The following is a 57671-nucleotide window of genomic DNA, read 5'->3' as shown; positions in this document are numbered from 1 at the left end:
GAATGAGTGAGTCAGCCGGTAAGTCAACAAGGATACTCCAATATAAACTTATAAATCAATACATTATATTAATTATAGCAAACGTAAATGTAGATTTTGGCACACTATTTGGCACAATTCCAATTACGTATTAAGGTTTTAATAAAAGCCTTTTGAGCTTTTGTAACTCAGCTAATGATCCGCTCATTAATTTATCACCAAAACCTTTTACTTCAACCTTGGTAAGATTTCGATATAGCCTCTTCTTCTCATTAGAATTATTAAGAGTAGATCTTAATCCAACCACGCCTAAATATTTTAGAATATTAATTTCATCATCACTAAAGTATTTATTGTCGGTAATACTATACATTCTTACTTTATTTGATTTTTCAAGAATACTACAAATGTTTTTTAGCTGAACCCTTAATTTTTCTATCTTAGGTCTTTTTAATTGAACTTCAATTCTGTTAAGTGAATCTGAGCAATTAGATCCTTGTTGTAAAGACTTATTATATACTTGTAATCTAAACTCACTCGCACCAACTATCTTTGTTTCCATAACTGACTCACTATTAAAATAGTTATTTAACTTAGAAGAACCACTTATATTTAATATGGTATCTTTAACTGAATCACCTTTAAAGTCTAATGCAAAATCAACTCTAGAAATTAAGGACTCATTAACTATCTCACTATAATTATTACCTACTAATGACTTTAGCCTAGAGAAAAAAAACCTGAGATATTTATCACTTGTAAATGCAGGGTTCCACCTTACCTTTAAATAATTACGCGCCTTTCCCTTTGGAGAGTAATAAATATAAAAGTGTTCATTTTCGTTAAAAGCTTTTCGATTATAATACCGACACTTATGTTTTTTCTTAGATATATTTTCTATTAAGTCTTCATTTAAAAGCTCTTTAATTAATTTTTTAACATGCCTTTTTTTTACATTTAAAGTTATAGCAAATAAATCAAGGTGACTTGAAGACTCAACACCACAGAAGTCTTTTACTGTCTTTTTGTTTTCAACTTTAGTTTTTATAACATCATGTATCTTTGGATGCTTAAATGAGTTTTCTTTTTTCAAGTATTTGTACGTATCTAAGCTCCAAAAAACACAGTCAATTTCTCGATAATCATAACCGTACCTAGAAACGAACTGATCAATTGAGAACTCTTTAACTTCACTTCTACCTATAGAATAGGTATATATTTTATTATTATACTCAATAACAGTATCTATTAACGATAAACTAATCGAATGTTCACCTACCTCATCATGTCCAACTAACCTGATGTTATCATTGAGCAATTCATCTATATCTTTCATGTTTAGTCCTAACCTTTAATGTGGACTTACTTTTTACAGATTTAAATTATTAAGATTACAGGCACTGACTCGTCACCTTTGCAAATAGTCGTAACTAAAAGGCACTTGACAAAAACCGTTCCAGAACTAAACTCAACTTCATTCGTTCCGAAACGAAAATAAACAAAGAAAAGTTCCAGAACGAAAAATTATAATAATGAACTTGGAGTTTTATAATGAGTAGAAAGAGCATTAAAATTTGGGAGTGGTACATTTCACATAATGAATTATACAATAAGGAAATTAAGCCAGAGTTGAAATTTGAAATAATACAAACAAGAGAAGTAATATCAAAGTATTCAAAATCAAAAACAAATAATATAAACAATTTAATTGAGGAGTTAACATCATTAGAAAGTATTAATGAATCATTAGAAAATGAGTTAGAAGAAAATATAACTGGGTTAAAGAACATTTTCAATCGGGTTAAACCACTTTTAAGAATACTAGATAAAAATATTTGGGATAATTATCTATCTAGAATAAGAAAGTTAAAGTTCAATAATAAAAGAATAACAATATCTATAAACAAAGGTATTTATTCTAAGTTGAATAAAATGCTAAATATAGAAAGCAATATAGATGAATACAAAGATCACGATCACCTTTTTGAGCAGTTAATCGCAGAGCTAGAAAAGGTTGAAAATATAGAACCAATAATATTATCTGAAAGGGATATTGGTAAATCTAAAGTATCAATTGTAAGACCTGTAATTAAGAAAGGTAATGATTGATGTATTTTTATCTTATATCGGGATCGACTAAAATATAGCAGGTCTGGGAGAATTACCATTAAACCTGTATTTCATACGAAAACCACTATGGGGATAATTAATCTCTTGATATTAAATCTATATAACATAAGGTTTTGTAATTTGCCTGTTGCTAATTCACATTTTCAAAGAAATGAAAGCGCGTATATTTTTTTAGCTACTTTTGAAAGTACCATTAAATGTTAGAACCTTAGAGAAAATACGACTATAAAGTAGCACATTAGAAGAAAAGAGCCTGTAACAGATTCTGTGTAACTGCCATTAGTTAATATTGGATCTCGACATACTCATTGAGAGTACCACTCTTTCGTCTAACTATAGTGTAATTTCTGTATTCAAGAAAATCTGGTATCTGGTTTTGTCTGACAAATTTTGCAAATACATTCAAAATTTTACACAGCTGAATTGTGTTTGAGTTTATTTGGGATTCCCACTTCTCTCGTTCTTCAATATAGTAGTTAGCTTTGGGGTTATTATTTATACGTTTCCAAGAATTATCCCACTCTCTTTCTCCATGTCTTTCCTTTGTATTTTTAGCATAGAATAAGTTTACTAGATTTTTTATTGAATTAATTAGTTCATTAATTATAGTACTTTCGTTAACGTTAAAATCCATTGAAAATAGTGTTGAGCTAATTTGCAAGAGTATGTTTAGATCTGACTCATACATTGACGAAAAAGAGAGTTGCTCATCTATTTGTTTCCACTTTTCTAAAGACAACCTCTTAGAAACTATTTTTGCAGCGACTTTAAGCGCTGAATCACTGGCGCTTCCAATCGAATGCCTTGATATTAATAATTCTTTTTGTTTATTAGTCAGATTTGAATGAAATATACTAACAAGATCAAAAGCGGTAAGTATTCTTGTTTTTAGACCTCTATCATCTTCTAGTTGCGTAATACGACGAATTAACTCGCTTTCAGAACCTTTAAACTTATCGTTAATAACAAAAACATATTCTTTTAATTTTATACGGTAGTGCCAGTTTGTCGCCAATTTATCAAAGTCATCAATCATCTTTGATGATGCTACCTTAATAGTTGAGCTGGTTACTGATTCAGGCGCGTATACCTGATAAAAAGTGCCTGTACTCTTAACAAAACCATCATTCCCTCCATCATTTCTTTGCCTAACGGGACAGAAATCTTTTACTGCAAGTGCCATAAGCTCGTTGAAAAAGAATTGAAAAGCCAAACCATCATACTTATGAAAAATCAGTTCTAATTCAGTACTATATATCATGTTAGATTTACTCAAATTAATAGCTTTCAATAATCTAGCAATTAAGGTTAGTCAAGTAAAATAAATAACAGCTGCTCTCAAACATTAAAAACCTATGCGCCGTTTACAATCGCCCTTCAACTTCTGCTCTTCAAACAAAAACTCTAATACTTCAATCGATGTCAGCGCTTTATTCAAAAAACGCATTTTACGTGCGATTACGCTAAAATCACCAGGAGTAATATGATCTAATCCAACCAACTTAGCGGTTTCACTTTTAGCCAAGGCTTTTTTGCCTGTTAACTTTAATATCATTCGTGATACTTGTTCAGGTGTTAAGTAATCTAGTTCAAGCTTGAAGTCACAACGGCGAAGTAAAGCTTTGTCTAAACGCTTTTTAAAGTTGGTAGCTGCAAAGAAAGGAAGTTCAAACATTTCAAGGTTACATAATAATTGGTTTACGGATTGAACCTCCCAGCTGTTTGTGGCGCCCTCACGGCTTGAAAATAAGCTGTCGGCTTCATCAATAAATATAGCTGCACCTTCTTCTGTAGCCTGTATAAATAAGTTCTTTATATTTTGTTCACTCTCCCCCACCCATTTACTTAAAATGTCTGAAGCCTGAACACTAATTAGCTCAAAACCAGCTTCTTGGCATACATGGTTAACAAATGCTGTTTTACCAGTACCCGCAGGGCCAAATAATAACGTTCTCGCGCTATGATGGTTATTAAGGGCGTTGGTTATATCATTAAGGTTAGAAAGCGAGCCCTTTAAGTTAATATTGGTATGGTCAAACTTCAGCTCTGGTTTGTAATGCATTTGGTTTAAATCAATACCCGATGCAACCATTACCCCTTCAACATATGAATCTATAAATTCTTGCGCAGCTTCACTTTCATAACCACATAAACGAGCCCCATGGCTTGCTTTACTTATATTTGCCAAACTTAGGTGTTTGTTCGAAACTACCTTTTTAATAAAGCTTTGGCTTACTTTTAGTTCATTAAAGTACCCTAGGGCATGCTCTAAACGCTTTTCCTTTGTTAGCTGGGGCATTTCAAGTACAAAATCAAAACGCCGTACACAACTTTCAGGGATATCTTCAATATGGTTAGTAATCCATATGGCTGCACCATTAGGTTCTTCAATTAAACTATGCAGAAGTTCTTTTGGTTCGCTAGAGCCAAACATGTTTACATCGAATATATCTTCGCATTCATCTATAAGTAACACTCCATCACGGCGATCTCCCATTAACTTACGTGCCATAGATAAGTTATGAATGCGGTAGCTAGTTGAAGACTTTGTGCCTAATTGTCTTTCAACTTGTGCATCAACTTCAGAGCTAGATTTAACTTTCATTAAAACTAGGTCAGCATTACTACATAAAGACTTAGCTAATTCAGATTTACCCGTACCAACAGCACCATATATCAATATATTTAAGCCTTTATTGTTTGATCCCTTCCAACCATTTAATAAGCTTTTTAGGTGTACTGTATCCCTATTGCCAAAAGAGCTTAACTTGTAACTAGCTGGCTCTTCATTTTTTAAAAATAACTCTAATGCATCTTTAGTCTTGTATTGGGGGCTAGTAAATAAATAATGGGCAAGTGATTTAGGGAGTAATGGTAACTCATAGTCAAAAGTGCGGTTTTTATATAGCCCAATCGATTCAAGTACGTCCATACACTCTTCGAGCTCAAACTCCCCAAGCCCTAATAACACACTGAATGCATCAGAATATGAATACGCAGATTTAGCAATAAACTGTTCTATAAACTTAAAAATGGTTGGTTTGAGAGTACCAACAACAATAAACTCGATAAGGGCGTTAGCATTGCTAGGTAACCCAATGCTTTTACTAAAGTAACGGCTGTTTTTTGAAAGTAATTTTTGATCAAAGCCTTTGGTTATCCCAACAAATGATTCGTATAAATCATCTAATTCAATAGGTAAATTTGATCTTTTTGAGCCAGATAGCTGCTGTACTTCCCTAGGGCTATATTGCTCAAATGTATCATCATCAAACAACCCTGACTCTATTAACTTGATACCATAATGGCTAGTAAATTGGCTAATTAGCAACTTATTCATAATCACCTCACCCATTCACCGATAAAGTATTAACAGCGCGTTTTAAACTATCTACGCCACGTTTATCGTATAGCTGTGTAGTAATAATGCTTTTATGCCCTGCCAACTTACTCACAGTCGAAATATCCACACCATTAGCCAAGAGTGATGAAATATAGGTTCGCCTCATGTCATGGGGTGTAAACTTTTCCCCTAAAACATAACTCGTTCTGGCCGTTACAACGCTATATATAGTTTCAGGTGAAATACCACGAGCTTGAATAGCTCTACCATTTAAAACCACACAAAATAGTGGCCCCTCGTTATTACCACGTACCGTTAGCCATGAGCTTAAATACTCTAATACCCACACTGGTAAATACTGAGTTCTAGTACGGTTTCCTTTTCCCTTATGGATAACAACTAGCTGATCAGCCATTGAAAAGTCACTAAGCTTTAAAGCCGAAACTTCAGATCTTCTCAATCCCGCACCAGCCATTAAAGCTAATAATGCAATATCACGTGTGTTAATAATTGAAGGTGGTGTGTAGGGCTGTTTTAATATGCTTTTAAGCTGTGTGGCTGTAAGTGACTTACCTTTTAAGCTTGGTTCTATATGAGGGAGCTTAAGTACATTAAACTTTTCAAGTTCCTGCTGCTCAATCAAATTCATCAAAAAAGCAGTTTTAGCTATGGCTTTAATTACTTGAAAAGTCAGTTGGATAGTTCTAGCTGACTTATTATTGAGTACTAAGCTTTGTTTAAGTGTAGAAAGCTGCTCAAAACTTAACTTGTGTAATGGTAATGCAGTTAGCTTATCATTCAATGACAAAGTGTTTTTAACACTTTTTATCAATGAAATAACAGCCTTTCGTCCTGTTGGTGCTAAGTTATTTAAGTAGCATTCTGTAGGTGTGTAATTAGACATCGTAGATACCTCTTATACATAAACGTATAGTCGGTATATATGACTAACTACTTAAAACCAGAGCTTTTTTTGACTGCTTATACCTAGTTTACACTTTCGCCTTTGATTACTGAGTAACATAAAATTTTAATTTTCTCTTATCAAAAAGCTATGTACTATGTACCCAAAAGTTGTTAAGGATAATAAAAATATGAAGTTTGTCATAGTCCCAAGAAATACAGGTGCCCCAACTTCAAGTAAAGATACTGCTTACTTGTTCGTTGATTCATGGAATGACTATTCGTATATAACTATGTTTTATTTAATAGTTTACGATGAAGATGGGACTCGGCATGACTTAGGAAATATAAAAATTGGCTTTCAAGGGCAAACAACATCCGAGTCAACATACAGTAAACTAGACTCGGAATTCTCAGCTATTCCAAATAAATTTTTCTCTCTTGGTGAAGGTGTTGATTTTTATAAAAACATACATGAAAAATTATCAGCCCATATTAAAAGTGAATTGTTAACTAAATTAAATGATATAGTTTTTAACCCAAGTATTATTGATTGCATTCAAGATGAAGACGTTTTCAGTACTTCGTTATTGAGATCTGTTAGTCTTTCTTCAATCAATGGTCAGTTAAGACGTGTTTTGAACGGCGATGCAGTTTTAACACCGTATAACTTCTGCTTTATAAGAAATGAAAGTCAGTACCTTGCCCCTTTAGAGTTGAATTTTGAAGTTAGACCTAACTCGAAACCTTATACTAATATCCACGCAGTTATAGGTAGAAATGGGGTAGGAAAAACGACTTTATTAAACGGGATGATACAAAGTGTTATCCAGCAAAAGCACGGTCATGGTTACTTCTGTGAAAACGTTCAATTTGGTACTAAAAAATTAATACAGCCTGATTATTTTAGCAGTATAGTTTCTGTATCTTTTAGTGTATTTGATCCATTTACTCCACCTGCAGAAAGGTCTGATCCATCAAAAGGAGCTTGTTACTATTATATAGGATTAAAACAAACTGCAACTGCTTCCCCAAAATCATTAGAGCAACTTTATATTGAGTTTTATAGCAGCTTGAGAAGTTGTTTTATTAATAACTCAAAAAAAGAAAAGTGGCTTCAGGCTATAAAAACCCTTGAATCTGATAGAAATTTCGCAGACATGGGTTTAAATGTATTAGCCGAAATAACTAGCGATGAATATCTAAAGAGAACAGCTACTCACTTTATATCAAAAATGAGTTCAGGCCATGCAATAGTAATCCTTACCGTGACAAAGCTGATAGAAAAAATTGAAGAAAAAACACTTTTGTTAATTGATGAACCAGAAAGCCACTTACATCCTCCTTTATTATCTGCATTCACTAGGGCACTGAGTAATTTATTATTCAAAAGTAATGCTGTTGCTATAGTAGCGACTCACTCCCCTGTAGTACTACAGGAGGTGCCTAAAACAAATGTTTCAAAAATAGTTCGCTATGGTGAAAGCGTAAGTATATCAAGGCCTTCAATTGAAACCTTTGCAGAAAATGTAGGTGTATTAACTCGAGAAGTGTTTGGCTTAGAAGTTATAAAGTCAGGTTTTCACGAATTACTTCAATCATCCGTAGACACTGGAGACTCTTTTGAAAAGATACTAAACAGTTATAATAATCAGCTTGGTGTAGAAGGACAGTTTTTACTCAGAAGTATGATTTCAATTAGAGACTCAAAGAGCCATTAAATGCATAGACTTCCTTTGCCCACGTGTAGTTTCTCTAACGCTTATCTAAGCTGTATTAATGAATCTGCCTCAGAAAATGTAGCTTTGCTCAAAGCGATTACTAATCGTATTCCAAATCATGAATTGCTTTATGCTCTAAGAGCTCAGCAGATACAGCTACATTTATTTCAGCCCTCTAGACATGCTCACCCTGAAGACATAGTTTTCGATAAAGTGAGTAAAAGAGAGTTTGTCGACCTATACAGTAATTGCTTTTCGAAACAAGGCAAAAAATCAAGGCTTCTATACGATAGAATAAAAGCCGCATCAGATGGAATTTGCCCTTTTTGTAAAGTTGGCATTGTAGAAACGCTTGATCACTACTTACCGAAAGCAAGGTATCCATTATTTTCTGTACATCCAACAAATCTAGTCCCATCTTGCACTGACTGTAATAAAGGTAAAGGAAGTACCGTAATTGTATCTGCAGAAACGGAGCCTTTACATCCATATTTTTTACACGAATGTTTTTATAAAGATAATTGGATTTCAGCCGAGATAGTTGAAAGCATTCCAATCACCGTTAACTTTTTTACATCCATACCTGACAATTGGGATCAAACTTCTAAGATTAGAGCTGAGAATCACTTCAACGACTTCAAAATAGCTAGTAAATATAAAATACAAGCATCGACATCATTAACTATGTTTACAAGCATGGTTGAAAGCTTGCTTAAAATAAATGACTTTTCAATAGAACAAGTTCAGGACCATTTTCGAACAGTAGCTAACAGAGAGCCTGTTAATACAATTACTAGAGCAATAGCTTTAGCTATCTCTAAAAGCGATTGGTTTTGCTCTGCCCAATACCAAAAAAATAGAGAAGTATGAATATGTACCTCCAACTAACGTTAATATGTATTAACGTTAGTTGGTAAAGTAAACTCTGTTATCAAGCTATGAGACATTAATTGACTATAAGATTACAAATCTTTGCTTGTTAAGATACTCATCGCTAAATCATTAGCCTCACTCAATAAGACTTGCCTCTCGTTATTTTCCTCTAAGCCATGAAGAAGCTCAGAAATATTAGCAAGACGTAAAGAGCTTTTACAAGTGCCATCGAGCTTAGGAAGCTCTAAATGTTTAAAAATATTACTTACTTGTATGCTAATAGTATGACTTTCAATGTAGTGTTTGACTAAACTACAATTTAATAGACCACAAAGATAATGAGCCGCAACCTTAGAAGAGCAGTCAACAAAATACACCTTATGATCTGGTACGTATGGCCTATCCCCCATCAAAGGAACATCTTTACTAGAACATACAGCTGCTTTAAAGGTACCGCTCTGCTCAGCCCACATGACCTTATAAGGTGCAAATGAGTAACTGCCAACATTGTATATATGATAGAAAGCATATTTGCTGAGTCTTGCTTTATATGTTGAACGATCTAGTAGTAAATCTTCATAAGTCTGTAGATATTTATATGTTTCTGGAAAATCATTTTCTAAACGCTCTTCAGCATCTAATAATATTTTTTTAGTAATCGCTTCATTTGGCACTAGATGGTAAAGATCGCGTTTAGGTGAGAACTTGTATGCAGAAAAGTCAGACGCACCTTTTACCATTGGAAACAGTAAATCAGGCTCAATCCAAAACTTCTTCGCAACACCAATATCTTTCTTACCAGCATCAGGCCTTGTTTCGATTAATACTAAATGTCTTTTTACATCGACATCAAATATCTCAACCATATAAACGCCATTTAAATCAGCTGTTACGCCTTTTCTACCACTTATCCATTGCGATTTCCCTCGAATATTTTTAGTTTTTTCAAACTCCCCTATATTCATAATTGCCCATGGTGAGTTAAGCTCTCCTACAGGATTAGCTTCCATCGTAACTCTTTCAATACCTACGTGTATATCATCAAGAGATTGACTTTCTTTAAGTGCTTTCTTATAGCCTTTTTTTGAATGCCAAATATTATATTCAACAGGGTAAGGGTTGGATTGAATCCTATCTTTTTGAAACCCTACAATTACAGTTTTATTAGCTGCATCAGGAAACGGCTTTAAATTTTTCAGATCTTCAACAAAAATAGGACTTAAAAAAGCACTATCATTTATTTTAAAACTTCTAAACCCCTGTGAAGAAGGGGATTGAAAGTGAGTTTGTGTAATTACAAATACCAATTTCCCTCCAAATTTAAGCCATTTGTCAGATGTTGTATAAGTAATCATTCCAGATATATCTAGTTCATTACCACCATGGAACTTGGTTTCTGAAAAAATCTCATACTCCTCACAAGTAGTTTTAACTTTTTCACGATAATCTATTGGTAATGCAGACCATCTGACCCAAGGAGGATTACCAACTATTAAATCAAATTGTCCAGCAGTTGCAGACCAAAAAAAGTTACGTATAATTCGAAACCAAATACCATTCCAATTTTTTCTGTGTAGCGCAAGCACTCTGTTATACGTATCTTTTAGAGGATCTTGCCAGTTATTTAACTCATCTTTAGTTAGTAAACTTCGCCTGAGTAGCTTAGCTTCAGCATCAGAGTATTCTTGATCCTTATCAACACATTCCCCCATTATTGAAAATACTTGATCTAACTTAACCCTATCAAAGGCAAGCTCGGTTGGGATCGTAATAAGTAAATCAGCAACGGTGCTACCAATACGATATTCTACAATTTGACCTTCACCTTTAGGGTTTTCCGCAGGAGAATAAACACTATCAGCCAATAGAATAGGTAACTCTACTTTCATTGCTTTACATTGGACAACTAAATCAGATATAGCTATCAGAAAGTTGACTCTGGCTGCTTGAACTGCAAGGGGGTTTAAATCAAAACCCCATACTGTATCCAATATTTTCTGTACTGTTTCTTCAGGAGTTAAATTTTGTGCTTTGGCTTCCTGTCTCTTTAAACCTATTACTTGTAGTAAAAAAGAGCCTGATCCACATGTTGGGTCAAGCACTTTTTTATCAAGCCAAGTACTTTCATTTGCTCGACGAAGTGTATCGGTTACTAGCCAATCTGGAGTATAAAATTCACCTAAGCTTTTTCTTAAAACATCTGGAACCAAAGCTTGGTAAAAACCTTTAAGAACATCTTTTGAGCGGGCTGACGTTAAGTCATCAAAACGATAAAGTGATACTTGTATTAGCGCCTCTTTTAAAGAGCTAATAATTTCAGTTTTTTGATCTTCTTTTGCTATGTCTAAGTACCATGAAAATATAGCTTCTTCTACAAACCCTTTGATGCCTACAGCTTCAAAAAACTGACTTTTTTCAATATCCAAGCCTAACGTATTCAATAAATCGTCATCATCTTTTGTAGCAAGGTTTCCACAGAAATCCTTGTACTGAGTAAGATTGAGATATGAAACTAATTCGGCGCCTAACAACTTCATTATTAATGCATTATAAGTATGAATAACAAACAAAGAACCTGATACTGTTTCGTCTCCCATAGTTGGAGACTTAAAACCAATCTGCTTTGTTATTTTATTTACTTGGTCTTGAGTAAGACCTGAAACTTGACCAAATAAAGACTGCCACTCTCGAAATAACATTTTTATTTTATTATTTTCAGTATCGTTAAAATGAAGAGCTAGTTCTTTTGATAAGCTAGTCATTAATAACCTTCCAACGGTAGAGTTATGACCAAAATCTTCAACTAAGTTTTGTTTCGTTAAAGCTCTACGTTGATTACTTTTTAATGCCTTTAATACTTTAGTTACAGAAACCTCAGATAAAGGCATTAAATCTTGATGTGTAATTTCATCATTTTTCATATAACAAAAGGCAATATACTCTCCATCGGTTGCAATACCTGTATATTCTTCTTGATTTATACCTTCTGCTTTTGCCCTACGTCTTATATATTTATCTAAGCGATCAAATACAGCATTCTTAAATGCTGGTGATGTCACTTTTCCATTAAAAAGACCTTTATTTTTTAACTCAATAATGACTTGATTTAGTAGTAAATCATTCCGATCCCGCTCAGCTTGGAACTTAATACCTACATTAGAAAATGCAGTTGTCCAAGCAATACGGAGCTCTTCTTCCAAGATACAATCTTTTGATTCTTCTTTTAATTTTTCGTATAGCTCTGTATACATATCTAATTCCATTGATAGATCGGTTTTGTATATGATCTCATAAGTTTTCATGTTTGCACAATAAGTTACGTTAACTACTTTAGAGCCTTTTTATTAAAATAAATAAGGGTTAAAATCCATAGCAATTAACAACTACTTGTAGCCTTTTTAAATCTACCCCGCCATGTGTATACGTATCAGTTATCCCACCTTTTGAAAGTTCATGACCAACAACTTTCTGAATAAGTGAGAGATCAAACATGTGGTTATTGCGTATATTACTTATGAACGTATGTCTAAAGCTGTGATAGCTGCGAAGTTCGTCTAGCTCATTAACGCTAGGTATTTCAAGCGCTACAACCAAACGACCGAACCAACTAGTAATACTCTCAGCCGATGTTATTTCATATAGAATACGTTCTTGTGATTGATCTACATACTCTAAAAAGCCAAGCTCGATTAAACGTTTATGGATAGGAATTTTACGTTTTGCGTTATTAGTTTTAAGGCGTTGTGATTCGTGTTCATCAGTTACTAATATGTAGTGAATACCATCTTCAATACGAATATCAGACTTTCTTAACTGGTATATCTCTGTTCGTCTTGCGCCTGAATACATGGCTAATAATAGTGACCACTTTTGCCATGCACTTTTTGTTTGCATAGCGAATGTTTCAAACTTATTTAGCTCTGCACTATTGAAAGCACCACGAATACGCTGCTTAAAGTCTCGTTTTATAGTACATGGTGAATGCTGAATATATTCAACAGTATCTCTTTTAGCATACGAGAAAATCCCCTGTAACCACTTGTAATAGCCTTGAGCTGTTTTAGGTGTCACTAAGTCATCTTCTGGCACATCAAAGTCTAGGCACTCTTGTAGGCTCATTTTACTGTATGGTGCGCAGTTCTTTTTAGGTAGCTGAAAACACCGGTCAATAAAACGACCTATGTCACTCGCTTTATAACTTTCAATAGGTTTGTCTTCACTCAGTAAACACCATGCTTCGTAGTGACGGGCATACTCTTTTATGAGCCTATCGCTTAAACCAGCCTTTACTTTAAAATCTAAAAACTCGGTATAAACTTCTGAAAATAATGGGCCTTGAATTTGTTGTTTTTCTTCTCTTGGCTGACTGTCAGTTATAGTGTGTGAGTTTTTATTAAACATTGAATCTAATAAATGTTTTTGCTCTGAATCTTTAGTTAAGCAAGAAGCCAAGTATTTAGCCTGCAAATTTCTTGATGTTTCTAGCATGCTTTTGAATGCTGAATACTCTAATGAACCCTGTTCGAACTCTACATCGTGTTTGTTGAGAGTATCTATTGCATCAATGTTATCAGCGTAAAAGTTATCGTCTTCATCTGAGTAATCAAACAAGTCTTCATCTGTTTCAACTTCAGAGCTATTAAACATACCAGCGAGTAAAAACGTAACTAATTGGCGTGCAAGTTGACGAACACTTTTTTCGATTTGTTTATTAGCTACTATCTCAGCATTGCTTAAACCACTATTTTTAAGTGCAATGTACTTGCTGACCAAAACATAAATATTAAGTACTTCATAATCATTGTTTTTTAAAGCTTCAACTAATAATTCACCTGTTTCACCATCTGCAATAGAAAGCATAATATTTGCTGCTGTTCTTAAATGTGTAGGTGAGTGACTGTTTAACGGCTTTGCTTTAATGCCATTTATAGAGTGTGCCGTTGAAGCATAACGTTGTTCTTCTTTTGCTATTATTTTTTTGCTTAGCTCATGGGTAAGTTTTTGCTTCATATGAATTAAGATACGTTTTGCTTGAGTGATTAAAGTTTCAGTATCTATATTGTGTCGATCACTCGCAAGTATTTTTAGTTTATCTAATTCGGGTTTGATTAATTCTAGAAAGTTTAAAGCATGATGAAGGTGTTTGGTTTTAAGTGAAATACGTATATCGGAGCCGATAAATTTACGGGGGAAAACATAACGAAAATAGTAACGCTCTTTTCGGAGTATAAGGTGTTCGGGGAGTTTGATATGTCTCATTAAGTTACCTATGTGTAAGTAACGTATTGAGTTTATTTGGCACACTATTTGGCACACTTTTGAAATTTTGTGCCATGAGATTAGTGGTTCAAGCGTAAGCATCTAATAAATCAGATGCTTACGCTTGAGTTTGAGTCAGCCGGTAAGCCGGGTTTTGTCCTTTCCGAAGAAAGTGATAATCATTCGTCTAGGCCATAAATCGCTCTATGGCTCAAGCAACCTACCCGGTTCTCACGTGGGCCACGCGTTCATTATTTAAAATGATAGAACCCTATTTGGTCTTGCTCCGAGTGGAGTTTACCTTGCAACCGACTATTACTAGCGGCCCGGTGCGCTCTTACCGCACCCTTTCACCCTTACCAATCGAGATTGGCGGTCTCCTCTCTGCTGCACTTGTCGTGGGCTCACGCCCCCCAGCCGTTAGCTGGCACTCTGCCCTATGGAGCCCGGACTTTCCTCCCCCTGATCATTTTCGTCACAGGCAGCGATCATCTTGGCTGACTCGGCGCGCAGTATACATGAGGCTAATACCAAGCGCAGTAAAATTTACTCTTTTTCTTCAATAATTGTTTTGTATAAAGCGTTTTTCTTCATTCCAAAGTATTCAGCAACAACGCCACAGGCTTTTTTCATTGGCATTTCACTCTCAAGCAGTGCCAGCATTTTGCGCGCTTCTGGTGGAACATCGTCTACTAGTTTTGGTTTGCCCGGCAACATTAATACAATTTCGCCGCGTTGCTTAGTGGGATCATCTGTTAAAAACTGTTTAAGCTCACTTACACTACCATTAAAAAATGTTTCAAAGGTTTTGGTTAGCTCTTTAGCAAACACAACTTGCTGCTCATCACCAAGAGCTAGTGCTAAATCATCAAGGCTTGCCATAATACGGTGCGTACTTTCGTACATTATGCTGGTAATACCTGAGTTAACAGCTTCGGTAAAAAAGTCTTGGCGAGCTTTGCTTTTAGCTGGCGTAAAACCAATAAACTGAAAACGATCGGTTGGTAAGCCTGAACAACATACGGCTGTAATTGCAGCACATGCACCTGGAACAGGTGTAACATGAGCGCCTTGTTCACGACATAGATTTACAACCGCGTAGCCTGGATCACTAATTAGTGGCGTACCAGCGTCAGATACTAAAGCAATATTTAAACCTTGATTAAGTTGATCAATAATTTGTTGTGCTTTTTGCTTTTCGTTGTGGTCGTGTAATGCAAACGTTTTTGCCTTAATTCCAAAGTGGCTAAGTAGCTTGCCGGTATGGCGAGTGTCTTCAGCAGCTATTAAGTCAACTTGCGATAATGTCGCAATGGCACGGTGACTTAAGTCGTCATAATTGCCAATTGGGGTGGCAACAATGTAAAGAGTGCCAATTTTCTGTGAATTCTCCTCATTTAACATTGAGGTCTCCTGCGTCAGTCAGTAATATAAGCAAATCGCGTTAACGTATTGGGAAATCATTGTGCGACTTAAACTAGTTAGTCTATTAATTATATTGTCAGGGTTATCGGCGTGTAGCACAACCGAAAAACCAACTAAAAACAGCGATAACGTAAGTAACCGCACTAATGCACTGCAAAATCAGGCAACCAGTGCGCAATCTATCTATCAATTGGCGCAAAACCGCCAAGGTGCCGATAAAATACAGTTATTGTATAGCGCCCGTGATGCTGCAATTAGTGAGCAAAATTGGCCTTTGTTAGAGAAAATTGGTAATGAGCTTGAATTAACCGCAAGTGTTGATCAAATCCAAAACCGTCTTTATATTGCATTTGCACAAAAACAACAGAATAAGAATGATCAAGCTTTGGTGATTTTGCAATCGCTAGACGGACAACTGACTCAACCTGAGCATTTTGCATGGCATCAGTTTTTAACAGCCAGTATTTATGCATCGCAAAACTTTCCTAAAAAAGCTGCCCCCTATTTCTTTAGAGCTTCTGAAACAGCCACAAAAAACAATATAGAAATCCCTCAGCTCAATCAAAATTTGTGGGATAACTTAAAACAGCTCTCTTCATATGCGCTTGAACGTTTTAACCGTGGTTCGGTTATCCAGCAAGGCTGGGTAAACCTTGGTCTATACTATCAAGTATATGCAAGTAGCGGCGTGGAGCTAGACCAAGCAATTAATAATTGGCGCAGGCGCTATATTGGGCATCCGGCTTTTTCTGTATTACCTGAACAAGACGAAATGCTTACTGAGCTCGCCCCTATTAATATAGAGCGTTTAGTTGTGTTGTTTCCACAATCAGGCCCTAACGAACGCTTAGGTGATGCGCTTAAAGCCGGTGTGTTAGCTGCACTTGATACGCAAACTATCAACGACACTATTTTTATTGATGAAAACTTAAGTACAGAAGAAATTGCAGCGCAACTTGAAGAAATAAAGCCTGATTTTGTAATTGGTCCTCTACTTAAAGCAAATATTGATAAACTAGCCAATGCACAAACTCTTATTGATACTCCGGTACTGCATTTAAACACCTTTGATGGTGAGCGAATTTCGCTTCAGCATTATTACTTTGCATTGAACCCTGAGCACGAAGTACAACAAGCTCTGGAACACTTTTTAACTAAGGGCTATCAAAAGCCTATGCTGCTTGCGCCAAATAATGCAAATGGCCAACGTTTAGTTGATTATTTTAACCTACAGTGGCAACGCTACAGCGAAACCAAGCCACAAATCGGTTTTTATAACGATAAAAAAGATATGCCGAACACAATTACCAGCTTATTAGAAGTTGATAAGTCAAAAGATCGCATACAAACAGTTAAAGCATTATTTAAGCAAGAAGTAGAAAACGAAACGCGTTCACGCAGTGATATAGACGTTATTTATATTTTGGGTGATGCAATAGAAACTCGCTTAATTAAACCTTACCTTGATGTAAACGTCAGTACATTTGCTGATCGCATTCCACTTTATGCAAGCTCTAAAAGTCATAGTAAACAAATTGACAGTACAGACAAAGGCGACTTAGACGGCCTATACTTCACTGAATTACCGTGGATGCTTGATTCACAAATTAAACAACATAATTTACGCCAACAGTACAACTCTCTATGGCCAGAGCAAATTGATATTAGCCAACGCTTATTTGCAATGGCATACGATGCAGTATCAATATTACATGACATTAGACAGTTAAGCGTAATGCCAGGCAATCAATATAGTGGCTTAAGCGGTAAGTTATCTGTTAATACCAGCGGCCATATAGAACGTATGCTCGACTGGGCTCAATATACAAACCGTCGCATTAAGCCTGTGCAATTAGAAACACAACGCCCGGTACCATTGTTTATGCAATCAGCGGGTGATATACAAACTATAAATTAAACTTTATTAAGTTAAGGGGGCGGCATGTCGTGGTTTAAAGAGCTGTGGCACAATAGTCGCGAAAAAGGCCTGTATTATGAGCTTGAAGCGCAAAAATACTTAGTTACTCAGGGCTTAACACCCATTGAACGTAATTATTACTGCCCCTTTGGCGAGCTTGATGTCATTATGAAAGAAGGCGACACCCTTGTATTCATTGAGGTCAAGTTTCGCAAAAATAATGCCCGTGGCGGTGCCAACTATGCACTTAGCCCACAAAAACAAGCTCGATTAAAACGTAGTATTTATCATTACTTAGCAGCTAAAAATTTAACTAACCAAGCACTAAGAATTGATTATGTAGCCATTACAGGAGAAGCATCTCCTAATATTAATTGGCTTAAAAATGTATTTTAAACGCAAATACAAAGATAAATTATTGGTAGGCTATGCAAGACACAATTAAAGAAATTTTTACAGAAAGCATTCAAGTTCAAATCGCTGCTGGTGAAGTGCTACCTAGTGCGCTTGAGTCAGCTGCATTTACTATTGCACAAAGTCTGATCAACGGAAATAAACTCATTTGCTGCGGTACTGCAAATTGCCACATGCTCGCCCAGCACATGGCGGGAGTATTGGTTAATCACTATGAAACCGAGCGTCCTTGTTTACCCGCAATTGCTCTATCGCAAGAAAACGTTAACCTTGGACAAAGTACTCAGGTAGACGATCACGATACATTTGCTCGCCAAGTCCGCGCTTTTGCTCAGCAAGGTGATTTATTGCTTGTACTGGCTATTAACGGTAACGAAAAACATGTTATTTCTGCCGTTGAAGCTGCACTAACTAAAGATATGAAGGTCATAGTTATGGTTGGTGATGATGGTGGCGAGTTGGTTGGCCTACTTGGCCCTAACGATGTTGAAATTAGATCCCCATCTAAACGCCCTAGCCGCATTATCGAATCCCATTTAGTTAACTTACATTGTTTAAGCGAACTTGTTGATTTAACGCTTTTCCCTCAGGATGAAAATTATGTTTAAACGCTCTCTTATTGTTTTAGGTACTGTTGTATTACTACAAGGTTGCGCAGCTGCTGTTGTTGCAGGTACAGCCAGTGCAGTAACTGCAGCGAACGATCGCCGTACCATTGGCTCTCAAATTGACGATAACAATATTGAAATAAAAGCCAGTATTGCACTTAGCGAAGTAGAACGCCTTGAAAAGTTTGCCAATATAAGCGCTGTAAGCGTTAACGGTATTGTTTTACTTGTAGGCCAAGTATCTAATGAAGAAATGAGAAACGAAGCACAGCGTACCATTGAGGGCGTTTCAGGTATTCGTAAGATACATAACCAAATTCGTATTGGCTCAAATATTGGCATTACTACACAAACGCATGACTCTTGGTTAACTTCTAAAGTAAAAGCTCAGCTACTAACAGCAAAAGACATTAGCAGTAATAACATTAAAGTAGTTACTGAAAACGCTGAAGTATTTTTAATGGGTTTAGTATCTGACTCTGAGTCTACTCAAGCTGTAAACATTGCCCGAAATGTATCTGGCGTAGAGCGTGTAATTAAAGTATTCGAATATATGTAAAGTAAAATACAGACATAAAAAAACCGCTTATTAAGCGGTTTTTTTTGCATTTACTTATTATTTAATAACGCGTAAATGAGAGCCTTTTTTCTTCTGTGGCTTTTCTGGTGGTGTTTCATCAATAAATTCAGCTGATGAATCAACACTTTCAAGCTCAGGCACAAAATCGTCTTCGTCCTCTAAAAACTCATCTGCAGTAAAGACTGTTCCTTCGCCATTTTCACGCGCGTATATTGCAAGCACAGCACCTAGAGGCACATACACTTGCATTGGCTGACCACCAAAGCGCGCATTGAAGCTAAGTTGGGTTAAGTCTAACGAAAACTGTGTGACCGCTGATGGACTTATGTTTAAAACAATTTGTCCGTCTTGAACAAACTGTGTTGGCACTTGTACATTTGCAAACCCAGCGTCTACCACTAAATGCGGTGTACACTCGTTATCGACTATCCAATCAAAAAAAGCACGTAATAAATAAGGACGATTAGGCGTCATTATAAACGGATCTCACGCTCAGCTTCAGTTAAAGAGGCTTGGAATGACTCACGTTCAAATAAACGGATCATGTACTCTTTAAGCTCTTTAGAACCTGCACCATTAAGCTCAATACCAAACTCTGGTAAACGCCATAATAGTGGAGCTAAATAACAATCTACTAAGCTAAACTCTTCACTCATAAAGTAAGGTGCTTCGCTAAAAATAGGTGCTACAGCAAGTAATGCTTCTGTTAGCTCTTTACGAGCTTGAGCAGCATCTGACGTGTTGTTACTGATTTTGTCAGCTAGGCTGTACCAGTCAGTATCAATACGATGCATCATTAAGCGGCTACGACCACGCATTACCGGGTAAACAGGCATTAGTGGAGGATGAGGAAAACGCTCATCAAGGTATTCCATGATGATGTTTGCCTGGTATAAACCAAGCTCACGGTCAATCAGTGTTGGCACTGTGCCGTAAGGGTTAATTTCGTGAAGTGCTTCTGGCAAGTTATCTTTTTCAGCCAAATGAATATCTACACTTACACCTTTTTCCGCAAGTACAATACGTACTTGGTGGCTATACATACAGTTAGCACCAGAAAAAAGGGTCATTACAGGGCGCTTATTGGCAGCTACGGCCATGCCTATACCTCCATTAAATAACTAAAACAGCAAAAGGGGCTTAAGCCCCTATTGCAAAATTACCTTTAAAAATGTTCAACTTAATGAACATCTCTCCAGTATTCTTTCTTAAGCATAAATGCCAAGATAAATAGAATTATTAAGAATCCTATTACCTTAATACCTAGCGCTTCCGATTCAAGACGTGAAGGTTCACCCACGTACTCAAGGAAGTTTGTTAAATCACGAGCCGCTTGGTCGTATTCATCTACGCTTAATTCACCCGTACCATCAGTTTCAGTAGCAATAACTTTGGTCACAGTGTGGCCATGTTCTTCTACTTCTTTAGTGATAGGCGTTGGTAAACCTTGTAGTTCTTGAAGAACATGAGGCATACCTACCGATGGAAAAACAATATTGTTAACTCCAAACGGGCGAGATTCATCTTTATAAAACGATTTTAGGTACGTGTAAATATAATCTGGTGATTTTACACGTGCAATAAGAGTTAAATCCGGCGGAGCCGCACCAAACCATTTTGCTGCATCGTCTTTTGTAATTGCGTTTGTGATATGGCTACCGACTTTAGAGCCGTCAAAAATTAACTGCTCTAAACCAACTTCTGTTGGGATACCGATATCACGAAAAGTACGCTCATAACGTTGATACTGCATTTGGTGACAACCAAGACAGTAGTTCATGAACAACTTTGCACCGCGTTGTAAAGATGGTTGATCAGTAAGGTCGTTATTCGCTTCCATTAAAGGAACCGACGGACCTGCTGCCATAACCATGTTAGGCAACAAGTTTACTGATAAAGCAAATAAACCAATAATAAGCTTCTTCATCATTTCGTTAACCTCTCTGGCAATGGCTTAGTTTTTTCGTTCTTACTGTATACAAACAACAGTACGAAGAACATAAAGTAAGTCACAGTACAGATTTGAGAAATAATCGTTTTCATATCAGTTTGTGGAGTTGCACCCACCCAACCAAGAAGAACGAAAGTTACAACAAAGCCTGCAATGTTCCATTTATGGAAACCACAACGGTAACGAACCGATTTAACTCTACCACGGTCTATCCAAGGTAGTAATGCAAGTACTACAATCGATGCACCCATCGCCGCAACACCGATTAACTTATCAGGGATTGCACGTAAGATTGCATAGAATGGCGTAAAGTACCAAACCGGGAAAATATGCTCAGGTGTTTTAAGTGGGTTAGCTGCCTCGAAGTTTGGACCTTCTAAAAAGAAGCCATTCATCGCCGGCATAAAGAACACAACCCAACAAAACAGTATTAAGAAACCAACCACACCCACAATATCTTTAACTGTGTAGTAAGGGTGGAACGGTATCGCATCAACAATGTCTTTTTTGTTAGTGTAATACTCGTGGAATTTAAATTTAGGCTTATCTTCTTCAGCTACTGAGCCTTTCTTACGTTTAATCTCAATACCTTCAGGGTTATTTGAACCCACTTCGTGTAGAGCAACAATGTGTAAGAAAACTAAGATTACAATAACCAGTGGTAGTGCAATTACATGTAATGCAAAGAAGCGATTAAGCGTTGCACCTGATATTACGTAGTCACCACGGATCCAAAGTGTTAAGTCATCACCAATAACCGGAATAGCACCGAATAATGAAATGATTACTTGTGCGCCCCAGAACGACATTTGGCCCCATGGTAATAAGTATCCCATGAATGCTTCAGCCATTAGCGCTAAGAAAATGAACATACCAAATAACCACAGTAATTCACGCGGTTTTTGGTAAGAACCGTAGATCATGCCACGGAACATATGCATATATACAACGATGAAAAACGCTGATGCACCTGTTGAGTGCAAGTAACGTAGTAACCAGCCATATTCTACATCACGCATGATGTACTCTACCGAGGCAAAAGCACCTTCAGCAGACGGAACAAAGTTCATCGTTAACCAAATACCTGTTAGGATTTGGTTTACTAGTACTAACATGGCTAGTGAGCCAAAAAAGTACCAGAAGTTAAAGTTTTTAGGTGCTGGATACTGTGCAATGTGCATGTTCCAAACACGTGTCATTGGGATTCGGTCGTCTATCCAACCAATAATCTTACCAAACATTAGGCTACCCCTCTTTCTTCGCCCACTAAAATAGTGGTGTCATCTAGAAAAGTATAAGGTGGTATTTCTAAGTTTAATGGTGCAGGTACCGATTGAAATACTCGACCAGCCATATCAAATTTAGAACCGTGGCACGGGCAGTAGAAACCGTCATCAGTCCCTTCTACTTTCTCACCAAAATTACCTTGTAAAAAGCCTGGTGAACATCCTAAATGCGTACAAATACCTACAGCCAAAAATATTTCTGGACGTAATGAACGGTAATCATTTGTTGATGATTCTAATTGTTGTGGCTCTTGCGATTGCGGATCACGAAGTTGACCTTCATGTTCTTTCATCTGCTCAAGCATTTTTGGGGTACGTGATACAACCCATACAGGTTTACCACGCCACTCGACACGTATTAATTGTCCAGGCTCAAGTTTGCTGATATCTACTTCTACAGGCGCACCCGCAGATTTAGCTCGCTCACTTGGATTCCAAGACGCAATAAAAGGAACAGCAGCCCCAGCCGCACCAACACCACCTACAACAGAGGTAGCTATGGTTAAAAAGCGACGTCGGCCATTGTCTACAGGCGCATTGCTCATCCACTTATCTCCACTATGATTCTCAACACTTGCTATATTGAGAACATCAGTTACAGCAGGTTAATTATTCGAAATTTTTAAAATAGAAGCGATCATAATTAAAACCCTTGATTAAAACAAGGTTATTCAAAGCCCCATGCTCGAATAAACCTGACTTGATCAAAAATTTGATTAAGCTAGCTCGAGAATAAAGCCGAACGACTATAATAACGCTTCTGTAAAAACAATATACTGACCGAGATCAACACCACTAAGAGGAAACAGTAAAAACTGTACATAGTGTCGTTAAACTCACTCATTTTACTTCCACGCCAATTGTAGCAAAAAATTCCACCAATTAACTGATGGATTTAAACTAATTACGATAATTATTTAACTTTTTTGCAGCTATCTGAGTGTTTTTTAACTTTCGTTCGATTAATACGCAGTTATTAATAAATTTGATCATCATTAATTACAGCAATACCAAGTATGGCGACCGCTATAAACAAATTTAAATTAAGTAGCAAATGTAAACTTTTTGATTTGAAAACAAAAAACCCAGCATAAGCTGGGTTTTTGAATTCTTGATAACGTATAGATTAACGTTTTGAGAACTGTGGACGCTTACGCGCTTTCTTAAGACCCACTTTCTTACGTTCAACTTTACGTGCATCACGTGTAACAAAACCTGCTTTACGAAGTTGTGGACGTAGTGACTCGTCAAACTCCATAAGTGCACGAGTGATACCGTGACGGATAGCACCAGCTTGACCAGTTGTACCACCACCAGAAACGGTGATGTAAAGGTCAAATTTTTCAGTCATATCAACTAGCTCAAGAGCTTGATGAACAACCATGCGTGCTGTTTCGCGACCAAAATACTCTTCTAGAGAGCGTTTGTTGATTACGATGTTACCAGTGCCTGGGCGTAAGAATACGCGAGCACTTGAACTTTTACGACGACCTGTACCGTAGTATTGATTTGCCATGATGGTGCTCCTTAAATGTCTAGAACCTGAGGCTGTTGTGCAGCATGGTTATGCTCAGTACCTGCGTAAACTTTAAGTTTACGGTACATAGCGCGGCCTAAAGGACCACGTGGCAACATGCCTTTTACAGCTTTCTCGATGATCATTTCAGGCTTTGCAGCTTGAAGTTTATCAAAAGTAGTAGACTTAAGGCCACCTGGAAAACCAGAGTGAGCGTAGTACACTTTATCTTTGAATTTGTTACCAGTTACAGTAACTTTTTCAGCGTTGATAACGATGATGTAATCACCAGTATCTACGTGAGGAGTGTATTCAGCTTTATGCTTACCGCGTAGGCGGTGAGCGATTTCAGTAGCGATGCGACCTAAAGTTTTACCTTCAGCGTCAACTACGTACCAGTCACGTTTTACTGTTTCTGGTTTAGCAACAAACGTTTTCATTTATAAAAATCCAATGTTTTTCAATTAAAACCACAAGTAGTTAATATTAACTACTGCTCTAAGTTTGCTATAACCCCTTCGAGTTTTAGACTTTTGCGCCGCTCACAAGTGGCTAGACTATATGAGGACATAGAACGCAACGTGGCAGACGCGGGAGTATACCAGCACTTAAAACACATTGCTACTCGCCGGTTGTTTTTTCCACAAGAAATTTCAGAAATAAGAAGTACTATATATGTACCTCTTTTTTATAGTTGCCCTATTACACATTTACTTACTTACTTATTTAAACTAAATGCTCTCTAGCTAAATATTCTAAGGATTGCATTTCTTGTAAACGACTAATACAACGCTTAAATTCAAAGTTTAAATTACCTTGGGTATAAAGTTCGGTAATAGGTTTTTCAGCCGATATAATTAAAGTTACATGGCGCTCATAAAATTCATCCACTAAAGCAATAAAGCGTCTAGCAGCATCATCATTAGTTTGCCCTAGCTGTTTTACGTTAGAAATAATCACCGTATTGTATAAGCGGCTAATCTCCATGTAATCGACCTGGCTACGTGCTGTTTCGCACAATTCACTAAACTCAAACATCACAACGCATTTAGCTACTTTACGCGTTTTGATTTTTCGCCCTTCTATTTCTATCGGCTCATCTAATTGCCCAGGCTCTGGCGATAACTTATCGAAGTACTCAAATAGGTTCTTATCCGCATCTTCATCTAACGGACTATGAAAAATTTCAGCTTGCTCTAAAGTACGTAATCGGTAATCAATACCTGAATCTACATTAACTATCTCGGTATTTTTTTTAACAAGCTCAATTGCTGGCATAAAACGCGCTCGCTGTAAGCCATTTCTGTAAAGTTCATCAGGCACTATATTAGAGGTTGCTACAAGTACTATGCCCCGTGCAAATAGCGCTTCCATTAAGCCACCTAATAGCATGGCATCAGTAATGTCTTGTACAAAAAACTCATCAAAGCAAATAATGTCTGTTTCTGCTTTAAAAGTGTCAGCAATTTTTTCTAATGGATTAGCCGTATTATTTAGCTTTTTAAGCTCGTTATGCACTCGGTGCATAAATCGATGAAAGTGCACACGCATTTTACGTGTGCCCGGTAATGATTCGTAAAAAGTGTCAACTAAATAAGTTTTACCACGCCCTACTCCCCCCCAAAAGTACAAACCTTTTACAGGCGCAGGTTCTTCTTTACTAAATAGCTTAGCAAAAAAGCCTTTTTGTTTTGGCTTTGTCTGAGTTAGGTCATCGTATAGACGTTGTAAATGGCGCACAGCATTTTCTTGTGCTGCGTCGTGTACAAAGTCATCTCGCTTTAAGTCTTGTTGGTATGTTTGCCAAGGAGTCATATCTATTTACAGTTAAAACACAGTTTAATTTGCAAAGCATATTAACACGCATCATAACTCGGGGTATATTACACTTAGTATGATTTATAATTGAATCGGCATTCGTTAGTTATTTTCCCAAAGGGGTAGTTTTTATGGGCACAGTTATGTGGGTAGGTTTGATTGTTATTGTTGCTGTTGTAGCATTTTTTATTGGCGCATTTGTTACTAAAAAACAGTTCAAACAAGATGAATTAAAAGAGCAAGCAGAGCAAGCTGAAAATGCGTTAGAGCAGTATCGCCAAGATGTAGCTGATCATTTAGCGAATACTGGTAAGCTCGTAAATAAAATGAAAGAAAACTATGATCAACTGCTTAGTCACGTTGAAGAAACAAACCAGCTTCTTCTAGAAGATAGAAATAAAGCACCAGCTGAACCATTCTTTTCAAAAGAAACAACAGAACAACTGCAGGCTTCATTAAAAGAGCGTCAATGCGATCGTTCTACAGCCGCAGCACAACCAGCTGATTATGTATCAGGTGAATCAGGTTTATTTGCTGGTCAAAATAAAGTTTCAGAACATTCTAAAGCATCTTGATGAACTTTTTTTTGACCCCATAGTCTTTAGATATAACAGCTTTGTTGTTTTATCTTAATAAACCGAAAAGGGCTGCTGTAAAGTAGCCCTTTTTGTTTTGCTTTATCTTAAGTGGAGTTACCCCTGACTATGAAAATGAAATTATCACTTATCAGCGCAGCTATTTTATCTACAAGCTTGTTAATGAGCCCAGTAGCGTCTTATGCAAAAATGCCAATTGCAGTAAATGGTCAACAACTACCAACTCTTGCCCCCATGCTAGAGAAAATATCTCCAGGTGTTGTAAGTATCCAAGTTTCAGGCTCAAAAGAAGTACGCCGCCGTGCAGATCCGCTTGAATACTTTTTTGGACAGCAACAGCCTCGCAGTCAAAAGCGTCAATTTAGTGGATTAGGCTCTGGGGTAATTATTGATGCTGATGAGGGTTATGTAGTCACTAATAATCACGTAATCCAAGATGCCGAAAAAATGGTAGTAACCCTCGAAGATGGCCGTGAATTTGAAGCAACTAAAATTGGTACTGATACAGAATCAGACATCGCTCTTTTACAAATAGACGCTGATGACTTAACTGAAATAAAACTCGCAAATTCAGATAGTTTACGAGTGGGCGACTTTGCTGTCGCTATTGGTAACCCATTTGGACTTAGCCACACAGTTACATCTGGTATTGTTAGTGCTCTTGGCCGTAGTGGTTTAAATATTGAGGGCTACGAAGATTTCATTCAAACCGATGCTGCTATTAACCAAGGCAACTCTGGTGGTGCATTAGTTAACTTAAACGGTGAATTGATTGGTATTAACACTGCTATTTTAGGTGCTTCTGGCGGTAACGTGGGTATTGGTTTTGCCATTCCATCAAACATGATGAAAAACTTAGTTGATCAAATTGTTGAACACGGTGAAGTACGCCGAGGTTCGCTGGGTATTTCTGGCCGCCCACTTGATGCAGGCCTTGCTAAAGCGCAGCAACTTGACGTTAAACAAGGTGCTTATGTAATGCAAGTAATGGACGACACTGCTGCAAGTAAAGCAGGTATAAAAGCAGGTGACGTAATTGTTAGCATTAATGGCGGTGATATTAGTGGTTTCCATGAACTACGCAGCAAAATTGCTACGCTAGGTGAAGGCCGCGAAATAAAACTTGGTATTTACCGCGATGGTAAAATTAAAACAGTAAAAGTAACTCTTGATGGTGCATCAGGTGTTACAGCGACTGGCGAAGAGCTGCATCCTGCGTTCCAAGGCGCGACACTTGAAAACGTGCAAAAAAATAGTAATAAAGGTGTTGAGGTTACGTCTGTAGACCCTCGCTCACCTTCTGCCCGTGTTGGCCTTGAAGAAGGTGATATTATTATGCAAGTGAATCGTCAACGAGTAGAGACTATTCGTGATATGAATAAGATTATCGAAAACACCAAAGGTAATATCGTACTTGGCGTGCAACGTGGTCGTGAGTCTATATTTATTTTAATTCAGTAATAAATAGCACTATTAATGTAATAAAAATAACAGTGGCACTTGCCGCTGTTATTTTTTTTATGTCATCATAAAGAGATTGCTCACTTACATAATAAGAAAACTGTGCTGAAATTAATAAAATTTATTCTTCCCCCTTTATTTGCAGGTCTAAGTATTGCTTTTTTAGTGGTTTTTTTCAGCCCTAATATGCGAGCCGCCTTACTTCCTAATGTTCCCCTTCCAAGCGCGATGAGTGCGAGTCACCTGAGTTTTTCTGATGCAGTTAAACGAGCAGCTCCTTCTGTAGTTACTATTTTTTCAGAAAGCATTTCCAAAGAGCCTCGTTATAAAAGAAAAAACACGGTACAAGAGCTAGGCTCTGGCGTCATTATGTCGCAAGACGGTTATATTCTTACTAACTATCATGTTGTTAATAATGCAGACCAAATTATGGTTATCTTAACCGATGGCCGACGCTTTTTTGATGTGCAACTCATTGGTTTTGATACCATTACTGATTTAGCCTTACTTAAAATCAATGCAGATCACCTCCCGGTGATTCCCGTAAACGATAGCTATGTATCAAATGTAGGCGATGTTGTACTTGCTATAGGCAACCCGCTTAACTTAGGGCAAACAATCACTCAAGGCATTATTAGTGCAACGGGTAAGCAAAAAATTACAGATAGCCCTTACAATAACTTATTGCAAATGGATGCAGCTATTAACGTGGGCAACTCCGGCGGCGCATTAGTTAACTCCAATGGTGATTTAGTCGGCATTACTTCTGCACAATTTAAAACGCGTGAGAACTTGAATATTCAAGGAATATTTTTTGCGGTTCCTTACTCACTTGCTAAAAAAGTGATGGGTAAACTCATTCGTCACGGTCGGGTTGTGCGCGGCTATTTAGGCTTTGAAGGCACAGCAGTAGATAGTACGGGTAAAGAAGTAAACGACAGCCTAACGCCGGTTACCGGCATGCGCATTACTAATTTAGACCCTTTGGGGCCAGCATGGCAAGCGGGTATTGAAGAGCAAGATATCGTCATTAAAATTGCAGGGCTTTCGGTAGCAAACCCACAAAAAGTGCTTGAAAAAATAGGTAATACGGAGCCCGGTAAAGAAATAGAATTTGAGCTATACAGAGATGGCAAAATAGAAAAAATCATGGTGGTGGTAGCTGAGCTTGAAACAAAGCTCTAATAAAGAGTAATACCAATCGTCAATAAAAAGGTCGGATAGCAATTTGCGTATCCGACCTTTTTTAAATAGCTTAACTAGTTATCTACTTAGCTACTTCTACGTTTAATGTTTGCACCCAACGCACTTAGCTTATCTTCAATGCGCTGATAGCCTCTATCAACGTGATAAATACGGTCAACAACCGTTTCACCCTGTGCCACTATACCCGTTAAAATTAAGCTAGCTGAAGCGCGTAAATCGGTTGCCATCACTTGCGCACCCGTTAAGCTTTCAGTCTCACCACAAATTGCGGTATGCCCTTCTAAACGAATATTAGCGCCCATACGCTGCAACTCTGGTACATGCATAAAACGGTTTTCAAAAATCGTTTCTGTGATCGTTGCACTACCATTTGCTACTACATTCAATGCTGTAAACTGAGCTTGCATATCCGTAGGAAAACCTGGGTGTGGAGCTGTTTTAATATTCACGGCTTTAAGTTCTCGGCCGCGCATATCAAGATAAATACTATCGTTATGTACTTCTAGGTGCGCATTCGTAGCACGTAGCTTTTCAATCACAGGCTCAAGAGAATGAAAGTCTGTATTTTTACAAAGTACTTCACCGCCAGCCATTGCTGCTGCGACTAAAAACGTCCCAGTTTCAATTCGGTCAGGTAAAATACTGTGTTCACAGCCAGCTAAACGCTCAACGCCTTCAACTTCAATGCGGCTAGTACCTGCACCTGTGATTTTAGCGCCCATAGCAATTAGGCAGTTAGCTAAATCAATTATTTCAGGCTCGCGTGCCGCATTATCAAGTATGGTTTTACCATCAGCGAGGGCCGCTGCCATTAATAGGTTTTCGGTAGCACCTACGCTTACCATTTCCATAAAAATTTCAGCGCCTTTTAAGCGACCATTAACCTTGGCATTAATATAACCATTTTCAACGTTTATTTGTGCGCCCATGCGCTCCAAACCTTGAATATGGATATCAACAGGGCGAGCACCAATAGCGCACCCACCAGGTAAAGACACTTGAGCCTCACCAAAACGTGCAACTAGAGGGCCTAATGCAAGCACAGAGGCGCGCATTTGCTTTACTAAGTCGTAAGGCGCTAATGTTTTATTAACCGTTGCACCGTCAATTACTAGCGTATCGCCCTGCCAATTAACATCTGCACCTAAAGTTTTTAATAAGGCTTCAGTGGTCACTATGTCGCGAAGACGCGGTACATTAGTAAATATACTTTTACCATCAGCTAATAGTGAAGCAAATAAGATAGGAAGTGCGGCATTTTTAGCGCCCGAAATAGTCACTTCACCAGCAAGTGAAGTGCCACCTTGAATTACAAATTGATCCATTAGGAGGCCCTAGTTATTGCGGTAAAATGAATTTTTGTTCACGCTTCCACTCTACAGGAGTAAATGCACGAATAGATACTGCGTGAATTGTCCCATCTGAAATTGTATTCATTAATGGACCATAAACTAGCTGCTGCTTTTTAACTCGGCTTAAACCGTCAAAGCATTCGCCTACTGCAACAACTTCATAATGACTACCATTGGCTTTTACATGTACTTCAGCTAATTGAAGTTCTTCGCGTAATAATGTTTCGACTTGGCTAGTTTCCATAACTCTCACTCAAATAGGGTTGTAACCTGACCCAATTGCATTAAATTTTGCAATTGCTCAGGTAGGTTTTGCAATTCAAGGCGAATGCCTTGCTGCTTTAATTCTGCAAAAGAGTGAATTAACCAAGCTAAGCCTGCTGTGTCAACCCTTGATACTCCACTTAGGTCGAAATAGATGATTTTATGCTTAGTTAATAACTTATTGTTCAGAAGCTGTTCATCGCCAATTGAATTTCGAGTAAGCTCACCGCTTACTCCAAAATGTTGTCCATCAACTTGGCTTATTGCCAATTTAGTCATTCGAGTTACTGCCTCTAAACTGAACTGGTAGCTGACTCTTTTGCTCTAAAAGGTTACTTACATTATCAATACCTTGCTGACGCAAAATACCTTGCAGCTCGCTTTGCTTTGCATCCAGTAAACTAATACCTTCGGCAATCATATCGTACGCGCGCCATTCACCGTCGCGGTCTTCGCGTACTTTAAAATCGATTCTGATATCAGGTTTACCGTCTTCAATAATTTTAGTCTTAACAACAACGACGTCTTTACCTTTAAACGCTTGCTCTGCACCAAACTCAACTTTCTGGTTTGTGTATTGAGTAAATACACCTGCATAAGTAGCAACTAAGTACTCTCTAAATACACCAATAAAGCGTTGAATTTCTTTAATTGCTTTGGCCTTTTCAGCCTCGTCGGTAATTGCACGAACTTTAGATACTTCACTGCCAAGTACACGAAGTGCTGCATATTTATAGTCGATATAAGGCATTAATTCTTCTTCGACTATTACGCGAAGGTATTCCTGATCTTTAACAATTAATGGCTGATCTTTTTTAATGCGCGCAAATGTATTATCGGCAACTTGGCGTACCATTTTATTAGGATCGACTAATTTCACATCTGCTGCACTTACGCTTTGAGTTAGCGTCATTGTGCCAATTGCTACAATAGCTAAAAACTTTTTCAACATAATAATTACTCACTACCTTGGTTGAATAAAAACTGCCCGATTAATTCTTCAAGTACAATGGCAGACTTAGTATCAGTGATTGAATCGCCATCACCTAGTGCTTTACTTTCCACACCAAATAAATCGTCAATTGCTTCATCTTGCTTGTTTTCTGTCACTGTTTCGCCTAAACAACGTTGCTTAGCAGAATCTGGAGAAATTACAGGGTGAATACCTAAGTACTGCTCACCTAAAATACCCGACGTTAAAATAGAGATTGAGCTTGTGTCTGAAAAACGACATAAGTACTGTGCGTCAATGGTCATATTAACGACTGGTAAAAACTCTTGTGGGTGAACATAAATTGATTCAACACGGCCAATTACAACACCACCTACTTTTACTGGCGCACGCGCTTTTAACGAGCCGATGTTTTCAAACTTGGCATTAAGCGTATATGTTTCGCCAGAGCCACTAATACCTGAATTGGCAACTTTAAGTGCAAGCATCGCAAAAGCTAAAATGCCAAGTGCTACAAAAAAACCAACTAAAATTTCTAATTTCCGTGAATTCATTATCTATACCCTATTAGCTGGTAAACATTACCGCTGTCAAAATAAAGTCAAAACCTAAAACTGCTAATGACGAATGAACAACCGTTTCGGTGGTTGCTTTGCTGATCCCTTCTGAGGTCGGCACACAGTCATATCCTTTATAAAGCGCAATCCAGGTCACCACTATGGCAAATACAAAGCTTTTAATAATACCGTTTAGTATGTCTTGCTGAAACGACACTTGCGATTGCATGATTGACCAAAAACTACCTGTATCAACCCCCAGCCAATCTACCCCCACTAAATGAGCGCCTATAATTGCTACAGCTGAAAATATCAATGCAAGCAATGGCATGCTTATAAAACCCGCCCAAAAGCGCGGTGCAATAATACGCTTTAGCGGATCGATTGCCATCATCTCAAGTGATGAAAGTTGCTCTGTTGCTTTCATTAAGCCAATTTCAGCTGTCAAAGCGCTACCTGCGCGTCCTGCAAATAATAATGCAGTAACAACCGGGCCTAGTTCTCGCAATAAGCTCAGTGCCACTAACGGCCCTAAACTATCCTCAGCGCCATAACCAACCAATACGGTGTAACCTTGTAAAGCCAACACCATACCGATAAACAAACCCGACACCATAATAATGAGTAACGATTGCGAACCAACCATATAAAGCTGGCGAACAAGTAACGGTGTGCCTTTTTTAAAATTAGGAACATGCGCTAATGCACTAAACAGCATATAAGCAGAACGACCAAGGGCCGCAAAGCGTCCTAGCGTTTTATGTCCTAGCTTTTGAAATAAATCCAACATTATGCTTTTTCTCCAAGTAGTTCGTCTGCATAAGCCTGAGCCGGAAAATGAAATGGTACAGGACCATCCGACAAGCCTTTTAAAAACTGTTGAACTAAAGGAGATTCATGATTACGCATTTCATCTGGAGTACCAGAACCAATTACCCCTTGATCGGCGATAATTATAACGTGTTCGGCAATACTCATTACCTCTGTTACATCGTGCGTCACGATTAAAGACGATAAACCTAATACTTCGTTGAGCGACTTAATTAGCTTAACCAATACGCCCATCGAAATAGGATCTTGCCCTGCAAATGGTTCATCGTACATGATTAGCTCTGGATCAAGTGCTATAGCGCGTGCAAGTGCAGCACGCCTTGCCATACCGCCGGATAACTCAGATGGCATTAAATCTTTAGCGCCACGTAGTCCAACCGCTTGCAGTTTCATTAACACAACTAATCGAATCAGGTCTTCACTTAGCTTTGTGTGCTCTCTTATAGGAAACGCGATATTGTCAAATACCGACATATCAGTAAACAACGCACCACTTTGAAAAAGCATACTCATTTTAGTACGTGCTTCGTATAACTCTTTACGAGACATTTTAGGAATGCTGCCACCTTCAAATAAAATATCACCTGAATCTGGTTTAAGCTGACCACCAATTAAACGCAACATAGTGGTTTTGCCAATTCCGCTTGGCCCCATAATCGCAGTAATTTTACCTTTAGGAACGCTAAAACTCATATTTTTATATATGGTTCTATTGCCTCTCGAAAAGCTAACATCCTTGACTTCTACTATTGATTGCGACAAGTCGCTCTCCATAAAAATGTTCACTAGTGCCCCTATTTTAAAGCTTTTTTGTCAAAGATGGAAAAAACAATTCGTAAGATTTTGTAATACACCCATGAAAAGGATTATAAGACTCGCTCAAAACAGCTTAACCCCGGCTTAAATTTTTAAATTAGCTGTTTAAAAGCAACATTGTTACCTAGTTGACCTTACTCTTTTATTTATACTTTCATCTTGGCTTTTGTTACTATTCGCGCCATCCGTATTTTGTATAACTGGCTTAACACAATGGTTACCTCGTTTGTTATTTTAATTCTTGGTTTTGCAGCTCTTGTTTGGAGTGCCGATAGGTTTGTTTATGGGGCTGCGGCTCTTGCTAAAAACTTTGGTGTACCTACACTTATTGTTGGTTTGACCGTTGTAGCCATGGGCTCTTCAGCCCCTGAAATGATGGTTTCAGCCTCTGCCGCTTTAGCTAACAAAACCGACACAGCCGTTGGCAATGCTGTTGGCTCTAATATTACAAACATTTTACTTGTGTTAGGTATCACTGCTCTATTTCGCCCTCTTTCAGTTTCATCTAGTACGTTAAAACGTGAAATGCCATTAGTGATGCTCGTATCTTTAGCTACTTGGTATGTGTTCTCAGATAACTACTTTTCATTTAGTGAAGGTGTTGCGCTTTTAGTTGGCTTTATCGTATTCATCGGTGGGTTAATCATTGTATCTATGCGTGCAAAAAACCAAGATGACCCATTTGTCTCAGAAGCCTGCGACGATGTACCAAACGATGTACCTACTAAAAAAGCGGTATTTTGGTTAATTGTTGGCATGATACTCCTGCCGGTTAGTTCTCATTTTTTAATCGGCTCAGCTGTTGATATTGCTAAATACTTCGGCTTAAGCGACTTAGTCATTGGTTTAACAATTATTGCCATTGGTACTAGCTTGCCTGAACTTGCCGCCTCGGTTGCAGGTGTACTTAAAAATGAAGATGATTTAGCACTAGGTAATATTGTTGGCTCAAACATATTTAATATTTTAGCTGTATTACCTCTAGCAGGTATTATTAATCCTTCAGCAATTGATCCATCGTTAGTAAGCCGAGATATATTAATTATGATTGGTGCAACACTTGCTCTTATTATTATGTCATTGAACTTTAGAGGCACCCAGCGTATCAATAGGGTAGAAGGCGGCTTATTGCTAATAGCGTTTTTGGGTTACCAAGGGTATATTTTTAGTCAAGTAGGGTAAATGATGGCAACGCTAAACTTTATTGAACAAGGCCTTCGCGTTTTAGATGTTGAGCGCCAAGCACTTAGTGATATTGCACAATATGTAGATAAAAATTTTCATAACGCGTGCCAATTAATGTACGACTGTGAAGGCCGTATTATTGTTATTGGCATGGGAAAATCAGGCCATATTGGCAATAAAATAGCGGCAACCCTTGCAAGTACTGGCAGCCCAGCGTTTTTTGTTCACCCTGGTGAAGCAAGTCATGGTGATTTAGGTATGATCACTAAAAATGACGTGGTAATGCTTATTTCTAATTCAGGGGAAACAAGCGAAGTTTTAAATATCATTCCGGTTTTAAAACGACTTGGTGCCAAAATGATAGCGATGACTGGCAATACACAATCAACTATGGCAACCCTTGCTAATGTACATGTGTGCATTAAAGTAGAAAAAGAAGCTTGTTCATTGGGTCTAGCCCCTACATCAAGTACCACTGCAACGCTTGCGATGGGCGATGCCATGGCAGTTGCATTATTAGAAGCTCGCGGCTTTACAGCTGATGACTTCGCGCTATCTCACCCAGGTGGTAGTTTAGGCAAGCGCTTATTACTTACTTTAAAAGATGTTATGCACAGCGGCGCAAATACACCTATTATTGATGTCTCACAAACAGTTAAAGATGCTCTAATAGAAATGTCAGCTAAAGGATTAGGTATGACAGCCATTGTTGATGAAAATCAGCAACTCGTAGGGTTATTTACCGATGGTGACTTACGTCGCATTTTAGAACAAAGAATTGATATTCATACAACACAAATAGATGTTGTTATGACTAAGTCATGCACTACAGCTACGCAAGATATTTTAGCCGCTGAAGCGCTCAATATTATGGAACGTAAACGTATAAATGGCCTAATCGTCGTCAATGAGAAAAACCAACCTATTGGCGCATTAAATATGCAAGACCTATTAAAAGCAGGAGTGTTATAAATGCAATTTGAAGAACTCTATCAACCGCTGAGCGATGATGCAAAAGCACGCGCTAAAAAAGTAAAACTACTTATATGCGATATTGATGGTGTATTTTCTGATGGCCGTATTTACCTTGGCAATCAAGGTGAAGAGCTAAAAGCATTTAATACAAAAGATGGTTTTGGCATTAAAGCACTTATAAACAGTGGCTTTGAAGTAGCTGTTATTACTGGTCGTCATTCACAGATAGTACAACAACGTATGAGCAGCTTAACCGTACAGCATATTTATCAAGGCCAAGAAAATAAGCTCATTGCCTATCAAGAATTAAAAGATAAACTCAACCTTAGCGATGAACAAATTGCTTATATTGGTGATGACGGTCCTGACATGCCTGTTATGGAGTTAGTAGGCTTTGCCGTTGCAGTAAATGATGCCCACCCTCTTATTAAGCGTTTGTCACATTATGTAACGCAAATGCCTGGTGGTTTTGGCGCTGTGAGAGAACTCACCGATTTGCTCATGCTTGAAAATGGTAAAGCATTGACTACACAAGGCACTAGTTCATGAATGCAGCGCGCATAATACTAAGCGTTTTATTCATTAGCTGTATGGTTTGGCTTTGGTACCCTTATTTTACACAAACAAATATTGTGCCTCAGGCTGAGCCTGAAGTTGTTGCTAAGCCTGATTACATAGCTATTGAGCTCAAACAGACAGCCTATGATGAGCAAGGTAAAATTAGCCACAAAGTCACTGCGGCTAAAATGGAGCTATACCAGCAATTAGGTTTCACGTTTTTTGAAAAACCCATTTTTACTTTATATAACGAGCAACAAACGTGGCAAATAAATGCAGACGAAGCAACATTATATGAAGATAAACAATTAATTTTAGAAGGTAATGTGGTTGCCAAAAATTTAACCGATAACGCCATGATAGACAAAATCAATGCTGATAATATTCAGGTTGATATAAAGTTATTAACAATGCGTTCGGAGCAACCCGTCATTATCACTGGACCCAATTTAAAAATCACCGGTAAAGGCCTAGAAGCCGACTTGAAAACCGAAGTGATAAAACTAATTAACCATACGCGAACCATATATTATGACCAATAAAATATTAAAATCACTTATAATTCCTACACTTATACTAGCGTTTAATAGTAGTGCTGCAGAGCAAAACACGCAACCTGCTGCCAATCAAATTTCAATAAGTGCCGACAAGCAAGAAGGTCAATTGAAAGCTAATGTGGGTATTTTTGAGAAAAACGTTGAGATTATTCACGGTAATCGCCGCATTACAGCCGATCGCCTCGAAGTACACAAACGTGATGAACTTGGTGATAATAAACAATTATTAATTGCCACAGGTAGCCCTGCGCACTTTGAAGAAAAGCAATCAGACGGCACGACTATGAGCGCCAGTGCTGACGAAGTACGTTATGATGTATCTAAGCGTTTTTTAACGCTTGTTGGTAATGCACAAGTATCGCAAGCCGGACAAAAAATAAATGCTAAAAGCATTACCTACGACATAGAGCAGCAACTCATCAGTGCCGAAAAAGATGAAAACTCAACTGACCGCGTTCACACAATTTTAGTACCGATCGAAACTAAAAAAAGTAAAAAAGGCGATAAAGGTCAACCATGAGCACATTAAAAGCAGAACTATTAGCAAAAAGCTATAAAGGTCGTGAAGTTGTAAAAAACGTCGGCCTTGAAGTACAAGCTGGCAGTATAGTTGGCTTACTTGGCCCTAACGGTGCTGGTAAAACAACGACTTTTTATATGATTGTAGGGCTTGTTCCTAGCGACAAAGGTAAAATATCTATTGATGATAACGATATTACTCTTTTACCTATGCATAGTCGTGCTAGATTAGGCATAGGCTACTTACCACAAGAGTCATCGATTTTTAGAAAGCTGACTGTTTATCAAAACTTAATGGCCATTTTAGAAACGCGCAAGGAACTAAATAAACAAGCCAGAGAAGACACGCTCAATAACTTATTAGATGAATTTAGCATACAACACATTCGTGATAGCCAAGGTATGGCATTATCGGGGGGAGAACGTCGTCGTGTAGAAATAGCACGAGCGCTGGCAGCAGATCCTAAATTTATATTACTGGATGAACCGTTTGCCGGTGTTGACCCTATTTCGGTATTAGATATAAAGAAAATAATAGAACATCTTAAAAATCGTGGGATTGGTGTATTAATTACCGACCATAACGTAAGAGAGACCCTTGATGTTTGTGAAAAAGCCTACATTGTTTCTCATGGGGAGCTGATTGCATCAGGTACTCCAGAACACGTATTAAATGATAAAACAGTACGCGATGTTTACTTAGGCGAGCAATTTAGGCTGTAACATTTACGCCATGTCTTTAAGCATCTGCTAGTATTAATTATAACAACATAAAAGGATTGTTAGAGATACATGAGGCAATCACTACAGCTGCGCATGGGCCAGCAACTTACAATGACTCCACAGTTGCAACAAGCTATTCGTTTGTTGCAACTCAGTACATTGGATCTCCAGCAAGAAATACAAGAAGCTCTCGACAGTAATCCACTATTAGAGGTTGAAGAGGCAGACTATTCCGAAGACGCTGCTGGTAAAAACGAGCAAAAAGCTGATACCGATGACATAACTGTTAGCGCATCTGCTGATGATGCTCCGAGCGAATACGAACAAGATACTGGTGAAGCACTTGCAAAAGACACGCTAAGTGACGACATGGCTATGGATGTCAGTTGGGATGAGTACATGAGTGCAGCTCCTGCAGCCTCATCAGGTCCAATGCCTGAAGACGAATCAATATACCAAGGCGCCTCTACTGAAACGCTCCATGAGTATTTAATGTGGCAATTACAACTAACGCCATTTAGCCCTACAGACGAAGCTATTGCTATTGCTATTGTAGAAGCTGTCGATGATTCAGGTATTTTAACACTAAGCTGCGAAGAGATTTTAGAAAGCTTTAATCAAGAAAACGAAGATGATAACGAAGTCGAACTTGATGAAATTGAAGCGGTATTAAAACGCATCCAACTGTTTGATCCTGTTGGTATTGCTGCACGTAGTTTACAAGAGTGTTTGTGTATTCAGCTTAATCAATTTGATAAAGAAACACCTTATATTAATGAAACGAAAATGATTTTAACCGAGCATATTGATCTATTAGCAGCTCGCGACTATCGTACATTAATGAAAAAAACTAAGCTCAAAGAAGAAGAGCTTAAAGAAGTAATGACACTAATACATACTCTCAACCCAAAACCTGCAGATACTATTGTAAGGGAAGAATCTGAGTATGTTATTCCTGATGTGTCAGTTAAAAAAATTAAAGGCCGCTGGGTTGTCGAATTAAACCCAGATAGCATGCCTAAAATTCGTGTTAATAGCCAATACGCGGCAATGTCTCGCACTGTAAAATCAAGTGGCGACAGCCAGTTTATTCGCTCACATTTACAAGAAGCTAAATGGTTTATTAAAAGCTTAGAAAGTAGAAACGACACGCTATTAAAAGTTACTAATTGTATTGTTAAGCAACAACAAGGCTTTTTTGAACATGGCCCTGAAGCCATGAAACCAATGGTTTTAAATGATGTTGCTGAAATGGTAGAAATGCACGAATCGACAATTTCTCGCGTAACTACTCAAAAGTACATGCATACACCCCGTGGTATATTTGAGCTTAAATATTTTTTCTCAAGCCATGTAAGTACTGAAAACGGTGGTGAATGTTCATCTACAGCAATACGTGCGCTTATCCGAAAATTAATCGCAGCAGAAAACTCAGCAAAACCATTGAGTGATAGCAAAATAGCGGATATATTGGCTGAGCAAGGAATTAAAGTAGCGAGACGTACAATCGCAAAATACCGCGAATCTCTTGCTATTCCACCGTCAAATCAGCGTAAAAGTCTGATTTAAGACGCTAAACTAAGAGGGTAATGCTTATGCAACTAAACTTAACTGGTCGTCACGTAGAATTAACCGATTCACTAAGAGACTATATTAATACTAAATTTGCGAAGCTTGAAAGACACTCTGATCATATTAATAATGTTCATGTCATTCTCGATGTAGAAAAATTAAATCAAAAAGCAGAAGCCACAATACACGTAAGCGGTGCTGAGCTATTTGCCTCTACAGAACATCAAGATATGTATGCCGCTATTGACTCGTTGATCGACAAGCTCGATCGCCAAGTAATCAAACACAAAGAGAAGCTTGCTCGACACTAATATGATGAAATTAAGTTCACTTATATGCCAGGACTGCAGCAAAGCTGCGGTCCTTTTTAATAGCAAAAAAAGAATTTTAGAGTTCATTAGCGAACTTGCTCACGACAAACTTCCGTATTTACCGCAACAAGATATTCTTAATGCTTTAATGAGCAGAGAGAAATTAGGTAGTACAGGTATAGGACGTGGCATTGCTATTCCTCATGGAAGAATGAGCGGTGCAGAAGAGCCTTTGGCTTTAGTGCTCGTTAGCGAAACTCCAATAAACTTTGATGCAATCGATAATCGCCCTGTTGATATTTTTGTCGCACTCATCGTACCAGATGGCGATAACCAGCAGCACTTAAAGACTCTAGCAACCATTGCTGATAAACTAAACAACAAAGATTTTTGTAAACAGTTACGCAGTGCAAAATCTGATACTGAGCTTTACCAAGTTATTGTCGATCAATCATAGTTTTATAAAGGGTGTTAAATGGAGTTAATTATCATAAGCGGCCGTTCCGGTTCTGGAAAGTCGGTTGCTTTGCGCGTTGTAGAAGATTTAGGTTATTATTGCGTAGATAATATTCCAGTAAACCTACTACCTTCATTAGTTCGCAGTGTGTCTGATAGCTACGATAAAATTGCTGTTAGCATAGATGTGCGCAACATCCCTAAAGAACAAGATGAATTTAACGATATTCTTGAATACTTACCAGGCTTTGCAAACCCTACGTTATTTTATTTAGATAGTGACGATCAGACATTGATCAAACGCTTTTCTGAAACACGCAGATTACACCCACTATCAATAGACTCGTTGCCTCTTGATTTAGCCATCAAAAAAGAAAAAGAATTACTTGATGTATTAACCACTCGCGCCGACTTTATGATAGATACGACTGATTTAAGTGTTCATCAACTCGCTGAATCTATTCGTGAAAAGATTTTAGGTAAAAAAGATAAGCAACTGATTGTCACATTTGAATCATTTGGTTTTAAACACGGTATACCAAAAGAAGCAGACTACGTATTTGATGCACGCTTTTTACCAAATCCACACTGGGAACCAGAGTTGAAGCCTTTAAATGGGTTAGATCAACCGGTTAAAGACTATTTAGCTAATCACAGCATAGTGCAAAAATTCACATGGCAAATTCAAACATTTGTACAAACGTGGTTACCGCATTTAGAACGAAATAACCGCAGTTATTTAACCATTGCTATTGGGTGTACAGGTGGGCAACATCGCTCTGTGTATTTAGCGCAAACTATCGGTGAAAGTTTTGCAATGACACATCCCAATGTAAAAATTCGCCATCGCGAACAAGAAAAATAATATAGCTGAATAATCACCTGTTCAGCTTAGGTAGAGTAAGTTATGCATTGTGAAGATACCTTTTTAATAAAAAACAAATTAGGCTTACACGCCAGAGCAGCTACTGTGCTTGCGCAATTAGCAGTACAATTTGATGCTACAATCACATTATTCCAAGATGACAAAGAAGCAGCAGGCGATAGCGTACTTGCATTAATGTTACTTGAAAGTAGCCAAGGAAAAGAAGTTAAAGTTGTTTGTAAAGGCCCTGATTCTGAGCAAGCTTTACACGCTGTTGGAGAATTAATAGCACAACGCTTTAATGAACAAGAATAATCTGTTTTATAAAAACAATATTCGCATTACTAGTGCTTCAATTAAAACAGATATATAAAATAAATAGGTTAGTAACGCCAGTTAACTCACCTCCCCCCATAAAGTAATATAACAATTTATAAAGGACGCCAATGCCAGAAGCTTTTGAACAAGATTATCCACTACAGCAACTAAAGCAGGTGACGAAGTCACTCAATAGTGGTCAATTTGTTCAAGTTAGGCGCATGCTCGCAAAAACGGCTCCTTGTGATACCGCATTATTATTAGAATCATCACCGCATAAAATTCGCCGACTGCTTTGGCAATTGGTCGATCCTGATGTGCAGGGTGATGTTCTTGAAGAATTATCTGAAGATGTTCGTTTAGGCATTATTGCCCAAATGGAACCTAAGCACATTGCCGCCGCAACTGAAGACATGGGCCACGATGACTTAGGTGAAGTATTACGTAGCCTGCCAGATACCGTCTATAAAGACGTTGTTAGCGCGATGGACATTCAAGACCGTGAACGTGCCACGCAAGCACTGTCATATCAAGAGCGTTCAGCAGGTGCGCTAATGAACACCGATACGGTGACCATTCGCCCTGATGTAACACTCGATGTTGTACTTCGTTATATTAGACTGCGTGGTGAGTTACCAGAGGGTACAGATGATTTATATGTTGTTGATAAACATAACTGCTTTATAGGCGCTTTATCGCTGAGTACATTATTAACTAATCCGCCAGAAAAAATTGTCCGCGATTTAATGGATGAAGATTGTGAGTCTATCCCAATCTCAATGGATGAAAGTGAAGTAGCGCAATTATTTGAGCGTCATAATTGGATATCGGCCCCAGTGGTGGACGATAACGACCAACTCCTCGGTCGTGTTACTATCGATGACATCGTTGATGTAATCCGAGAAGATGCCGAGCATAGCTTATTAAGCCTAGCCGGTCTTGATGATGAAGAGGATACATTCGCGCCAGTACTAAAAAGCTCTAAAAAACGCTCAGTTTGGCTAGGAGTTAACTTACTAACCGCACTTGCAGCTGCTTTTGTAGCTAGCTTTTTTGAAGGCACTTTAGATGTGCTCCCTATTTTGGCTGTGCTTAACGGTATTGTCCCTTCTATGGGTGGTGTTGCTGGTAGCCAATCATTAACGCTTGTTATCCGTGGTATTGCAGTAGGTCATATTAACCAAACAAACCAACGTTTCTTGATGATGAAAGAACTGGCCATTGGCGCGCTAAACGGTATTTTGTGGTCACTATTAATTGCGGGTGTTATTGCGCTATGGCAGTGGGACTTTATGCTTGGTGGCGTACTCGCCTTCGCTATGTTTATGAACTTAGTGGTGGCAGGTGTTGCTGGTGCAAGTATTCCAATAATTCTTAAAAGAATGAATATAGACCCTGCTCTTGCAGGGAGTGTGGTGCTAACCACGGTGACTGATATTGTTGGTATATTCGCCTTTTTAGGTACTGCTACATGGTTGCTGATATAAATTAAACGCTTTAAATGTAAAAAACTACAGCAAAAATACTTAGGGTAAATCAGTAGCTATGGCAACGGATACCAAACATAAAAATGACATACCTAAAAAAACGCTAAAACAAAAAAGCGTATCCATATTAAAAAGTCTACTGGTATATGGCTCTATATTTTTCGTCATTTATACCGCCGTCAATTGGTGGCGGCAACCTGTCATGCCAGCAAATCCTCAATTACAATTAATCGACTATAAAGGGCAAAACATTAATTTAGCAGCAATGAGCCAAGATAAACCCACGCTTGTGTATTTTTGGGGAACTTGGTGTCCTATTTGTAGTATTACCTCCCCTGCCATAAACGAACTCGCAAACGAGAATAAATACCCTGTTGTGAGCATCGCGATAAAATCAGGCTCTGATCAAGAGCTGCATGATTATTTAAATGAGCAAGGCTACAGCTTCAGTACTGTTAACGATCAACACGGGGAGATATTTTCCGATTGGCAGGGACAAGTCACGCCATCTTATATAATCTTAAAAGATAATAAAATGACGCAAGGACTCACCGGCATTCAGCCGTTATGGTCACTTAAATTGCGTTTGTGGTTATCATCAATGCTTTAAAAAAAAGCTAAACTTAGCACAGGATATCTAAAGAGAGGGGGGCTCTAAAACCTCACTCTTTATCACCTACAATAATATAGATAATAAAGAGCAAAGCTGACTTAATTTACGTATACAAAAGCTAAAAAACGCGTACCGCAATTAGCCTTATCTATTAGCGAATAAAATTACTAACGTGTGCTTTGACGATTAGCGCCCACTTTTGGCTTAGTGTTTGCCTTTTTAAATTGGCTAAAACCAGTATGTCGCGTTAGTGCCGGACGCCCACCTTTTTTACCACCTTTACCTGATTTTTCATCGCGCCCTTCTTCTGGCACTAAACAGTTAGGCCCTTTACCAATTAAATTAGCTTTACCCATTTTACGTAGAGCTTCACGTATCATTGGCCAACCAGCTGCATCGTGGTAGCGTAAAATAGCTTTATGTAATCTACGTTGGCGTGCGCCTTTAGGTACAGGAACAACTTCTGAGTTGTTTTTTATATTACGCAAAGAGTTCATCTCTGTATGGTAAATAGTCGTCGCATTAGCCATAGGTGATGGGTAAAAATTTTGTACCTGATCAAGCTTAAAGTCGTTTGATTTAAGCCATAAAGCCATGTTTACCATGTCTTCATCTTTTGTACCTGGGTGAGCAGATATAAAGTAAGGAATTAAATACTGCTTTTTACCAGCTTCTTTAGAGTACTTATCAAATAGTTCTTTAAATTGATCGTACGCTCCCATACCTGGTTTCATCATTTTTGATAATGGACCATCCTCTGTATGCTCTGGCGCTATTTTTAAGTAACCGCCTACATGGTGCGTTACTAATTCTTTAACGTAACGCGGGTCGCGTACAGCTAAATCGTAACGTACACCTGAAGCAATCAATACCTTTTTAATACCCTTAACTTCACGTGCTTTTTTATACAAATCTATTGTTGGCGTATGATCTGTATCCATGTGTTTACAAATATCTGGATACACACATGATAAGCGTCTACAGGTACTCTCGGCCTTTTTACTAGTACAGCGCAGCTTATACATATTCGCCGTTGGGCCACCTAAATCAGAAATAACACCAGTAAAGCCGGGAACTTTATCTCTAATTTGTTCAATTTCTTCAATAATAGATTCTTGCGAACGACTTTGAATAATGCGCCCTTCATGCTCTGTAATTGAGCAAAACGAACAACCACCAAAACAGCCACGCATAATATTAACTGACGTTTTAATCATATCGTAAGCAGGTATTTTAGCATCACCATAACTTGGGTGAGGAATACGCTGATACGGCAAACCAAATACAGCATCCATTTCATGTGTTTCTAATGGATATGCTGGCGGGTTTACCCAAATAGAGCGATCGCCATGTCGTTGGTAAAGCGCCCTTGCACAACCAGGGTTTGTTTCTTGGTGTAAAATGCGCGAGGCATGGGCGTATAGAGGTTTGTTAACACTTACTTGCTCATAAGCAGGTAACTTAACATAGGTTTTTTCCCACGGCTTAGGACGTGCAGGCTGAACCATGATTGGTTTTGCCGCTTCTGCTTTTAAATCAATACCCGCTTGTTTAAATTCTGATTTACTACAGCCAACATCATCCGCGCCATATGGGTTTGGAATAGGGTCGATTTTACCAATTTTATCAATAGCGGTAGAATCACTGCCACGCCAACCAGGTAGAGGCTCTTTTCGAATAACAGCCGTGCCGCGAATATCCTGAATCGTATCCATCGTTTCACCCGCCGCAATACGGTGTGCAACTTCAACTAGCGGGCGCTCTGCGTTACCGTAAATTAAAATATCGGCTTTTGCATCAAATAAAATACTACGACGTACTTTTTCCTGCCAATAGTCGTAATGAGCAATACGGCGAAGGCTGGCTTCAATACCGCCAATAACAATTGGGATACCTTTGTATGCTTCACGGCATTTTTGCGAGTAAATCATTACAGCGCGATCTGGGCGCTTACCGCCAACGTTATTAGGCGTGTAAGCATCATCGTGGCGCATGCGCTTTTCCGCTGTATAGCGGTTGATCATCGAATCCATGTTGCCGGCTGTTACACCAAAAAATAAATTCGGTCTGCCGAGCTCCATAAATGCATCTTTAGAGTCCCATGCCGGTTGGGCAATAATCCCCACTCTAAAGCCTTGCGCTTCAAGTACACGGCCAATTACAGCCATACCAAAACTAGGATGGTCAACATACGCATCGCCACTAATTATTATTATGTCGCAACTATCCCAGCCAAGTGCATCCATTTCTTCACGTGTAGTTGGTAAAAATGGCGCGGTGCCATAACATTCAGCCCAGTATTTAGGGTATGAAAATAAGGCGCGCTTAGCTTTGAGTGTGCTCATAATTGTGGCCGTAGAATAACAAAAGGCGCGAATTATACCCTACTAAATTCTTTATATATACAAAGTAGTCAAAGCATATCGCGCTTTAAATTCTAAATCGTTCATTAGCTTAAATAATAAGTTAATCTTTTTTAGCGTTTATTTATAAATTCTATCAATTCATGCTCAGGCATGGGTTTAGCATACATAAAACCTTGTACCTCATCACAGCCTAAGTTTTTTAAGAACTGAGCTTGTTCTTGTGTTTCAACGCCTTCAGCAATCGTTTTTAAACCCAACTTAGCACCAAGAGAAATAACTAAGGCAGCAATAGCGCCAGTGTCATCATTTGGCAGATCCTTAATAAATGCACGATCTATTTTCAACCTATCCAAGGGTAAACTTTGTATATAACTAAGCGATGAAAAGCCAGTCCCAAAGTCATCAATAGCAACCTCAATCCCTAACTCTTGAAGCTCTCTAAGTGTATTAATAACAGTTTCGAGTTCATCCATTACTACGCTTTCTGTGACTTCTAACTCTATGTTTTTTGGCTTAACACCATATTTTAATAATGTATTTTTAACGTTTTGAGCATAACCTTTTACTTTAAACTGCGGAACAGACACATTAACCGCAATACAAATTTCGGTACCCATATTTTCTAGGCGCTTTTGTTGTTGGCAAGCTTGCTCTAAAACCCACTGCCCTATATCAACAATCAAGCCCGCATCTTCTGCAAGTGGAACAAATACCGCTGGCGATATATATGATCCATTACCGGTGGGCCACCTAAGTAATGCCTCACACCCAATTAAAGACAAGTCATCTAATGAAAGTTGAGGTTGATACCATACCTCTAACTTGTTTCGAGCAAAATCATGGCGTAATTGCCTAATAATTCCTATGCGCCAAGCCATTTTATCTTGCATGTCGATATTGTAATAAACGCCTTCTTTATGCTTTGCTTTTTTAGCTTGGTCAAGTGCAATATAAGCAACTTTAAGTGTATCAATCCCGCTACTTTGAAAGTCTTGCTGTTGGCATAAACCCAATCTAAAATCGATAGGCAATGTATGCTCTTCTGCGCAAAATGGAACACCTAACTGCTCATTCAATTTTTTTAAGTCGAGTTCATCACGGCGAATAATAAAACCAAAAACATCAGCACCAATACGAGATAGTAACTTAGCTGTTGGGTAGTTTTCTTTTAACCTTTGCACAATGCCAATTAATACTTTATTGCCGACCTCTTGCCCTAAGCCATTATTAATATCTGCAAAATTAACTATATCAAGTAGTACAAATACATAATCATTCACGTGCGGCTTTTGATAACGCTCTACCCGTTCAATAAAATTGGTACGATTTGAAATACCTGTAAGCACATCTTTATAAGCTGCATCTCTTAACTTTACAAACAGCCTTATATTATCGAGGGCAACACTCACATTTGTTAAGAAGATTTCAGCAAACTGCAATTGTGCTTGCAAAGGAACATGGTCACATTCTATATATAAAGCCGCTTTTCTATGCTTACTTTTTAATACAAATGTTGCACTTGAGTCTGTATGTTGATGCTTTGATAAATCAAAACACAACTCAACTTGTTTAAATACTTTGCTATCAACATTAATTAATTTTTCACCAAAGTAGTCTTCGTAATGCCCACAACCACCTAATACTTGAATAAAGTCATCGCCGTCTAATTTGCTGCACACAAGCCCTCGAGGTGAACACTTTAAAATAATACTCATGTGCTTGATGATTTCTTTGCATAGTTGCTTAATATCAGTAAGCCCTAAAATAGACTTTGATGCAGAAACAATCGTGTTCATTGCATCACTTTGATATTCAAGCTGGCATACCTGCTCGTAAGAGCGAATAGCGGTTATGAGCGATGTTACTAATTTAGAGCGAGTGAGTTCTGTTTTAGTTTTATAATCATTTATATCGTACTCACGTATTACTTTTTCTTCTGGTATATTACCAGCTTGCCCTGTTCTTAAAATAATTCTCACATGTTGATTATTTAATTCGTCACGCACCCTTTTTACAACCTGCAAGCCAGCATCGTCAGTTTCCATAATAACGTCTAAAAAAATAACTGAAATATCGTTATTTTCAGCTAAAATCTCTATTGCTTCAGCTCCCGAATAGGCATCATGAAATCGCAAGCCTGCCCCCAAAAACTCAACCCCAGACAAAGCTAACTTTGTTACAGAGTGGATCTCAGGTTCGTCATCAACAATTAAAATATCCCAAAACTTAGTCGGCTCAATTACTGCATCATCTTCATAGTCTTGTTCAAAAAATAAAAAATCGTTTTGATCTGACGACATTCGCTCTCCTAGGTAGCAATTTATAAATTATTTTTGGTTTATAATCTAATTCATACTATAGTCGATTAATAAAAAGTTGTTGTATTTCAACTCAAAAAACTAATAAAAGGTGTGCTTATTAAACCATTAAAAATATTGATCAAAGGCGTACTGTTATTGCTATTGGTATTAGTACTGGTAGGGCTAATACTTCCTCAAAGTTATAGTGTAAATAAAACAATAGAAATCAATGCAAATATTGACGCAGTAAAACCGCTTATTACTGACTTTAATCAATGGCAAAAATGGTCTCCATGGGAAAAAGTAGACCCCAGTATACGTTTTACCTTGGGCGAACCTAGCTCTGGCCTAGGTGCTCATCAGTCTTGGAAAGGAAAATGGGGGTATGGTGAAATGATCATAACTTCGGTGAATCAAAATAAGGTCAGCTTTAATATACTTTTAAATGCTGAGCATATTATTAGGGGGACTTTTAATTTTAGTGAGCAAAACGGTACCGTCACTTTAATATGTAAGATTAACGGACAAACAACCGCCCCTTTAATATCGGGTTACACCGCAATTTTGAGCGAATATGTGCTCCGTAATACAGTTTCAATGGGGTTAAATAACCTTAAAACTGTTGCTCAGCTTAGTCATTCACAAAGGACAATACACAGCCATGCCAGTCAAGACAGCACAAGCGAGAATTAACCTTGCTAACATTATCGAATCCTTACTTGGTTACCCTATAACAAAAATAGGCAGTAACGGAATACTGCCTACCCCCGAACAAAATTACGATACTAAAGGCCAAGTTAAACCGCTTTATCATATCAACAGTGAAAACTCTGTTTTAGCTCGTGCCCAAAAGCGCCAAGATTTACTACTAATAAAACAACAACAAAATATAGAGTCAATTTTAGCAATGGCTATGGGGTTTTGCCCCGATGTAGCAAGTACTAAACAACCTGATGCTGACTGGGTAGAGCATTTTATCGCACTGTGCGAAGATACTTCAAATGCGTCAATGCAAACTTTATGGGCCAAAATTTTAACGGGAGAAACACTCAACCCTGGTACGTTTTCAATTAAAAGCCTGCAAACGTTAAAGCATATGACACAGCGAGAAGCTGACTCTTTGCAAAAATGTGTATCGCTCTCAGGCTATAACGAAAAAGACGACAGCCACTTTATTTTACTCGGCTTTTACAAAAAACCGTCATTGTTTGATTTGCTACGAAAAGGCAATAAAGTGTCTCTAAATTTAGGAAAAACAGGTATTAGTTTTCCTGATATTTTAACACTTATGGATCTTAATTTACTGTATAGAAAAGAAATTGAATCTGCAGTGCTTAAAGCGGGGCAAGAACTTACCCTTTCATTTTTATCGCAAAAAGTAACGTTAAAAGCAAAAAGCAGTGATTTGGTATTAAGCTATTATAAATTCACGCAAACAGGTGATGAGTTATCTAAACTCATTAATTTTCCTGTAAATAAAATTTATAAGCAGTTAATTAATAATGCGCTGGAGGGAGAGTTTGATTTAGCGTGGCACGCAATAAAATAATATGCCACGCTTTGTTTAATTAGAAAATACTAATTAAAAGTGAACCTGAATACCCGCAAATGGGCCTGATGCATCAATATCAGTAGTAATATCATCTACATCATCAAGTTCTAATACCATAGAGCGGTAACCTGCTTTAACAGCAACATCTACTGCTAGGTTATCAATAAGTTCCCACGCTACGCCTACTTGGTAATCTTGTACTTTGCTATCGTCAATAGCCAAAAAGCTACCTTCAAAAAATACACTTAAACCAGTAAATGGTAAGCCTGCTTCGGCACGGCCATATGCAAGAGGAACAAAACCAGAGAAGTCTTTTGTTTCGGTAAAGTTAGTACCACCATTTTGAGTAGTACCATTTACAACAATATCACCATCAAACTGCTTAGCATTTAAACCTAAGTCAATTGAGATTAAATCGTTATCAAAAATCTCATAATAAAAAATGTAATCGATGTGTGTTAAATCACTTACAGTATTTACCGTAGAGCCTACAACATAATCAGAGCCATTAAAGCTAAATGTATCTGTAAGTAGCGCAGAACCATTTAACTCAAGCTCGGTATACTTTAATTTAATATTTGGAACTAATGGTACAGGGTGCTCAAGTGCCGCGTAGTAACTTACAAAAGTCTCATCTTCAAAATTAAAATCTTGAGATGCATTATTTTTATAAGAAAATTGACCATCGTTATCTGACTTCCACCCATCAACACCTACGTATAAACCTAGTAGAGTGTCAGCTTGCGCTGCTGGTGCTAAACATGCCATTGAAAGGGCTGCTGCTAAACAATACTTTTTCATTTTTTATCCTTGAGCTAGTAGTTCGCTGAGTTCGATTAAAGCCGCATTGGCTCTAGAAATATAATTTGCCATAACTAAAGAATGGTTTGCCACATAGCCAAAACCATTGCCGTTTAAAATAAGTGGGCTCCATACTGTTTCTTGAGTCGCCTCAAGTTCACGTATGATTTGTTGTAAGCTTACACGTGCATTTTTCTTTTCAAGCACGTCATTAAAGTCATACTCTATCGCTTGTAAAAAATGCAGTAACGCCCAAGTAGCACCGCGCGACTCGTAAAACACATCGTCAATTTCTAACCACGGTGTTCTTACTTGCTGCTGCAGTGGCGCAAGAGTTGCTTGTTTATTAGATGAATTACCCGCTAAATCGGTGTTCACTTTTTCTTGGCCTACACTGGCACTTAAACGTTGGCTTAAGCTACCTAAACGTTTCTCAGCTTCTTTAAGCCAACTACGTAAGTTATCTGCTCGTGCGTAAAATTGGCTATCGCGCTCATGCTCATTAGCAATTTGTCCACGATATACCATTAAGTAGTCAATACCTTTTTGGTACTCACCTTCGGCACTTGGCCATGCCCATGCCTCAGAGCTTATATTAAACTGCGGCTGCGCCTTTTTAAGGGCTTCATGTTCCGTTGATTGTGATTGAGAACGGCTAAAATCTTTTCGCATAGAAAGCGATAAATCACGTACCATTTCTAGTGCGCCATATTCCCACGCTGGCATATCATCCATAATAATACTTGGTGGTATTACATCATTTGATAAGTAGCCACCCGGTTTATCTAGTAAGGTATTGGCTACCGTAATTAATGTAGAAGTAGTTACATAACCCGTTACTATTTTTTCATTACGAAGCTGCGCTTGCTCTTTCGCGTTTGCAACAACGTCAAAACGTGAAGGTTCTGTGCTCCAATAAACAGCAATTGCGTAAAAAATGATAAGCAGTAAAACAATTATTCCTGCTATTTTTCCTTTATGTTGCGACATGTGTACTCCTAATGATGAGCGTGTTGAGTAGATGGTTTTGACTGCTTAGCTTGCGCCTCAAGCGACACGACTTGAGCATTAGTAAATAAGCGATTACCGTCACTAAAATATAGTGTGAGTTTACGTTCTTGTCCTACTTTTAATAGCTCTTGTGGTTCAAATGCCATTAAATGATAACCGCCAGGCTTAAAGCTGACACTTTCGTGCGCCTTAATTTCAACCGATTCAACTTGTTGCATTTTCATCATGCCGTCTACATGTGAATGCTCGTGTATTTCAACACGCCCTAAGCCATCAATAGTTGCCTTAGTTAAAGTTGCTGCGGCTCCACTGTGATTAATAAGGGTTAAATAACCTACAGTTGAAGTACTGCCAGGTAAAAACTCTCTAACTTGCGCGTTAGTTACTTCGAGCACAGCCACATCAGAACCATGATCGTGTCCTGAGTGCGCCGCCAACGATGACGAAAAAAAACTAAATATTAATGCAGAAGCCATCGAAAAACATAGTTTCGTCATCATTATTATCCTTATGAAAACTTTAAATTACAGGCTAAATTTAACATAGTTAACCTATAATAGTCAGTCAAATTAAGGATTAAGAGGCTACTTTTTTGTTATCGGCAACAAGCCAACACAACACTGCAACAAATAGTAACGGCCATGCAATCATTATAGATCCGAATAAAAGCGCTAAAACAGTCCCTGCTAATGCCACTACACCGGCACCAACTAATCCCATAGTAATTAAAGCCACTACCGCAACTACAGCAATAATTGCGGCCAAAGCACCTACAAGCTCGAGCCCAGCCCAACTAATGTCAGCAATCCATAACGGCAACTGCCAAGAATCAATCTGCACAAACGTTATTAAATCAGTAAACAGTAATAAATAGATAATTACACATACTGCCAAAGCTTTCATAGTAATTCTCCTTATACCAACCGGCTTATACATGAGGTCTATTTAACGATAAGAAAATTGCGCTATAACTAGGCAAAAATTTTTATACTTAGCTGTTCTAAATTAAAATTTTTAACAACGTTATAGGGTGATTTAATTCGTTAAATTGTTCAAATATTTATGCCTGTTGGTATTAATACTCTTTATTTTCAAGACAGCAATGCGCTATAAAATAGCCAAGTGCAACTGCAAACGGAAAACTCAAAAACAATAAAATAGTAACTACGCGTGTTGCCCATACCGGAAAGTCCAATCTATGGGCTAAACCACTACAAACACCCGATATTTTTTTATTCAGAGTATCTTTATACCAACCTTGTTGACGATTAAAGCTGTTCATAGCAATCTCCTAAGCAGTGTGTTTTAAATTAGTATTTAAGTTCGCCTTTAAGCGAGCCAGTTCAGCATCAATTTTTTCATTTTTAACTAACGACTCAATTTGGGCACTGGTAGAACTTGCTGTATCAGTCAGCTCATAAGCCTCTACTTGAGCTTCAATACCTTCAACACGCTGCTCTATTTGTTCAAAACGAGACAACGCATGAGCTACTTTATCGCTTTGTAGTTGCGTACTGATTCGCCCTCTAGCAATAGCAACATTATGGCGTTGCATTAACTGAGCTTGCTTAGTTTTAGCCATAGCCATTTTTTGCTGCAAGCGCTCACAATCAGACTTAATTTTTGCAATAGACTCTTGCAATGTTTCTAGTTGAGTTTGCTTATTTTCAATGCTTTCGTTAACGCGTTGCTTCTCAAGTAAAGCTGATTTAGCAAGGTCATCACTGCCCTTCTCAACCGCACGTTCTGCTTTCATTTGCCAAGCTGCTAATTCTGTTTTTTTAGTATCAATTTGGCGATTAATTACTTTCTCTTCACACAATAAAGCGGCTGCTGTACTACGACACTCATTCAATGCATCTTGCATCTCGGTAAGCATTAGGTTTAAAAGTTTTTCTGGATCTTCTGCTTTATCAAGCATGGCGATAATGTTTGATTGAATTACATCATTTACGCGGTTAAATATTCCCATGGTATTCTCCTGTTGATTTTTAATTAATTTCAACAAGAAGATTCCAAGAGTTGTGCCAAGTTCATCAAAAAGAAAATAAAGCATTTAAAATCATAATGGTAAATAACAAACACTCTAAATTTTAGTGACTTTAAGCTGAACAACATAGAGTGGAATTGGCCAATAAATTATGATTTTGACTAATTTTTAGGATTAAAAAAGCCACTCGAAAGTGGCTTAAATTTAGAATTTTTAAAGCTTAGTTTTATTCTGGTACAAAGCTTAATGCTTTATCCATTACCGATAAATCAGCTTGCTTACCGTGACCACTTTCAGAAAGGTGGCGTCTAAAACCTCGCGCACCAGGCTGCCCCTGAAAAATACCGAGCATGTGACGTGCAATATGCCAAAAATTAGCACCCAAACGCATTTCTTCTTCAATGTAGTCATACATTGAACGCACTACGTCGTGGCGTGACTGCGTGTTTGCAGAATCACCATAAATTTTTTCATCAACGTCATTGAGCATAAATGGGTTACTATAAGCCTCACGCCCAATCATTACACCATCAATATGTTGCAAATGTTCTAGGCTCTGCTCAATTGTTTTAACACCGCCATTTAGGCTTAAGTCTAGCTGCGGATAATCTTTTTTAAGTTGATAAACACGTGGATAATCAAGTGGTGGAACTTCACGATTTTCTTTCGGGCTTAAACCATTAAGCCATGCTTTACGAGCATGAATAATAAAATCATCACACCCTACTTTATGAGACGCTTCAATAAGCGCACATAAAAACTCATACGAATCTTGCTCATCAATACCAATACGCGTTTTAACGGTAACAGGAATGCTTACTTCGTTTTTCATTGCTGCTACGCACTCAGCAACTAATTGAGGTTCAGCCATTAAACATGCGCCAAATCGGCCATTTTGAACTCTGTCTGACGGGCAACCTACATTTAAATTTATTTCGTCATAACCACGCTCACCTGCAAGTTTTGCACATTGCGCAAGCGCTTTAGGATCAGAGCCACCAAGTTGCAGCGCAACTGGGCCTTCGTGTTTATTAAAATGTAAGTAGTCGCCTCGACCAAATAAAATAGCCCCTGTGGTTATCATTTCAGTATAAAGCACAGTATGTTTAGTCATTTTGCGATGAAAAGTACGACAATGGCGATCAGTCCAATCAAGCATGGGGGCCACAGAAAAGCGTCTATCCAAAGTACATTTATTCAAAGCAAACCTCAGGGTATTAAAGTTATTAAGCACAGCTTAAAAGGCGCTGCATTTTACACAAAAGCCTAGCGAGCATCAATGTTAAGAGAAAACCTGCAAGCCAAAATAATGGGCTATGCCATTTAAAATATTGGTAACCGCAACCGAGCTTAAAATAAGCCCCATAATTCTACTTATTATACTTGCACCACTATCACCAATTAATTTATGTACATGTGTTGCAAGCAGTAACAAAACCAGTACAACCGCTAATACAGCAAGCATCATCGAAGACGTTAGTAACTGCTCAACCCAGGTATATTCTTCATTACGAGTCATTAATACGGCGCCTAACATAGCGCCAGGGCTCGCGATAGAGGGAATCGCAAGCGGAAAAATAGCGGTTTCAGTGCTGTCGCGTACACTTTTAATTTCGGCTTCTGGTTTACTTTCACCAAATATCATTGAGAGCGCAAAAATAAGTAATATGATACCGCCGGCTATTTGAAAAGCCGAAAGCGGAATTTCAATTGCGTTAAGTAATTGCTCACCTGCAAGTACAAAAAATAAGAGCACTAATGCAGATACGCCTACCGCTTTATATATAACTTTGCGTTTAAATTTCTCATCATCACCACGTGTGACTGCAATAAATACAGGTACAGTACCAATGGGGTCAATAACCGCAAAAAAGAAAATAAATATAGCTAATAGTTCGTGCATTACTGGGTTTCCTAGGTAAAAAGCGCTTAATAAAAACGCTGCAACTACAACACAGTATGTTAGTATATCACGGTAGCATAAGGATAAGAGTAATGATGAATATAGAATCACTCGTAAGTAAAGCAAAACAAGTTTGTGACAACCGTGGTGCGCGTTTTACGCCTATCCGCGAGAAAGTATTTCGCCTATTAGCCAGCGCACAAGGTGGTGTTGGTGCATACGATTTGCTTGAGCAATTAAAAATAACTGAAACGGGTGCTAAACCTGCAACTATTTATCGTGCATTAGACTTTTTAGCTGAGCTAGGTTTTATTCATAAAATTGAAAGCACAAATGCATTTATGCTGTGTCATCATTTTGATCATATACACCCAGTACAATTGTTAATTTGCGATACCTGTGGTTTTGTCAAAGAGTTACACTCGAGTGTAATTTCGCATGAGCTAAATAATTTAGCTGCCGAAGGTGGGTTTGTTGTATCAGGGCAGACAATAGAAGCACATGGTAAATGTGAATCTTGCAGAGCATCATAATCCTTCAAAGTTATCCTTAGTGACTATACTCAAACTATATAGTCATTTCACAGAACAAATTTAAGAGTAGCCACTATGAATGTAGAATTCATCAATCCCTTTTTATCTTCTTTAATTAATGTTTTGAGCACTATGGCTCAAACTCAATTGAAGCCAGGTAAACCTCGCATTAAAACTGATGAGATAGCCTGTGGTGATGTATCAGGTTTGATTGGCATGGTTGGCCCGCAAACGCGAGGATCATTTTCAATTACATTTGATGAAGGATTAGCATTGACCATCATGGAGCGTATGCTTGGCGAACGCCCTGATACCATAGATGAAGAAGTTACTGATATGGTTGGCGAAATAACCAACATGGTAACAGGTGGTGCTAAAAATTTACTTGGCGAGAAAGGCTTCGACTTTGATATGGCAACGCCTATTGTGGTATCGGGTAAGGGTCATACAATTACTCACAAAAGCCAAGGTAAAAAAATCATCATGCCATTTAGCTGTGATGCTGGTAATGCAAACATTGAAGTTAGTTTCGATAAATTATGAGTTGGCAGCAAAAGCAAATTACATTAAAGCCTCGCCCGCGAGGTTTTCATATAATCGATGACGAAATATTGTCTCAGCTTCCTGAACTGGCGAGTTACAAAATAGGCTTGTTACATTTATTTATTCAGCATACCTCAGCGAGCCTTACAATAAATGAAAATGCAGACCCCACTGTTCGTATGGACATGGAGAGCCATTTCAATAAATTCGTTCCTGAGCGTCAACCTTATTATCGCCACGATTATGAAGGTGACGACGACATGCCTGCACACATAAAAACCAGTACGTTAGGCTGCGAGTTAAGTATTCCTATTTCAAATGGTTATTTAGCGTTAGGTACATGGCAAGGTATTTATTTAGGTGAACATCGCGATTCTGGTGGCTCTAGACGAGTTATAGCAACTATTCAGGGGGAGCTATTTTAATAAAAGCTCTCGGTTTCAAAGTATTGACTCCTCTGTACCTCACTCATACCTCATAACTTCAAAGTACAACAGCTTTATTGTAGGCGCATAGCTCGCGCGAGAAACCATAGCTTCTAACAACCAAAACTTTAATGCTGAATATTGCACAAAGAATAAAGTAGATAAGAGAGATTTTAAATTATAATTTTATTTATGATTTTTAATACAAAGGATTTTGAAAGGATATAAAAAGATTGGAGCGGTACACGAGGCTCGAACTCGTGACCTCGACCTTGGCAAGGTCGCGCTCTACCAACTGAGCTAGTACCGCATAACTAAATTTACTATCACTACAATTTCTTTTGGTTAG

60 protein-coding genes, 1 tRNA gene and 1 other RNA gene are annotated in these 57671 nt (G+C 38.1%); 28 read left to right on the top strand and 34 right to left on the bottom strand.

Annotated features, from left to right (window positions below; all coding sequences use genetic code 11):
- Window positions 1–130 precede the first annotated feature (130 nt).
- Window positions 131–1315, bottom strand: coding sequence for a hypothetical protein (locus tag H5160_RS03500; RefSeq protein ID WP_182736750.1), 1185 nt, complete (start codon window positions 1313–1315; stop codon window positions 131–133).
- A gap of 215 nt (window positions 1316–1530) precedes the next feature.
- Between H5160_RS03500 and H5160_RS03495 the strand changes: the two genes are divergently transcribed.
- Complete coding sequence (locus H5160_RS03495; protein ID WP_182736748.1) at window positions 1531–2088, top strand: hypothetical protein; 558 nt, start codon at window positions 1531–1533, stop codon at window positions 2086–2088.
- A gap of 304 nt (window positions 2089–2392) precedes the next feature.
- Here the strand turns inward: H5160_RS03495 and H5160_RS03490 are convergent, their stop codons facing one another.
- The 3 genes from H5160_RS03490 to H5160_RS03480 form a co-directional block, all read right to left on the bottom strand.
- On the bottom strand, window positions 2393–3385 hold the full coding sequence (locus tag H5160_RS03490) for a hypothetical protein (RefSeq protein WP_182736746.1): 993 nt from the start codon (window positions 3383–3385) through the stop codon (window positions 2393–2395).
- 69 nt (window positions 3386–3454) lie between these two features.
- A complete protein-coding gene (locus tag H5160_RS03485; protein WP_182736744.1) occupies window positions 3455–5449 on the bottom strand; it encodes an AAA family ATPase in 1995 nt (664 codons plus the stop codon).
- 7 nt (window positions 5450–5456) lie between these two features.
- Window positions 5457–6356, bottom strand: a complete 900-nt coding sequence (locus tag H5160_RS03480; protein WP_182736743.1) for a site-specific integrase — start codon at window positions 6354–6356, stop codon at window positions 5457–5459.
- Between the two features lie 190 nt (window positions 6357–6546).
- On the opposite strand from H5160_RS03480, the gene H5160_RS03475 reads away from it, so the two are divergent.
- Window positions 6547–8076 (top strand): AAA family ATPase, encoded by a 1530-nt coding sequence (locus H5160_RS03475; RefSeq protein ID WP_182736742.1) that lies wholly within the window; start codon window positions 6547–6549, stop codon window positions 8074–8076.
- The gene (locus tag H5160_RS03470; RefSeq protein ID WP_182736741.1) at window positions 8077–8946 is read left to right on the top strand and encodes an HNH endonuclease; all 870 of its coding nucleotides are present in this window, start codon (window positions 8077–8079) and stop codon (window positions 8944–8946) included.
- 92 nt (window positions 8947–9038) lie between these two features.
- Here H5160_RS03470 and H5160_RS03465 read toward each other — a convergent pair whose 3' ends face one another.
- The 4 genes from H5160_RS03465 to rsmI form a co-directional block, all read right to left on the bottom strand.
- The gene (locus tag H5160_RS03465) at window positions 9039–12212 is read right to left on the bottom strand and encodes an Eco57I restriction-modification methylase domain-containing protein (RefSeq protein ID WP_220491127.1); all 3174 of its coding nucleotides are present in this window, start codon (window positions 12210–12212) and stop codon (window positions 9039–9041) included.
- Between the two features lie 97 nt (window positions 12213–12309).
- Entirely contained in the window at window positions 12310–14208 is a 1899-nt protein-coding gene (locus H5160_RS03460; protein WP_182736740.1) for a DUF3258 domain-containing protein, read from the bottom strand.
- A gap of 127 nt (window positions 14209–14335) precedes the next feature.
- Window positions 14336–14713: RNase P RNA component class A (gene rnpB / locus H5160_RS03455), an RNA gene on the bottom strand.
- A gap of 41 nt (window positions 14714–14754) precedes the next feature.
- The gene (gene rsmI, locus H5160_RS03450) at window positions 14755–15612 is read right to left on the bottom strand and encodes a 16S rRNA (cytidine(1402)-2'-O)-methyltransferase (protein ID WP_154903851.1); all 858 of its coding nucleotides are present in this window, start codon (window positions 15610–15612) and stop codon (window positions 14755–14757) included.
- 61 nt (window positions 15613–15673) lie between these two features.
- On the opposite strand from rsmI, the gene H5160_RS03445 reads away from it, so the two are divergent.
- The 4 genes from H5160_RS03445 to dolP are packed head-to-tail and all read left to right on the top strand — an operon-like array spanning window position 15674 to window position 19132.
- On the top strand, window positions 15674–17551 hold the full coding sequence (locus H5160_RS03445; RefSeq protein WP_002957971.1) for a penicillin-binding protein activator: 1878 nt from the start codon (window positions 15674–15676) through the stop codon (window positions 17549–17551).
- A 24-nt stretch (window positions 17552–17575) separates the two neighbouring features.
- A complete protein-coding gene (locus H5160_RS03440; RefSeq protein ID WP_149602130.1) occupies window positions 17576–17947 on the top strand; it encodes a YraN family protein in 372 nt (123 codons plus the stop codon).
- 32 nt (window positions 17948–17979) lie between these two features.
- The gene (locus tag H5160_RS03435) at window positions 17980–18573 is read left to right on the top strand and encodes an SIS domain-containing protein (protein ID WP_002957968.1); all 594 of its coding nucleotides are present in this window, start codon (window positions 17980–17982) and stop codon (window positions 18571–18573) included.
- Window positions 18566–19132 (top strand): division/outer membrane stress-associated lipid-binding lipoprotein, encoded by a 567-nt coding sequence (dolP, locus tag H5160_RS03430; protein ID WP_039485369.1) that lies wholly within the window; start codon window positions 18566–18568, stop codon window positions 19130–19132. The genes H5160_RS03435 and dolP overlap by 8 nt, the downstream gene beginning before the upstream one ends.
- Window positions 19133–19189: 57 nt before the next feature.
- On the opposite strand, the gene H5160_RS03425 is transcribed toward dolP, so the two are convergent.
- From H5160_RS03425 to zapE, 8 genes are all read right to left on the bottom strand, one after another.
- Window positions 19190–19627: a ClpXP protease specificity-enhancing factor gene (locus H5160_RS03425; protein WP_002957966.1), complete on the bottom strand. Its 438-nt coding sequence runs from the start codon at window positions 19625–19627 to the stop codon at window positions 19190–19192.
- Entirely contained in the window at window positions 19627–20253 is a 627-nt protein-coding gene (sspA, locus tag H5160_RS03420) for a stringent starvation protein SspA (RefSeq protein ID WP_002957965.1), read from the bottom strand. Before sspA ends, H5160_RS03425 begins: the two co-directional genes overlap by 1 nt.
- Window positions 20254–20333: 80 nt before the next feature.
- The gene (locus H5160_RS03415) at window positions 20334–21083 is read right to left on the bottom strand and encodes a cytochrome c1 (RefSeq protein WP_002957964.1); all 750 of its coding nucleotides are present in this window, start codon (window positions 21081–21083) and stop codon (window positions 20334–20336) included.
- Window positions 21080–22345, bottom strand: a complete 1266-nt coding sequence (locus H5160_RS03410) for a cytochrome b N-terminal domain-containing protein (RefSeq protein WP_002957963.1) — start codon at window positions 22343–22345, stop codon at window positions 21080–21082. Before H5160_RS03410 ends, H5160_RS03415 begins: the two co-directional genes overlap by 4 nt.
- A complete protein-coding gene (gene petA / locus H5160_RS03405; RefSeq protein ID WP_002957962.1) occupies window positions 22345–22935 on the bottom strand; it encodes a ubiquinol-cytochrome c reductase iron-sulfur subunit in 591 nt (196 codons plus the stop codon). Before petA ends, H5160_RS03410 begins: the two co-directional genes overlap by 1 nt.
- A gap of 581 nt (window positions 22936–23516) precedes the next feature.
- Complete coding sequence (rpsI, locus tag H5160_RS03400; RefSeq protein WP_024595789.1) at window positions 23517–23909, bottom strand: 30S ribosomal protein S9; 393 nt, start codon at window positions 23907–23909, stop codon at window positions 23517–23519.
- 8 nt (window positions 23910–23917) lie between these two features.
- On the bottom strand, window positions 23918–24346 hold the full coding sequence (rplM, locus tag H5160_RS03395; RefSeq protein ID WP_002957960.1) for a 50S ribosomal protein L13: 429 nt from the start codon (window positions 24344–24346) through the stop codon (window positions 23918–23920).
- A gap of 286 nt (window positions 24347–24632) precedes the next feature.
- Entirely contained in the window at window positions 24633–25721 is a 1089-nt protein-coding gene (zapE, locus tag H5160_RS03390; RefSeq protein ID WP_002957958.1) for a cell division protein ZapE, read from the bottom strand.
- A gap of 134 nt (window positions 25722–25855) precedes the next feature.
- On the opposite strand from zapE, the gene H5160_RS03385 reads away from it, so the two are divergent.
- From H5160_RS03385 to H5160_RS03375, 3 genes are all read left to right on the top strand, one after another.
- Window positions 25856–26299, top strand: a complete 444-nt coding sequence (locus H5160_RS03385; protein WP_002957957.1) for a YhcB family protein — start codon at window positions 25856–25858, stop codon at window positions 26297–26299.
- Window positions 26300–26428: 129 nt separating this feature from the next.
- Window positions 26429–27781 carry a Do family serine endopeptidase gene (locus H5160_RS03380; RefSeq protein WP_024606350.1) on the top strand — a complete coding sequence of 451 codons (1353 nt, stop codon included), beginning with the start codon at window positions 26429–26431 and terminating at the stop codon, window positions 27779–27781.
- Between the two features lie 102 nt (window positions 27782–27883).
- Entirely contained in the window at window positions 27884–28966 is a 1083-nt protein-coding gene (locus H5160_RS03375) for a trypsin-like peptidase domain-containing protein (RefSeq protein ID WP_024595792.1), read from the top strand.
- Between the two features lie 86 nt (window positions 28967–29052).
- Here the strand turns inward: H5160_RS03375 and murA are convergent, their stop codons facing one another.
- The 7 genes from murA to H5160_RS03340 are packed head-to-tail and all read right to left on the bottom strand — an operon-like array spanning window position 29053 to window position 33717.
- Window positions 29053–30312: a UDP-N-acetylglucosamine 1-carboxyvinyltransferase gene (gene murA / locus H5160_RS03370; RefSeq protein ID WP_002957954.1), complete on the bottom strand. Its 1260-nt coding sequence runs from the start codon at window positions 30310–30312 to the stop codon at window positions 29053–29055.
- A gap of 13 nt (window positions 30313–30325) precedes the next feature.
- Window positions 30326–30583 (bottom strand): BolA family protein, encoded by a 258-nt coding sequence (locus H5160_RS03365; protein ID WP_002957953.1) that lies wholly within the window; start codon window positions 30581–30583, stop codon window positions 30326–30328.
- 5 nt (window positions 30584–30588) lie between these two features.
- Window positions 30589–30882, bottom strand: a complete 294-nt coding sequence (locus tag H5160_RS03360; protein ID WP_002957952.1) for a lipid asymmetry maintenance protein MlaB — start codon at window positions 30880–30882, stop codon at window positions 30589–30591.
- The gene (locus H5160_RS03355; RefSeq protein WP_039485391.1) at window positions 30875–31555 is read right to left on the bottom strand and encodes a phospholipid-binding protein MlaC; all 681 of its coding nucleotides are present in this window, start codon (window positions 31553–31555) and stop codon (window positions 30875–30877) included. The genes H5160_RS03360 and H5160_RS03355 overlap by 8 nt, the downstream gene beginning before the upstream one ends.
- A gap of 5 nt (window positions 31556–31560) precedes the next feature.
- A complete protein-coding gene (gene mlaD / locus H5160_RS03350) occupies window positions 31561–32109 on the bottom strand; it encodes an outer membrane lipid asymmetry maintenance protein MlaD (RefSeq protein ID WP_002957950.1) in 549 nt (182 codons plus the stop codon).
- Window positions 32110–32122: 13 nt separating this feature from the next.
- Window positions 32123–32902 carry a lipid asymmetry maintenance ABC transporter permease subunit MlaE gene (gene mlaE, locus H5160_RS03345; RefSeq protein ID WP_002957949.1) on the bottom strand — a complete coding sequence of 260 codons (780 nt, stop codon included), beginning with the start codon at window positions 32900–32902 and terminating at the stop codon, window positions 32123–32125.
- The gene (locus H5160_RS03340; RefSeq protein ID WP_080945050.1) at window positions 32902–33717 is read right to left on the bottom strand and encodes an ATP-binding cassette domain-containing protein; all 816 of its coding nucleotides are present in this window, start codon (window positions 33715–33717) and stop codon (window positions 32902–32904) included. The genes mlaE and H5160_RS03340 overlap by 1 nt, the downstream gene beginning before the upstream one ends.
- 255 nt (window positions 33718–33972) lie before the next feature.
- Between H5160_RS03340 and H5160_RS03335 the strand changes: the two genes are divergently transcribed.
- The 13 genes from H5160_RS03335 (at window position 33973) to H5160_RS03275 (ending at window position 43895) form a co-directional block, all read left to right on the top strand.
- On the top strand, window positions 33973–34941 hold the full coding sequence (locus H5160_RS03335; protein WP_002957947.1) for a calcium/sodium antiporter: 969 nt from the start codon (window positions 33973–33975) through the stop codon (window positions 34939–34941).
- A gap of 3 nt (window positions 34942–34944) precedes the next feature.
- Complete coding sequence (locus H5160_RS03330) at window positions 34945–35916, top strand: KpsF/GutQ family sugar-phosphate isomerase (RefSeq protein WP_182736809.1); 972 nt, start codon at window positions 34945–34947, stop codon at window positions 35914–35916.
- Window positions 35917–36468, top strand: a complete 552-nt coding sequence (gene kdsC / locus H5160_RS03325; protein ID WP_007580311.1) for a 3-deoxy-manno-octulosonate-8-phosphatase KdsC — start codon at window positions 35917–35919, stop codon at window positions 36466–36468.
- Window positions 36465–37019, top strand: a complete 555-nt coding sequence (gene lptC / locus H5160_RS03320) for an LPS export ABC transporter periplasmic protein LptC (RefSeq protein ID WP_002957944.1) — start codon at window positions 36465–36467, stop codon at window positions 37017–37019. The genes kdsC and lptC overlap by 4 nt, the downstream gene beginning before the upstream one ends.
- A complete protein-coding gene (gene lptA / locus H5160_RS03315; protein ID WP_002957943.1) occupies window positions 37009–37554 on the top strand; it encodes a lipopolysaccharide transport periplasmic protein LptA in 546 nt (181 codons plus the stop codon). The genes lptC and lptA overlap by 11 nt, the downstream gene beginning before the upstream one ends.
- Window positions 37551–38276 (top strand): LPS export ABC transporter ATP-binding protein, encoded by a 726-nt coding sequence (gene lptB / locus H5160_RS03310; protein ID WP_002957942.1) that lies wholly within the window; start codon window positions 37551–37553, stop codon window positions 38274–38276. Before lptA ends, lptB begins: the two co-directional genes overlap by 4 nt.
- A 69-nt stretch (window positions 38277–38345) precedes the next feature.
- Window positions 38346–39845, top strand: a complete 1500-nt coding sequence (locus H5160_RS03305) for an RNA polymerase factor sigma-54 (protein ID WP_002957941.1) — start codon at window positions 38346–38348, stop codon at window positions 39843–39845.
- A 26-nt stretch (window positions 39846–39871) separates the two neighbouring features.
- A complete protein-coding gene (hpf, locus tag H5160_RS03300) occupies window positions 39872–40159 on the top strand; it encodes a ribosome hibernation promoting factor (RefSeq protein ID WP_007580301.1) in 288 nt (95 codons plus the stop codon).
- A gap of 4 nt (window positions 40160–40163) precedes the next feature.
- Window positions 40164–40616, top strand: a complete 453-nt coding sequence (gene ptsN, locus H5160_RS03295; RefSeq protein WP_024595797.1) for a PTS IIA-like nitrogen regulatory protein PtsN — start codon at window positions 40164–40166, stop codon at window positions 40614–40616.
- Between the two features lie 18 nt (window positions 40617–40634).
- A complete protein-coding gene (gene rapZ / locus H5160_RS03290) occupies window positions 40635–41480 on the top strand; it encodes an RNase adapter RapZ (protein WP_002957938.1) in 846 nt (281 codons plus the stop codon).
- A 42-nt stretch (window positions 41481–41522) separates the two neighbouring features.
- Window positions 41523–41795 carry an HPr family phosphocarrier protein gene (locus tag H5160_RS03285; RefSeq protein WP_002957937.1) on the top strand — a complete coding sequence of 91 codons (273 nt, stop codon included), beginning with the start codon at window positions 41523–41525 and terminating at the stop codon, window positions 41793–41795.
- Window positions 41796–41926: 131 nt separating this feature from the next.
- Window positions 41927–43285 carry a magnesium transporter gene (gene mgtE, locus H5160_RS03280; RefSeq protein WP_002957935.1) on the top strand — a complete coding sequence of 453 codons (1359 nt, stop codon included), beginning with the start codon at window positions 41927–41929 and terminating at the stop codon, window positions 43283–43285.
- Window positions 43286–43487: 202 nt separating this feature from the next.
- Entirely contained in the window at window positions 43488–43895 is a 408-nt protein-coding gene (locus H5160_RS03275; protein ID WP_220488593.1) for a protein disulfide oxidoreductase, read from the top strand.
- Between the two features lie 170 nt (window positions 43896–44065).
- Here the strand turns inward: H5160_RS03275 and H5160_RS03270 are convergent, their stop codons facing one another.
- Together H5160_RS03270 and H5160_RS03265 are read right to left on the bottom strand one after the other, a co-directional pair.
- The gene (locus tag H5160_RS03270; protein WP_154903848.1) at window positions 44066–46243 is read right to left on the bottom strand and encodes a YgiQ family radical SAM protein; all 2178 of its coding nucleotides are present in this window, start codon (window positions 46241–46243) and stop codon (window positions 44066–44068) included.
- 131 nt (window positions 46244–46374) lie between these two features.
- The gene (locus H5160_RS03265; protein WP_182736739.1) at window positions 46375–48564 is read right to left on the bottom strand and encodes an EAL domain-containing protein; all 2190 of its coding nucleotides are present in this window, start codon (window positions 48562–48564) and stop codon (window positions 46375–46377) included.
- A gap of 111 nt (window positions 48565–48675) precedes the next feature.
- On the opposite strand from H5160_RS03265, the gene H5160_RS03260 reads away from it, so the two are divergent.
- Both H5160_RS03260 and H5160_RS03255 read left to right on the top strand, forming a co-directional pair.
- Window positions 48676–49257 (top strand): SRPBCC family protein, encoded by a 582-nt coding sequence (locus H5160_RS03260; RefSeq protein ID WP_182736738.1) that lies wholly within the window; start codon window positions 48676–48678, stop codon window positions 49255–49257.
- Window positions 49226–50113 carry a TIGR03899 family protein gene (locus H5160_RS03255; protein ID WP_182723909.1) on the top strand — a complete coding sequence of 296 codons (888 nt, stop codon included), beginning with the start codon at window positions 49226–49228 and terminating at the stop codon, window positions 50111–50113. The genes H5160_RS03260 and H5160_RS03255 overlap by 32 nt, the downstream gene beginning before the upstream one ends.
- Before the next feature lie 33 nt (window positions 50114–50146).
- On the opposite strand, the gene H5160_RS03250 is transcribed toward H5160_RS03255, so the two are convergent.
- The 8 genes from H5160_RS03250 to H5160_RS03215 all read right to left on the bottom strand — a co-directional run bounded on the left by H5160_RS03250 (window position 50147) and on the right by H5160_RS03215 (window position 55821).
- Window positions 50147–50917: a TIGR04219 family outer membrane beta-barrel protein gene (locus H5160_RS03250; protein ID WP_002957929.1), complete on the bottom strand. Its 771-nt coding sequence runs from the start codon at window positions 50915–50917 to the stop codon at window positions 50147–50149.
- A gap of 3 nt (window positions 50918–50920) precedes the next feature.
- A complete protein-coding gene (locus H5160_RS03245; protein ID WP_024603343.1) occupies window positions 50921–51907 on the bottom strand; it encodes a DUF2333 family protein in 987 nt (328 codons plus the stop codon).
- Between the two features lie 8 nt (window positions 51908–51915).
- Window positions 51916–52425 carry a copper chaperone PCu(A)C gene (locus tag H5160_RS03240; protein WP_404936229.1) on the bottom strand — a complete coding sequence of 170 codons (510 nt, stop codon included), beginning with the start codon at window positions 52423–52425 and terminating at the stop codon, window positions 51916–51918.
- A 79-nt stretch (window positions 52426–52504) separates the two neighbouring features.
- Window positions 52505–52831: a hypothetical protein gene (locus H5160_RS03235; protein WP_002957925.1), complete on the bottom strand. Its 327-nt coding sequence runs from the start codon at window positions 52829–52831 to the stop codon at window positions 52505–52507.
- 172 nt (window positions 52832–53003) lie between these two features.
- On the bottom strand, window positions 53004–53210 hold the full coding sequence (locus H5160_RS03230) for a PspC domain-containing protein (RefSeq protein WP_002957924.1): 207 nt from the start codon (window positions 53208–53210) through the stop codon (window positions 53004–53006).
- A 9-nt stretch (window positions 53211–53219) separates the two neighbouring features.
- The gene (locus H5160_RS03225) at window positions 53220–53900 is read right to left on the bottom strand and encodes a PspA/IM30 family protein (protein ID WP_182736736.1); all 681 of its coding nucleotides are present in this window, start codon (window positions 53898–53900) and stop codon (window positions 53220–53222) included.
- Between the two features lie 244 nt (window positions 53901–54144).
- Entirely contained in the window at window positions 54145–55077 is a 933-nt protein-coding gene (gene dusA, locus H5160_RS03220; protein ID WP_231619678.1) for a tRNA dihydrouridine(20/20a) synthase DusA, read from the bottom strand.
- A gap of 123 nt (window positions 55078–55200) precedes the next feature.
- Window positions 55201–55821, bottom strand: coding sequence for a MarC family protein (locus H5160_RS03215; RefSeq protein WP_002957920.1), 621 nt, complete (start codon window positions 55819–55821; stop codon window positions 55201–55203).
- Window positions 55822–55916: 95 nt separating this feature from the next.
- Here H5160_RS03215 and H5160_RS03210 point away from each other — a divergent pair, with 95 nt between their 5' ends.
- The 3 genes from H5160_RS03210 to H5160_RS03200 all read left to right on the top strand — a co-directional run bounded on the left by H5160_RS03210 (window position 55917) and on the right by H5160_RS03200 (window position 57322).
- Window positions 55917–56354 carry a transcriptional repressor gene (locus tag H5160_RS03210; protein ID WP_002957918.1) on the top strand — a complete coding sequence of 146 codons (438 nt, stop codon included), beginning with the start codon at window positions 55917–55919 and terminating at the stop codon, window positions 56352–56354.
- Between the two features lie 75 nt (window positions 56355–56429).
- Window positions 56430–56897 carry a chemotaxis protein CheX gene (locus H5160_RS03205; protein WP_007580265.1) on the top strand — a complete coding sequence of 156 codons (468 nt, stop codon included), beginning with the start codon at window positions 56430–56432 and terminating at the stop codon, window positions 56895–56897.
- Complete coding sequence (locus H5160_RS03200) at window positions 56894–57322, top strand: secondary thiamine-phosphate synthase enzyme YjbQ (RefSeq protein WP_024589772.1); 429 nt, start codon at window positions 56894–56896, stop codon at window positions 57320–57322. Before H5160_RS03205 ends, H5160_RS03200 begins: the two co-directional genes overlap by 4 nt.
- Window positions 57323–57556: 234 nt before the next feature.
- Here the strand turns inward: H5160_RS03200 and H5160_RS03195 are convergent.
- Window positions 57557–57632 (bottom strand) — tRNA-Gly (locus H5160_RS03195).
- Window positions 57633–57671 lie beyond the last annotated feature (39 nt).

Source organism: Pseudoalteromonas sp. SG43-4, assembly GCF_014164325.1.
GTDB lineage: Bacteria > Pseudomonadota > Gammaproteobacteria > Enterobacterales > Alteromonadaceae > Pseudoalteromonas > Pseudoalteromonas distincta.
Note: the sequence above shows the minus strand (reverse complement) of the source record. Positions and strands in the feature narration are given on the sequence as shown.

Excerpts from the sequence above, each read along its gene's own strand:
- H5160_RS03500 (WP_182736750.1), bottom strand. The coding sequence starts at position 1,315 with ATGAAAGATATAGATGAATTGCTCAATGATAACATCAGGTTAGTTGGA.
- H5160_RS03495 (WP_182736748.1), top strand. The coding sequence starts at position 1,531 with ATGAGTAGAAAGAGCATTAAAATTTGGGAGTGGTACATTTCACATAAT.
- H5160_RS03485 (WP_182736744.1), bottom strand. The coding sequence starts at position 5,449 with ATGAATAAGTTGCTAATTAGCCAATTTACTAGCCATTATGGTATCAAG.
- H5160_RS03480 (WP_182736743.1), bottom strand. The coding sequence starts at position 6,356 with ATGTCTAATTACACACCTACAGAATGCTACTTAAATAACTTAGCACCA.
- H5160_RS03475 (WP_182736742.1), top strand. The coding sequence starts at position 6,547 with ATGAAGTTTGTCATAGTCCCAAGAAATACAGGTGCCCCAACTTCAAGT.
- H5160_RS03470 (WP_182736741.1), top strand. The coding sequence starts at position 8,077 with ATGCATAGACTTCCTTTGCCCACGTGTAGTTTCTCTAACGCTTATCTA.
- H5160_RS03465 (WP_220491127.1), bottom strand. The coding sequence starts at position 12,212 with ATGGAATTAGATATGTATACAGAGCTATACGAAAAATTAAAAGAAGAA.
- H5160_RS03460 (WP_182736740.1), bottom strand. The coding sequence starts at position 14,208 with ATGAGACATATCAAACTCCCCGAACACCTTATACTCCGAAAAGAGCGT.
- rsmI (WP_154903851.1), bottom strand. The coding sequence starts at position 15,612 with ATGTTAAATGAGGAGAATTCACAGAAAATTGGCACTCTTTACATTGTT.
- H5160_RS03440 (WP_149602130.1), top strand. The coding sequence starts at position 17,576 with ATGTCGTGGTTTAAAGAGCTGTGGCACAATAGTCGCGAAAAAGGCCTG.
- H5160_RS03435 (WP_002957968.1), top strand. The coding sequence starts at position 17,980 with ATGCAAGACACAATTAAAGAAATTTTTACAGAAAGCATTCAAGTTCAA.
- dolP (WP_039485369.1), top strand. The coding sequence starts at position 18,566 with ATGTTTAAACGCTCTCTTATTGTTTTAGGTACTGTTGTATTACTACAA.
- H5160_RS03425 (WP_002957966.1), bottom strand. The coding sequence starts at position 19,627 with ATGACGCCTAATCGTCCTTATTTATTACGTGCTTTTTTTGATTGGATA.
- sspA (WP_002957965.1), bottom strand. The coding sequence starts at position 20,253 with ATGGCCGTAGCTGCCAATAAGCGCCCTGTAATGACCCTTTTTTCTGGT.
- H5160_RS03415 (WP_002957964.1), bottom strand. The coding sequence starts at position 21,083 with ATGATGAAGAAGCTTATTATTGGTTTATTTGCTTTATCAGTAAACTTG.
- H5160_RS03410 (WP_002957963.1), bottom strand. The coding sequence starts at position 22,345 with ATGTTTGGTAAGATTATTGGTTGGATAGACGACCGAATCCCAATGACA.
- petA (WP_002957962.1), bottom strand. The coding sequence starts at position 22,935 with ATGAGCAATGCGCCTGTAGACAATGGCCGACGTCGCTTTTTAACCATA.
- rplM (WP_002957960.1), bottom strand. The coding sequence starts at position 24,346 with ATGAAAACGTTTGTTGCTAAACCAGAAACAGTAAAACGTGACTGGTAC.
- zapE (WP_002957958.1), bottom strand. The coding sequence starts at position 25,721 with ATGACTCCTTGGCAAACATACCAACAAGACTTAAAGCGAGATGACTTT.
- H5160_RS03385 (WP_002957957.1), top strand. The coding sequence starts at position 25,856 with ATGGGCACAGTTATGTGGGTAGGTTTGATTGTTATTGTTGCTGTTGTA.
- H5160_RS03380 (WP_024606350.1), top strand. The coding sequence starts at position 26,429 with ATGAAAATGAAATTATCACTTATCAGCGCAGCTATTTTATCTACAAGC.
- murA (WP_002957954.1), bottom strand. The coding sequence starts at position 30,312 with ATGGATCAATTTGTAATTCAAGGTGGCACTTCACTTGCTGGTGAAGTG.
- H5160_RS03365 (WP_002957953.1), bottom strand. The coding sequence starts at position 30,583 with ATGGAAACTAGCCAAGTCGAAACATTATTACGCGAAGAACTTCAATTA.
- H5160_RS03360 (WP_002957952.1), bottom strand. The coding sequence starts at position 30,882 with ATGACTAAATTGGCAATAAGCCAAGTTGATGGACAACATTTTGGAGTA.
- H5160_RS03355 (WP_039485391.1), bottom strand. The coding sequence starts at position 31,555 with ATGTTGAAAAAGTTTTTAGCTATTGTAGCAATTGGCACAATGACGCTA.
- mlaD (WP_002957950.1), bottom strand. The coding sequence starts at position 32,109 with ATGAATTCACGGAAATTAGAAATTTTAGTTGGTTTTTTTGTAGCACTT.
- mlaE (WP_002957949.1), bottom strand. The coding sequence starts at position 32,902 with ATGTTGGATTTATTTCAAAAGCTAGGACATAAAACGCTAGGACGCTTT.
- H5160_RS03340 (WP_080945050.1), bottom strand. The coding sequence starts at position 33,717 with ATGGAGAGCGACTTGTCGCAATCAATAGTAGAAGTCAAGGATGTTAGC.
- H5160_RS03335 (WP_002957947.1), top strand. The coding sequence starts at position 33,973 with ATGGTTACCTCGTTTGTTATTTTAATTCTTGGTTTTGCAGCTCTTGTT.
- H5160_RS03330 (WP_182736809.1), top strand. The coding sequence starts at position 34,945 with ATGGCAACGCTAAACTTTATTGAACAAGGCCTTCGCGTTTTAGATGTT.
- kdsC (WP_007580311.1), top strand. The coding sequence starts at position 35,917 with ATGCAATTTGAAGAACTCTATCAACCGCTGAGCGATGATGCAAAAGCA.
- lptC (WP_002957944.1), top strand. The coding sequence starts at position 36,465 with ATGAATGCAGCGCGCATAATACTAAGCGTTTTATTCATTAGCTGTATG.
- lptA (WP_002957943.1), top strand. The coding sequence starts at position 37,009 with ATGACCAATAAAATATTAAAATCACTTATAATTCCTACACTTATACTA.
- lptB (WP_002957942.1), top strand. The coding sequence starts at position 37,551 with ATGAGCACATTAAAAGCAGAACTATTAGCAAAAAGCTATAAAGGTCGT.
- H5160_RS03305 (WP_002957941.1), top strand. The coding sequence starts at position 38,346 with ATGAGGCAATCACTACAGCTGCGCATGGGCCAGCAACTTACAATGACT.
- hpf (WP_007580301.1), top strand. The coding sequence starts at position 39,872 with ATGCAACTAAACTTAACTGGTCGTCACGTAGAATTAACCGATTCACTA.
- ptsN (WP_024595797.1), top strand. The coding sequence starts at position 40,164 with ATGAAATTAAGTTCACTTATATGCCAGGACTGCAGCAAAGCTGCGGTC.
- rapZ (WP_002957938.1), top strand. The coding sequence starts at position 40,635 with ATGGAGTTAATTATCATAAGCGGCCGTTCCGGTTCTGGAAAGTCGGTT.
- H5160_RS03285 (WP_002957937.1), top strand. The coding sequence starts at position 41,523 with ATGCATTGTGAAGATACCTTTTTAATAAAAAACAAATTAGGCTTACAC.
- mgtE (WP_002957935.1), top strand. The coding sequence starts at position 41,927 with ATGCCAGAAGCTTTTGAACAAGATTATCCACTACAGCAACTAAAGCAG.
- H5160_RS03275 (WP_220488593.1), top strand. The coding sequence starts at position 43,488 with ATGCCAGCAAATCCTCAATTACAATTAATCGACTATAAAGGGCAAAAC.
- H5160_RS03270 (WP_154903848.1), bottom strand. The coding sequence starts at position 46,243 with ATGAGCACACTCAAAGCTAAGCGCGCCTTATTTTCATACCCTAAATAC.
- H5160_RS03265 (WP_182736739.1), bottom strand. The coding sequence starts at position 48,564 with ATGTCGTCAGATCAAAACGATTTTTTATTTTTTGAACAAGACTATGAA.
- H5160_RS03255 (WP_182723909.1), top strand. The coding sequence starts at position 49,226 with ATGCCAGTCAAGACAGCACAAGCGAGAATTAACCTTGCTAACATTATC.
- H5160_RS03250 (WP_002957929.1), bottom strand. The coding sequence starts at position 50,917 with ATGAAAAAGTATTGTTTAGCAGCAGCCCTTTCAATGGCATGTTTAGCA.
- H5160_RS03245 (WP_024603343.1), bottom strand. The coding sequence starts at position 51,907 with ATGTCGCAACATAAAGGAAAAATAGCAGGAATAATTGTTTTACTGCTT.
- H5160_RS03240 (WP_404936229.1), bottom strand. The coding sequence starts at position 52,425 with ATGACGAAACTATGTTTTTCGATGGCTTCTGCATTAATATTTAGTTTT.
- H5160_RS03235 (WP_002957925.1), bottom strand. The coding sequence starts at position 52,831 with ATGAAAGCTTTGGCAGTATGTGTAATTATCTATTTATTACTGTTTACT.
- H5160_RS03230 (WP_002957924.1), bottom strand. The coding sequence starts at position 53,210 with ATGAACAGCTTTAATCGTCAACAAGGTTGGTATAAAGATACTCTGAAT.
- H5160_RS03225 (WP_182736736.1), bottom strand. The coding sequence starts at position 53,900 with ATGGGAATATTTAACCGCGTAAATGATGTAATTCAATCAAACATTATC.
- dusA (WP_231619678.1), bottom strand. The coding sequence starts at position 55,077 with ATGCTTGATTGGACTGATCGCCATTGTCGTACTTTTCATCGCAAAATG.
- H5160_RS03215 (WP_002957920.1), bottom strand. The coding sequence starts at position 55,821 with ATGCACGAACTATTAGCTATATTTATTTTCTTTTTTGCGGTTATTGAC.
- H5160_RS03210 (WP_002957918.1), top strand. The coding sequence starts at position 55,917 with ATGAATATAGAATCACTCGTAAGTAAAGCAAAACAAGTTTGTGACAAC.
- H5160_RS03205 (WP_007580265.1), top strand. The coding sequence starts at position 56,430 with ATGAATGTAGAATTCATCAATCCCTTTTTATCTTCTTTAATTAATGTT.
- H5160_RS03200 (WP_024589772.1), top strand. The coding sequence starts at position 56,894 with ATGAGTTGGCAGCAAAAGCAAATTACATTAAAGCCTCGCCCGCGAGGT.